Annotated in this window: 49 protein-coding genes and 1 pseudogene (1 of these 50 running past the window's edge); 18 read left to right on the top strand and 32 right to left on the bottom strand. The window is 63.6% G+C overall.

The window, feature by feature from the left end:
- A partial coding sequence (locus PQR42_RS25400) for a hypothetical protein (protein ID WP_408493914.1) occupies window positions 1-202 on the top strand: 202 nt, incomplete at its 5' end.
- Window positions 203-277: 75 nt separating this feature from the next.
- On the opposite strand, the gene PQR42_RS25405 is transcribed toward PQR42_RS25400, so the two are convergent.
- The 4 genes and pseudogenes from PQR42_RS25405 to PQR42_RS25420 all read right to left on the bottom strand — a co-directional run.
- Window positions 278-763, bottom strand: coding sequence for a hypothetical protein (locus tag PQR42_RS25405; RefSeq protein WP_408208842.1), 486 nt, complete (start codon window positions 761-763; stop codon window positions 278-280).
- A gap of 338 nt (window positions 764-1,101) precedes the next feature.
- Window positions 1,102-2,022: a DUF72 domain-containing protein gene (locus PQR42_RS25410; protein ID WP_408387616.1), complete on the bottom strand. Its 921-nt coding sequence runs from the start codon at window positions 2,020-2,022 to the stop codon at window positions 1,102-1,104.
- Window positions 2,023-2,056: 34 nt separating this feature from the next.
- Window positions 2,057-3,721, bottom strand: coding sequence for a response regulator (locus PQR42_RS25415; RefSeq protein WP_408387617.1), 1,665 nt, complete (start codon window positions 3,719-3,721; stop codon window positions 2,057-2,059).
- 151 nt (window positions 3,722-3,872) lie between these two features.
- Window positions 3,873-4,721: pseudogene (locus PQR42_RS25420) on the bottom strand (PAS domain-containing protein); the annotation flags it as partial.
- A 459-nt stretch (window positions 4,722-5,180) separates the two neighbouring features.
- Here PQR42_RS25420 and PQR42_RS25425 point away from each other — a divergent pair.
- Window positions 5,181-6,413: a DUF2252 domain-containing protein gene (locus PQR42_RS25425; protein ID WP_408387618.1), complete on the top strand. Its 1,233-nt coding sequence runs from the start codon at window positions 5,181-5,183 to the stop codon at window positions 6,411-6,413.
- A 60-nt stretch (window positions 6,414-6,473) separates the two neighbouring features.
- Here the strand turns inward: PQR42_RS25425 and PQR42_RS25430 are convergent, their stop codons facing one another.
- The 7 genes from PQR42_RS25430 to bcsD all read right to left on the bottom strand — a co-directional run bounded on the left by PQR42_RS25430 (window position 6,474) and on the right by bcsD (window position 19,544).
- Window positions 6,474-11,228, bottom strand: a complete 4,755-nt coding sequence (locus PQR42_RS25430; protein ID WP_408387619.1) for a cellulose synthase subunit BcsC-related outer membrane protein — start codon at window positions 11,226-11,228, stop codon at window positions 6,474-6,476.
- Window positions 11,219-12,400, bottom strand: a complete 1,182-nt coding sequence (bcsZ, locus tag PQR42_RS25435; protein WP_408208857.1) for a cellulose synthase complex periplasmic endoglucanase BcsZ — start codon at window positions 12,398-12,400, stop codon at window positions 11,219-11,221. The genes PQR42_RS25430 and bcsZ overlap by 10 nt, the downstream gene beginning before the upstream one ends.
- 10 nt (window positions 12,401-12,410) lie before the next feature.
- Window positions 12,411-14,966, bottom strand: a complete 2,556-nt coding sequence (bcsB, locus tag PQR42_RS25440) for a cellulose biosynthesis cyclic di-GMP-binding regulatory protein BcsB (RefSeq protein ID WP_408387620.1) — start codon at window positions 14,964-14,966, stop codon at window positions 12,411-12,413.
- 3 nt (window positions 14,967-14,969) lie between these two features.
- Window positions 14,970-17,174 carry a UDP-forming cellulose synthase catalytic subunit gene (gene bcsA, locus PQR42_RS25445; RefSeq protein WP_408208863.1) on the bottom strand — a complete coding sequence of 735 codons (2,205 nt, stop codon included), beginning with the start codon at window positions 17,172-17,174 and terminating at the stop codon, window positions 14,970-14,972.
- The gene (gene bcsQ, locus PQR42_RS25450; protein ID WP_408387621.1) at window positions 17,171-17,959 is read right to left on the bottom strand and encodes a cellulose biosynthesis protein BcsQ; all 789 of its coding nucleotides are present in this window, start codon (window positions 17,957-17,959) and stop codon (window positions 17,171-17,173) included. The genes bcsA and bcsQ overlap by 4 nt, the downstream gene beginning before the upstream one ends.
- A complete protein-coding gene (gene bcsP / locus PQR42_RS25455) occupies window positions 17,956-18,885 on the bottom strand; it encodes a cellulose biosynthesis protein BcsP (RefSeq protein ID WP_408387622.1) in 930 nt (309 codons plus the stop codon). The genes bcsQ and bcsP overlap by 4 nt, the downstream gene beginning before the upstream one ends.
- Window positions 18,886-19,088: 203 nt before the next feature.
- Window positions 19,089-19,544 carry a cellulose biosynthesis protein BcsD gene (gene bcsD / locus PQR42_RS25460; protein WP_408208871.1) on the bottom strand — a complete coding sequence of 152 codons (456 nt, stop codon included), beginning with the start codon at window positions 19,542-19,544 and terminating at the stop codon, window positions 19,089-19,091.
- Between the two features lie 555 nt (window positions 19,545-20,099).
- Here bcsD and PQR42_RS25465 point away from each other — a divergent pair.
- Entirely contained in the window at window positions 20,100-21,245 is a 1,146-nt protein-coding gene (locus PQR42_RS25465; RefSeq protein WP_408209298.1) for a GGDEF domain-containing protein, read from the top strand.
- A 119-nt stretch (window positions 21,246-21,364) separates the two neighbouring features.
- Window positions 21,365-23,698, top strand: a complete 2,334-nt coding sequence (locus PQR42_RS25470; protein ID WP_408387624.1) for a diguanylate cyclase — start codon at window positions 21,365-21,367, stop codon at window positions 23,696-23,698.
- Window positions 23,699-23,751: 53 nt separating this feature from the next.
- Here PQR42_RS25470 and hpaI read toward each other — a convergent pair whose 3' ends face one another.
- The 7 genes from hpaI to PQR42_RS25505 all read right to left on the bottom strand — a co-directional run bounded on the left by hpaI (window position 23,752) and on the right by PQR42_RS25505 (window position 29,837).
- A complete protein-coding gene (hpaI, locus tag PQR42_RS25475; RefSeq protein ID WP_408443187.1) occupies window positions 23,752-24,555 on the bottom strand; it encodes a 4-hydroxy-2-oxoheptanedioate aldolase in 804 nt (267 codons plus the stop codon).
- A gap of 21 nt (window positions 24,556-24,576) precedes the next feature.
- Window positions 24,577-25,380, bottom strand: a complete 804-nt coding sequence (hpaH, locus tag PQR42_RS25480; protein WP_408387626.1) for a 2-oxo-hept-4-ene-1,7-dioate hydratase — start codon at window positions 25,378-25,380, stop codon at window positions 24,577-24,579.
- Between the two features lie 20 nt (window positions 25,381-25,400).
- Window positions 25,401-25,802 carry a 5-carboxymethyl-2-hydroxymuconate Delta-isomerase gene (locus PQR42_RS25485; RefSeq protein WP_408208883.1) on the bottom strand — a complete coding sequence of 134 codons (402 nt, stop codon included), beginning with the start codon at window positions 25,800-25,802 and terminating at the stop codon, window positions 25,401-25,403.
- Window positions 25,803-25,819: 17 nt separating this feature from the next.
- Complete coding sequence (gene hpaD / locus PQR42_RS25490) at window positions 25,820-26,683, bottom strand: 3,4-dihydroxyphenylacetate 2,3-dioxygenase (RefSeq protein WP_408208886.1); 864 nt, start codon at window positions 26,681-26,683, stop codon at window positions 25,820-25,822.
- A 143-nt stretch (window positions 26,684-26,826) separates the two neighbouring features.
- Window positions 26,827-28,284 carry a 5-carboxymethyl-2-hydroxymuconate semialdehyde dehydrogenase gene (gene hpaE, locus PQR42_RS25495; protein WP_408387627.1) on the bottom strand — a complete coding sequence of 486 codons (1,458 nt, stop codon included), beginning with the start codon at window positions 28,282-28,284 and terminating at the stop codon, window positions 26,827-26,829.
- Between the two features lie 24 nt (window positions 28,285-28,308).
- Window positions 28,309-29,067 carry a fumarylacetoacetate hydrolase family protein gene (locus PQR42_RS25500; RefSeq protein ID WP_408387628.1) on the bottom strand — a complete coding sequence of 253 codons (759 nt, stop codon included), beginning with the start codon at window positions 29,065-29,067 and terminating at the stop codon, window positions 28,309-28,311.
- Window positions 29,064-29,837 carry a fumarylacetoacetate hydrolase family protein gene (locus PQR42_RS25505; protein WP_408387629.1) on the bottom strand — a complete coding sequence of 258 codons (774 nt, stop codon included), beginning with the start codon at window positions 29,835-29,837 and terminating at the stop codon, window positions 29,064-29,066. Before PQR42_RS25505 ends, PQR42_RS25500 begins: the two co-directional genes overlap by 4 nt.
- Before the next feature lie 180 nt (window positions 29,838-30,017).
- On the opposite strand from PQR42_RS25505, the gene hpaR reads away from it, so the two are divergent.
- Window positions 30,018-30,425, top strand: coding sequence for a homoprotocatechuate degradation operon regulator HpaR (gene hpaR, locus PQR42_RS25510; protein ID WP_408209301.1), 408 nt, complete (start codon window positions 30,018-30,020; stop codon window positions 30,423-30,425).
- Between the two features lie 83 nt (window positions 30,426-30,508).
- Here the strand turns inward: hpaR and PQR42_RS25515 are convergent, their stop codons facing one another.
- From PQR42_RS25515 to PQR42_RS25525, 3 genes are all read right to left on the bottom strand, one after another.
- Window positions 30,509-31,648 (bottom strand): DSD1 family PLP-dependent enzyme, encoded by a 1,140-nt coding sequence (locus PQR42_RS25515; protein ID WP_408208897.1) that lies wholly within the window; start codon window positions 31,646-31,648, stop codon window positions 30,509-30,511.
- Window positions 31,649-31,668: 20 nt separating this feature from the next.
- Window positions 31,669-32,340: an HAD family hydrolase gene (locus PQR42_RS25520; protein ID WP_408387630.1), complete on the bottom strand. Its 672-nt coding sequence runs from the start codon at window positions 32,338-32,340 to the stop codon at window positions 31,669-31,671.
- A 136-nt stretch (window positions 32,341-32,476) separates the two neighbouring features.
- Complete coding sequence (locus PQR42_RS25525) at window positions 32,477-33,382, bottom strand: LysR family transcriptional regulator (protein WP_408387632.1); 906 nt, start codon at window positions 33,380-33,382, stop codon at window positions 32,477-32,479.
- A gap of 200 nt (window positions 33,383-33,582) precedes the next feature.
- Between PQR42_RS25525 and PQR42_RS25530 the strand changes: the two genes are divergently transcribed.
- Window positions 33,583-34,671 carry a hypothetical protein gene (locus tag PQR42_RS25530; protein WP_408387634.1) on the top strand — a complete coding sequence of 363 codons (1,089 nt, stop codon included), beginning with the start codon at window positions 33,583-33,585 and terminating at the stop codon, window positions 34,669-34,671.
- 61 nt (window positions 34,672-34,732) lie between these two features.
- Here PQR42_RS25530 and aroQ read toward each other — a convergent pair whose 3' ends face one another.
- Genes aroQ through PQR42_RS25545 form a run of 3 tightly spaced genes read right to left on the bottom strand, consistent with a single transcriptional unit; the run spans window position 34,733 to window position 37,724 of the window.
- On the bottom strand, window positions 34,733-35,173 hold the full coding sequence (gene aroQ, locus PQR42_RS25535) for a type II 3-dehydroquinate dehydratase (protein WP_408208908.1): 441 nt from the start codon (window positions 35,171-35,173) through the stop codon (window positions 34,733-34,735).
- A 43-nt stretch (window positions 35,174-35,216) separates the two neighbouring features.
- On the bottom strand, window positions 35,217-36,284 hold the full coding sequence (locus PQR42_RS25540; RefSeq protein WP_408387636.1) for a Gfo/Idh/MocA family protein: 1,068 nt from the start codon (window positions 36,282-36,284) through the stop codon (window positions 35,217-35,219).
- 33 nt (window positions 36,285-36,317) lie between these two features.
- Window positions 36,318-37,724 (bottom strand): MFS transporter, encoded by a 1,407-nt coding sequence (locus PQR42_RS25545; RefSeq protein ID WP_408208913.1) that lies wholly within the window; start codon window positions 37,722-37,724, stop codon window positions 36,318-36,320.
- 276 nt (window positions 37,725-38,000) lie between these two features.
- On the opposite strand from PQR42_RS25545, the gene PQR42_RS25550 reads away from it, so the two are divergent.
- Both PQR42_RS25550 and PQR42_RS25555 read left to right on the top strand, forming a co-directional pair.
- Window positions 38,001-38,957: a LysR family transcriptional regulator gene (locus tag PQR42_RS25550; RefSeq protein WP_408208916.1), complete on the top strand. Its 957-nt coding sequence runs from the start codon at window positions 38,001-38,003 to the stop codon at window positions 38,955-38,957.
- 259 nt (window positions 38,958-39,216) lie between these two features.
- Window positions 39,217-40,740: a CoA-acylating methylmalonate-semialdehyde dehydrogenase gene (locus tag PQR42_RS25555; protein ID WP_408387638.1), complete on the top strand. Its 1,524-nt coding sequence runs from the start codon at window positions 39,217-39,219 to the stop codon at window positions 40,738-40,740.
- A gap of 81 nt (window positions 40,741-40,821) precedes the next feature.
- Here PQR42_RS25555 and PQR42_RS25560 read toward each other — a convergent pair whose 3' ends face one another.
- The 3 genes from PQR42_RS25560 to PQR42_RS25570 form a co-directional block, all read right to left on the bottom strand.
- Window positions 40,822-42,162, bottom strand: a complete 1,341-nt coding sequence (locus PQR42_RS25560; RefSeq protein ID WP_408389761.1) for an MFS transporter — start codon at window positions 42,160-42,162, stop codon at window positions 40,822-40,824.
- Window positions 42,163-42,226: 64 nt separating this feature from the next.
- A complete protein-coding gene (locus PQR42_RS25565; protein WP_408389758.1) occupies window positions 42,227-42,790 on the bottom strand; it encodes an isochorismatase family protein in 564 nt (187 codons plus the stop codon).
- 16 nt (window positions 42,791-42,806) lie between these two features.
- The gene (locus PQR42_RS25570) at window positions 42,807-43,259 is read right to left on the bottom strand and encodes a MarR family winged helix-turn-helix transcriptional regulator (protein ID WP_408389756.1); all 453 of its coding nucleotides are present in this window, start codon (window positions 43,257-43,259) and stop codon (window positions 42,807-42,809) included.
- A gap of 207 nt (window positions 43,260-43,466) precedes the next feature.
- Here PQR42_RS25570 and PQR42_RS25575 point away from each other — a divergent pair, with 207 nt between their 5' ends.
- The 3 genes from PQR42_RS25575 to PQR42_RS25585 are packed head-to-tail and all read left to right on the top strand — an operon-like array spanning window position 43,467 to window position 44,764.
- On the top strand, window positions 43,467-43,928 hold the full coding sequence (locus PQR42_RS25575) for a VOC family protein (RefSeq protein ID WP_408208932.1): 462 nt from the start codon (window positions 43,467-43,469) through the stop codon (window positions 43,926-43,928).
- Window positions 43,929-43,931: 3 nt separating this feature from the next.
- Window positions 43,932-44,270 carry an ArsR/SmtB family transcription factor gene (locus tag PQR42_RS25580; protein ID WP_408208935.1) on the top strand — a complete coding sequence of 113 codons (339 nt, stop codon included), beginning with the start codon at window positions 43,932-43,934 and terminating at the stop codon, window positions 44,268-44,270.
- Window positions 44,267-44,764, top strand: a complete 498-nt coding sequence (locus PQR42_RS25585) for an SRPBCC family protein (protein ID WP_408389754.1) — start codon at window positions 44,267-44,269, stop codon at window positions 44,762-44,764. The genes PQR42_RS25580 and PQR42_RS25585 overlap by 4 nt, the downstream gene beginning before the upstream one ends.
- Before the next feature lie 22 nt (window positions 44,765-44,786).
- On the opposite strand, the gene PQR42_RS25590 is transcribed toward PQR42_RS25585, so the two are convergent.
- Window positions 44,787-45,398, bottom strand: a complete 612-nt coding sequence (locus PQR42_RS25590) for a LysE family translocator (protein WP_408208941.1) — start codon at window positions 45,396-45,398, stop codon at window positions 44,787-44,789.
- Window positions 45,399-45,415: 17 nt separating this feature from the next.
- Window positions 45,416-46,063 carry a VTT domain-containing protein gene (locus tag PQR42_RS25595; RefSeq protein WP_168791132.1) on the bottom strand — a complete coding sequence of 216 codons (648 nt, stop codon included), beginning with the start codon at window positions 46,061-46,063 and terminating at the stop codon, window positions 45,416-45,418.
- Between the two features lie 138 nt (window positions 46,064-46,201).
- Here PQR42_RS25595 and PQR42_RS25600 point away from each other — a divergent pair, with 138 nt between their 5' ends.
- Complete coding sequence (locus tag PQR42_RS25600) at window positions 46,202-46,729, top strand: GNAT family N-acetyltransferase (RefSeq protein WP_408208945.1); 528 nt, start codon at window positions 46,202-46,204, stop codon at window positions 46,727-46,729.
- Window positions 46,730-46,909: 180 nt separating this feature from the next.
- Here PQR42_RS25600 and PQR42_RS25605 read toward each other — a convergent pair whose 3' ends face one another.
- Both PQR42_RS25605 and PQR42_RS25610 read right to left on the bottom strand, forming a co-directional pair.
- Window positions 46,910-47,971: an alkene reductase gene (locus PQR42_RS25605; protein WP_408493922.1), complete on the bottom strand. Its 1,062-nt coding sequence runs from the start codon at window positions 47,969-47,971 to the stop codon at window positions 46,910-46,912.
- Between the two features lie 86 nt (window positions 47,972-48,057).
- The gene (locus PQR42_RS25610) at window positions 48,058-48,360 is read right to left on the bottom strand and encodes an ArsR/SmtB family transcription factor (protein ID WP_408208950.1); all 303 of its coding nucleotides are present in this window, start codon (window positions 48,358-48,360) and stop codon (window positions 48,058-48,060) included.
- Between the two features lie 426 nt (window positions 48,361-48,786).
- On the opposite strand from PQR42_RS25610, the gene PQR42_RS25615 reads away from it, so the two are divergent.
- The 3 genes from PQR42_RS25615 to PQR42_RS25625 all read left to right on the top strand — a co-directional run bounded on the left by PQR42_RS25615 (window position 48,787) and on the right by PQR42_RS25625 (window position 51,490).
- The gene (locus PQR42_RS25615; protein ID WP_408208953.1) at window positions 48,787-49,158 is read left to right on the top strand and encodes a YciI family protein; all 372 of its coding nucleotides are present in this window, start codon (window positions 48,787-48,789) and stop codon (window positions 49,156-49,158) included.
- Entirely contained in the window at window positions 49,155-50,423 is a 1,269-nt protein-coding gene (locus PQR42_RS25620) for an RNA polymerase sigma factor (RefSeq protein WP_408389750.1), read from the top strand. Before PQR42_RS25615 ends, PQR42_RS25620 begins: the two co-directional genes overlap by 4 nt.
- Before the next feature lie 131 nt (window positions 50,424-50,554).
- Complete coding sequence (locus PQR42_RS25625) at window positions 50,555-51,490, top strand: PTS sugar transporter subunit IIA (RefSeq protein WP_408443232.1); 936 nt, start codon at window positions 50,555-50,557, stop codon at window positions 51,488-51,490.
- 380 nt (window positions 51,491-51,870) lie between these two features.
- On the opposite strand, the gene PQR42_RS25630 is transcribed toward PQR42_RS25625, so the two are convergent.
- Window positions 51,871-52,605, bottom strand: a complete 735-nt coding sequence (locus PQR42_RS25630; protein ID WP_408389748.1) for a 3-oxoacyl-ACP reductase family protein — start codon at window positions 52,603-52,605, stop codon at window positions 51,871-51,873.
- 706 nt (window positions 52,606-53,311) lie between these two features.
- Between PQR42_RS25630 and PQR42_RS25635 the strand changes: the two genes are divergently transcribed.
- The 3 genes from PQR42_RS25635 to PQR42_RS25645 form a co-directional block, all read left to right on the top strand.
- On the top strand, window positions 53,312-54,403 hold the full coding sequence (locus PQR42_RS25635) for a TIGR03118 family protein (protein ID WP_408389746.1): 1,092 nt from the start codon (window positions 53,312-53,314) through the stop codon (window positions 54,401-54,403).
- A 456-nt stretch (window positions 54,404-54,859) separates the two neighbouring features.
- A complete protein-coding gene (locus PQR42_RS25640) occupies window positions 54,860-56,026 on the top strand; it encodes a porin (RefSeq protein ID WP_408493925.1) in 1,167 nt (388 codons plus the stop codon).
- Between the two features lie 392 nt (window positions 56,027-56,418).
- A protein-coding gene (locus tag PQR42_RS25645) for an NAD(P)-dependent alcohol dehydrogenase (protein ID WP_408493927.1) crosses the window boundary here: on the top strand, window positions 56,419-56,777 show its start. The gene runs 685 nt beyond the window's last position; only the first 359 of its 1,044 coding nucleotides appear in the window; it begins with the start codon at window positions 56,419-56,421; the stop codon falls past the right edge of the window.

Consider the following 56,777-nt stretch of genomic DNA (forward strand, 5'->3'; position numbering starts at 1 on the left):
CGATGCTGTTGAAAAAGTCGCTGCTCTGCTTTCTCAAATCGCCGGTGAGAAAAACGACCTCTTAGATCGGCCTACAAACCGCTGGCGAACGCAGGTTAAGGGTAGGAAGACCCCTAAAAACCTTGTGAGAGAGACGGTCAGCGACTTTTTCAACAGCATCGGCCGAACCCGGCCCGACGGCGAACGCACCAAATCGATCTAAAAGCTGTCGCTCAACGTGGGTTGGAGGTCGGCAGTCAGACAGAGAACCTGGCTGACTATCCGTGGGACCGAATCGTTAGGCCGTTTGTTCTGAATTCCCATTGGCCGAATATCCAAACCAAACAAATTTCTCCCCGTTTCGATCTAGATACGCCTTGTTGCAAATTTTGCCTATCGACGCACATGCCTGGACTGATTTTTCGGATTGCTCAGGGACAACGATGCGAATTTCTGTTAGCCCGCATTCATGGCCATGTGAAATAAGCAATTCTCCTACCTGCTTGAGTAGTTCCACGCTGTCCTGATCTTCCGACAGCCTCGCACAAACATGACCTAATTCAGAAACTTGTTGCGAGTCCTTTTCGAGAATCAAGTTTGCGATACCAACGCGGGTATTGTCATCCGTCACCACATCGTAGAAATAAACCGGTGCTCCAGTTGGCTTGTACACTTTGACGCGAGTGGGGCGAAGTTGAAAGCCTTGGCCGTTGAGTAGTTTCGGGGTTGAGAAAGCGTCCTCGGGTAGCAAATCCCGTAGTTCATTGCCTTTTGGAGCGGTCATAACTTATTCCTCTATTCAATAGCTGAGGTGAGTAAAAGATGGCCTAACTTTAGGGAGACGGTGCTGCCGCATAACATCGCCTCCATGATACGGACGAGACCTGCTTGTTGGGCATCTTGGGCATCTGCCCTCAGTTGGTATAGATCTCGCAACGCTGAAAGCAACTCGAAACCTCGGAGAAATGTTCGCTTCCGCTCTGTCAACGCCGATTACGTGCGTCCGTCAACCATTCGGCAGGTTGCGCGGTGAACCAGCCATCGGAACGACGGCTTTCAGTGTTGCACGAACGGCAACTATTGGCCGGCTACCGCCTTCACCAACCGACCAACCAAACCGCGTCACAGCGAGTTCGCAATCGCCCCCAAAATGCTCATTAGCGTCCGCGCATTCCGCTGCCCCTGATCCTCGAAGCAATTATTGAAAATGACATGCGTGCGTCCCGCCCGTCGCGCGATCGCCCGGATCGGGACGGCCAGTTCCGTCAGCTCCGCCTCGTTGTAGTCATAGTCGAAGCGATCCGCGGCGCTCGCCGCGCCTGTCGCGCTCCACGTCTGCGTATTGCGCCCATGCAGACGCACCATCGCCAACTCAGGATTGGTCACCTCCCACACGGTATGCACGCGATTGCTCACGTCCGGCGGCGCATCGACGATCACATGCACGATGCCGCGCTCGCGCAGAAATTCGAGCGACCACGCTGCATGCTCGTCATCGAACCACGACTGATTGCGAAACTCAGCCGCCATCATGTACCCCGCCATCCGCGCCCGGCATTCCTCGACCAGCGCGAGGCCATCCGGCGCGCGCGTGATCCACGGCGCGAACTGGAACAGCACGGCGCCGAGTCGCCCGCTCACGCGCAGCGGTTCGAGCGCTTCCAGATAGCGCCGCCACAACTCATCGCGGATATCGTCAGGCATGTCGCGGTAGTACACGTTCTTCTTGCGCGGGCCAGTGATGCCTTCCGGCAGCGCCATCGCAATGTCTCGCGGCAGCGCGTCGGGCGAAGTCTGATGCCCCGTGAAAAGACGAAACGCCTTGAAGTTGAACGTGAAGCCTTCAGGCGTGCGCTCGAACCACAACTGCGCATTGCTCGCTGAAGGCATCGCGTAGTAAGCCGAATCGACTTCGACCAACGGGAACTGCGACGCATAAAACCGCAGACGTGCTTCAGCGCTGCTGCTGCCACGCGGATAAAAGCGCTTGCAGGCAATTAGCGTCTTGTCGGTCCAGCCTGCGGTGCCGCAGCGAATGTCCATCGGCGAAGTCGGTTGAATGCGTGGCGTGCGCCGGCTAGGACGCTTCTTCGGTGTGATCGATCCAGTCCGCGAGTTCGCGCCGCAGCTCCGCGATATCGAGCGGTTTGCCGAGCAGCCGCGCGCCGGGAATGGCGTCGCCGATCTGCGCGCTCTTGCCGTAGCCCGACACCAGCAGCACGCGAATCCCCGGCTGCTGGCGCAGCATGGCGCGTGCAAGACTGTCGCCGGACATGCCGGGCAACGTGAGATCCGTGAAGAGGATGTCGAAGTGTTGCGCGGGCACGAGCGGCAGCGCTTCTTCGGCGCTCGCGACCGCGGTGCAATCGAGGCCGAGGGCGTTCAGCAGATCGCTGAACGCTTCGCGTGAATCCGCGTCGTCTTCGACCAGCAGCACGCGAGCGGGTGTGCCGGGCGAGCGCGGCGCATCCAGGGGTGAATGACTTCGAGGCGCAGCCTCGGCGGCGACATGCTGGCTTTCCTGCCTGGGCTCCCTGCCTGGGTCGTACACGGCGGGCGGCACGCAGGCGGCGATCTGACCATCGGCCACGGACACGGGCAAGCACCCGCCGGCAGGCGTGGCCGCGCCGGCACGCAACACGCCGCGCACCTTGCGGGCGAGATCGTCGCGCCGGTACGGCTTCGAGAGTAGGGTGATGCCGGCGTCGAGTTTGCCGTGATGGACGATTTCGTCGCGCGTATAGCCGGAAGTGAAGAGTGTCGGCACCGCGGGCGAGCGCGCCGCGGCACGCTGCGCGAGTTCCACGCTTTTCACCTTGCCGGGCATGACCACGTCCGTGAACAGCAGATCGATTGGCACATCGCTGTCGATGAACTCGATCGCCGCGTCGCCGCTCGACGCGGTCAGCACCTTGTAGCCGAGTTGCGCGAGCATTTCGACGGCGGTCAGGCGCACGTCGGCATCGTCCTCGACGACCAGAATCGTTTCGCCACCGCCACTCGGCGCCGCGGTCTCGTCGACGGCTTCCGAGGTTTCGGCCTCACAGCAGCGCGGGAAAAACAGCGAGACGGTGGTGCCGCGTCCGACTTCACTATCGATCAACGTATGACCGCCGCTCTGCCTGACGAAGCCGAACACCATGCTCAGGCCGAGGCCGGTGCCGTGGCCGTCGGGCTTGGTCGTGAAGAACGGTTCGAACACGCGTTGCAGGATCTCGGGCGGCATGCCGGCGCCGGTATCGGTGACGGAAAACACCACGTATTCACCCGGTGAGAGTTCCGGTTTGCCGCGGCAGAACGCGGCATCCAGCACGCGGTTGGCCGCGCGCACGGTGAGCGTGCCGTCCGCCTGCATCGCGTCGCGCGCGTTGATCGCGAGATTGAGCAACGCATTTTCCAGTTGATTGCGATCGACCTGCACGTTCCACAGATCGTCGCTCAGGACCGTATCAACTCGCACGGTTTCGCCGAGCGCGCGATGCAGCATCTCGCTCATGCCGCGGAGCAGGCGGCGCGGGTTCAGCACGGTCGGCGAAAGCGGCTGGCGCCGCGCGAAGGCGAGCAGATGCGCGGCCAGTTTCGCGCCGCGTTTGACGGCGTCCGTCGCGGCGGACAGGCGGCGCAGCGTGGCCGGGTGGCCGCCGGCATCGGCGGCGAGCATTTGCAGGTTGCCGTTGATTACCTGCAGCACGTTGTTGAAGTCGTGCGCGACGCCGCCCGTGAGGCTGCCGATCGCTTCCATCTTCTGCGCCTGGCGCAATTGTTCCTCGGCCCAAAGCGCGTGCCGCGAGCGCGTCGGCGACGCGCTGTTCGAGCGTCTCGGTCAACTGGCGCAGCGACTGTTCGGCGATCTTGCGTTCGTGAATGTCGATCAGCACGCCGGGAAAGCGAGTCGGCTCGCCATGCTCGTCGAATTCGCACTGGCCGTTTGCCTGCACCCAGAGATACTCGCCATCGGGCCGGCGGATTCGAAACTCGGCGCGAAACGGCTGGCCCGTGCGTATCGCCTCGGCGGTCAGTCGCTCGTTGAGCGCCTGATCGTCCGGATGAAGCATCTGCGTGGCGGCATCGCGCTCGACGCCCTTTGCGGCTTCTTCTTGCAGAAAGGAAAAGGTGCGCGCGAAACGTTCGTCGCCGCTGACCTTCCCCGTGCGCATGTCCAGCACCCATGTGCCGAGCACCGTGCCGGTATTGAGCGCGAGTTGCAGCCGCTCGTTGGTTTCGTGCAGTTCGCCCTCGGCGCGCTGCCGCCAGCGTTCGGTGAGCACGCGCGCGGTGGTTTCGACGACCACCGCCAGCACGCCGGCCGGCGCGCCGCTGTCGTCGGCGACCGGGCTGTAGTAGAGATCCATCCACACGTCTTCGGGTTTGCCGTCGCGCAGCAGCATCAGCTCCTTGTCGCGATACGACAGCGTGCCGCCCGCGAGGCACGTGGCCATGACATGCCGGTTGAAGTCGGCGACTTCCGGCCAGCCGTGTTCGACAGGGCAGCCGAGCAGATAGGGATGGCGTCCGCCCGCGAAGATCGCGTAGGCGTCGTTGTAGATCATGTAGCCGGGCTTGCCCCACAGCAGCACCAGCGGCACCGGCGAGGCGAGCAGCAACTGCACGGTGGCAGTCAGACTGCGCGGCCAGTTTTCGATGACGCCAAGGCCGGTGGCGGCCCAGTCGAATGCGCTGATGCGCTGCGCCATCTCCCCGCGCCAGCCAGAGCAGCCGTGATCTTGTGCCGGAAATGGCATGCTGCGCTCCACAGAGGTCACGTCGATGAAAGTGTCCCCACTCTGCCGGCGCGCGTGACGCGCTTGCACTCTCAGCAGGAGGTGGGATGAATCTTCTGCCGTGCACCGCGTGCCGGCGGATAGCGGGCGCGTGGCTGCGACAATTGTAGGCCACAACGCCGGGCCGGTGACCCGTCACGCATACGTTGTCGGGTTTAGCCGAACCCTGTCCGCAAACGGGTTCGCAAGAATTACCTGGGCGATGTGCCTAGTGCCCCGGAGAGCGGAAAGAAGCACACAGGTAGGCATTTCATGCGAAAGATGCCGGCGTGATGCCCGTCGCCGCGTGTCGCTTACAGACTGCATTCATCACGCGGGCGCGAATCCTGCTGTCGTCCATTTGTTCGCCTGCGCCGACCGGCGCACCGTGGGCCTGGACGCCACGCAGAATTTGAACGTCGATAAAAAGCGGACCGCTCTATGACAAAGAAGAACATCACACGAAACAAGCTGCCTAAAGCGGATGCGCGCCAGGCGCTGTTGATCACGCGCCGCAACGCCAGAATGGCGCGCTCGGCGCACGCTTATGTACGCGGCAACACCAGCAAGTTCTACGAATGGCTCGAGGGCATCGAGGGCCATGCTTTGCCGGAGGGTCCCGCGATCTGGATTTGCGGCGATTGCCATACCGGCAATCTCGGACCCGTCGCCGATGCGCAAGGACGCGTCGAAATCCAGATTCGCGATCTCGACCAGACTGTGATCGGCAATCCGGCGCACGACCTGATCCGCCTCGGCCTGTCATTGGCGACCGCCGCGCGCGGTTCGGACCTGCCGGGCGTGACGACGGTACGCATGATGGAAGCGATCGCGGACGGTTACGAGCGCGCCTTCGACGACGCCGCGGGCGACGCCGACATCCACGCGGAAAAGCCCGAAGCGGTGCGAGTGGTAATGAGGGAAGCGGTGCGCCGTTCGTGGCGTCATCTGGCGGAGGAGCGCATTGAGGATCTCGAACCGAGCATTCCGCTCGGCCCGCGCTTCTGGCCGCTCGCGAAAAGCGAGCGTCGCGAGATCGAGGCGCTGTTCGAGAAAGGCACGCTGGCGCGGCTCGCCACGGTGCTGCGCGGCGCGGGCGACGAGGCCGACGTGGAAGTGCTCGACGCCGCCTACTGGGTGAAAGGCTGCAGTTCGCTCGGCAGGTTGCGCTATGCGGTGCTGCTCGACATCGACGGCGCCGCAGTGGAGGGCGACGACCTGTGCCTGATCGATATCAAGGAAGCCGCGCAAGCCGCCGCGCCGCGCTATGCCGGCGTGCGGATGCCGCGCGATAACGCGGAGCGGGTGGTGGAGGGCGCGCGGCATCTGTCGCCGTCGCTCGGCGAGCGGATGCGCTCGGCGCGTCTGGCGGATCGCGCCGTCGTGATTCGTGAACTGCTGCCGCAGGACATGAAGCTGACCATCGAGCAGTTCACCCGCGACGAAGCGATGAAGGTAGCGCGCTTTCTGGCGATGGTGGTCGGCAAGGCGCACGCGCGGCAAATGGATAGCGCCGAGCGCAAGGCGTGGCTTACCGAGCTACGCAGAAACCGCTCGAAGACGCTCGATGCGCCGGGTTGGCTGTGGACAGGTATCGTCGAATTGGTGAGCAGCCATGCTGCTGGCTATCTGGAGCACTGCCGGCGTTACGCGACCGGGCGCGATGACGATTGACGCGAGGTGCTTCCGGCGGCGGCGACCTGATTCGAGCCGCCGCCGGAAATCACACCAGTATCAATTCGACAACGACAGATAAGGCGAAACAAGCGGCGTGGGCGGGAACGGCTGCAAACCGGTCTGCTTGCTGAAGCTATACCGCACATAAACGGCCGCGAGATACTCGCGATATTCATATGCATTGCCGAGCGAAGCGGTCGCCCCGAACGCCAGTTGCGGCGCGAGTTGATATTCGCCCACCGCGCTGAGCGAATACGACACGCCGGTCTTGCTTTGGCTCGGGTACTGCGCGTTGCTCTGCACGCTCGTACCGAACTGCGCCGCGTTCTGCACAGCCGAACCCTGCCGGTTGGATCCGTCATTGAGCGGGAAGTAATTCGACGCGTCCTGGCGGTAGTGCTGCACCCCGATCGATCCCTTCAAGTCGTACGTGAACGCACCGTTGCGTCCGGTCCACTCGATCGGCAAGTTCAGAATGACGTATTCCTGCGGGCTGAAATAGCCGCCTTGGCCATACGTGAAGTACGACAGATTCTTGTTGTAGCCCATCACCGTCGTATTCACGCCGATAGTGAAGGTCTGATCGGCGTCTTTCAGCAGGCGCGTGTAGACGCCGCCCCCGCCCTTGACGGCGACATTGCCCTGCACGTTGTCGCCCTTGTAGTACTGCACCGCCGCGTTCACGTACAGGCCGCTCGTGCCGTCGTCCCATGCGAGACTGGCAAGGCCGCCGGTCGAGGTAATGCCACCCCATTCGAGGCCGGAACCGGCATCGTGCGCGCCGGCATAGGACAGCAAACTGTCGGTCACCGCGCGGCGCGCGACGGCCAGCGAATACGACACCTTGTCGGTGATGCCGCCGTTGTATTGCGCGCCGCCCACGATGTTGGTCTCGCGGAAACCGATCGGCGTCACGCCGATGTCGCCGCTGATGCTGCGGCCTTCGTAGCCGACCGACAGGCCCACGCCGCTCGCCGTCTGGTTGCCGTAGTTGTTGGTGCCCGCCTTGGCAGCCGCGGTGGACGCGTCGTTCGACAGGCCGGCGCCGAAACGCGCGAGCGTCGAGACATTGCCGGCGGCAGTACCGGCGTCGAGCGTGACGGGCGTCGCCGTGACGACGACGTGGCCGTTGCCCGCCCGGATGCGTCCCTGGATCGGCGCTTCGATGTCGGTGAGGTTGGACAGGCCGTCCTCGCCGCTGCGGTTACGGAACACGATCCCGCCCGAGATGCTGCTCGACTGCTCGCGGTTGACCTGCGCCAACTCTTCAGCCACGCCGAGCGTTTGCGTGTTCGCCACGTTCGGCTGCGCGTAGGTGTTGCCGTTGCCGTTCGCGCTGGGTTGCGCCGGGTAGTACGGCTGGGCGTAACCGGTGGGCGGCTGCGGAATGTACGGCTGCTGTTGCGCGTAAGCCTGCTGCTGCGGCGGATACGGCTGGTAAGGCTGTTGTTGTTGCTGTTGCGCCGGGTAGGGTTGATAAGGTTGCTGCGCGTAGCCCTGCTGCTGTTGGGGATACGGCTGCTGACCGTAGTAAGGCTGCTGTTGCTGCGGATAGCCTTGCTGCTGCCCATACGGCGCCTGCGCATAAGCCGGCGCGTTGCGGCTATTCTTCGACGCGCTTTGCTTCTTGCTGGTCGAGCGCTTCGAACTCGTGCTCGTGCCCGGCGTGCCATACGGTTGCGCTTGCATCGAGCCTGCGTTGGCCTGCGCCTGGCGTGCAGCCGGCGACATCGGCCAGGGCGTGGCCGCATAACCATCCTGCGCGCCGTATGGCTGCTGCTGCTGCGAATAAGGCGCCTGCTGCGGATAAGCCGGGTTGTACTGCGGAGCCTGCTGCACCGGCGGCATCTGCGCCTGCTGCATCGGCGGCTGACTTTGGCCTTGCCCCGGATAAGGCTGCAACGGCGCGCCCGACTGGCTCGACCCGTAAGTCTCCTGGCCATAGCCACCCGAGTCGGCGCCCTGACGCGGCGCGTTATACGGCAGGGCGGCGGGCGCCGGGCTCGGCGCATAAGGCTGCGCCGGCGCGGTATAAGGTGCGACGTAAGGCGCGGGTTGCGTAGGCGGCGGATAGTTCGGCACGGTCTGTGTCGGCAAGGAAGACTGCGAATACGGAAGCGCTGCGCGCGCGGCGTTATAGCTGCCGCCGGCGAGCGCGGCGTTGTCGGCGTCGGTCGGCGTGACCGTGGCGGTTTTGCCTTCGAAGGGATTGGTGCCCGGCAGCGGCGTCGCGCCGATCCTGCGCATCGCCACTTCCCAGCCTCGCGGCACGTTGCTCGCCGGGCTGCGCGGGACGTTGGCCATCAGCGGCGTGTTGGCGGCGACCAGCGAGCGTTGCAGATATGTCGACGCGAGCGACAGCTTGCCTTCCGCGCGATACATGCGGCCGACCGTGGCCAGCAAGCCCGGATCGCCGGGCGCCGCGTTCAAGGCCTGTTTCGCAAGCGTTTCGGCGTAGCTGAACTGCTTCGCGCCGGCCGCCGCGGAGATGGTCGCCTGCAACAGGTTCAGATCGTCGGGCTTGCGTTGCAGCGCGACGCGATAGCTGGCGAGCGCGTTGCGATCGTCGCCGGCACTCGAATAGAGGCGGCCGAGCGCGGCTTGCAGATCGGGATTGTCGGGCATGGCCGCGAGCCACGGCGCGATCACGTCGTAGGCGCTGGCGAGGTCGCCGCGCTGACGCACCGCGTCGCACTGCTTGATGACGATGCCGAGATTCAGGTTGCCGAAGTCGGTGCGTTGCTGCGGCGTCAATTGCATCGACGCGAGCCGGCGCATCACCATGCCGAGTTCGGTTTCCTGTTGCGTGGCGGACAGAATGCCCGCGTATTGCAGCAGCAGATCGGTGTTGCCGGGCGCCGCGTTCATGGCGGCGCGCACGAGTCCGAGCGCGCGGTTCGGGTCGCCGGCTTGGCTGTAAGCGGCGGCGATCACGCCGATCAATTCGGGGCTGTTGCCCGCGACCGGTTCGGCGGCATGCAGCGTGGCAAGCGCCTGTTGCGTCTGCCCGTTGCGCGCCATTCGCGTGGCGAGATCGGCTTGCTGATGCACCCACAAGCGGTGCTGCAAGGTCGTCATCGCGTCGGTGCGCTGCGCGACCGGAATGCGGTCGAGCTGCGCGAGACCCGCCGACCAGTCCTGCGTTTCCGCCGACAACAACGCGCTCGCGTACAACGCGTCGGTCATGTCGGGATGCGCGGCGAGCAGGCCGTCCATCATGCTGCGTGCGTTGGCGACCGCGCCCTGGCGCACATAGATGCGCGCGAGATCGAGGCGCAGCCACGGATCGTCGGGCGTGTTCAGCAGCGCGTCTTCGAAGAGGCTGCGCGCGCTGCCGAGATCGCCGCGTGCTTCGGCCGCGCGTGCTTGCGCCGCCTGCGCTTCGCCACGCAGACGGTTGATGCCGCCGGCCTTCGACTGCTGTTCGCTGTTGAGTTGATTGGCGAACTGCAGCGCCTCGTCGCCGCGGCCTTGCGCGGCGAGTGCGCCGACCAGCCCGCGAACCGCGTCGGGGTTGTCGGCCTGACGGCGCAGCGCCATCCGGTACGCCTGTTCGGCGCCGCTCGGGTCGCCGTTCGCGAGCAGCATTTCGCCGAGCAGCACCTGCGCGGTGACGTCGGACGGATTCAGCGCGATCGCGCGTTCGAACAGCGACTTCGCCTTCGCGACTTCGCCGTTGCTGCGCGCACCGATCGCGTCGCTCGTGTAGGTCCAGTAGGTCGCGCTGTCGAGCGCGGTTTTCCAGCGCGCCGGATTGCCGTTGCGCGACGCGCGTTCCAGATAGTTGCGGGCTTCGGCGAAGTGCTCCTGCTTCAATGCGGCGATGCCCATGCCGCCGAGCGCGTCGGTGTCGTTCGGGCTAGTGGCCAGCACCGAGGAAAACTTCGCCCGCGCCGTCGCCACGTCGTTGCGATCGAGCGCGGAAAAGCCGTCGGCGATGATGCGGCCGCGCGCGTCGACGGCAGCGTTTTCCTGCGAGCGCGCGCGGGCCGCGCTGTCCTGCTGCACCATCGAATCGAAGCGCGCCTTGACTGCGGCGTCATCGGCGGCGGTTTGCAGATACGCCTGATAGAGCGGGGCGTCGGAGGGCCGCGCGTCGAGCCACAACAGCGCCTGACGCCAGCTCTTTTTCGCCGACGCACCGACCGTGCTGTCACCCGCCAGTTTCTGCAGTCGCGCGATGCCGTCACGGCGCGTCACATCGCGATAGGTCAGATGCTGTGCGTAGGCGAGGGCGTAACGCGGGTCGTCGGGGTTGTCGCGCGCGAGTTGTTCCAGGCCGCGGCGCGCCTGATCCCAGCCTTGCGGCGTGGCCGAGAGCGCCTGGTAATACTCGAGCTGCAATTCGGGCGTGGCCGGTTTGCCATTCAGCGCGCGCTGGTATTCCTGCACCGCGCTCGCGCTTTGACCGCTTTGCGCGAGCCGCCGCGCGTCGTTCACGGTCTGGTCGCGCAGGCTCGATTCGCCCAGGCGCCGGCCGAGCTCATCCAGATTCGGATAGTTCGGCGCGACCGCTTTCAGGCGCGCCAGATATTGCTGCGCGCCGGCGCCGTCCTTGCGGTCGGCGAGCACCATGCCCATGCCGAAAAGCGCGTCGGGCTGCTTGGCATCGATGCGCAGCACCTTCTGCCACGCCTGCTCGGCGAGGTCGCCGCGTTGATGCGATTGCCAGTACTTGCCCTGATCGATCAGCACGTTCAAAGGATCTTTCGACGCCTGCGCCAGCGCATCCGGCGAAACCGTCGCCACGCAGCAGACGGCCGTGAGGCTCAGCGCGAGGCGCAATGACAACGCGAAGGCGCTCAGTCGCATGCGTTTCTCCAACTCGGCACGAGACGTCCGGCTTCGTCGAAACGATAGCGGCCGTCGATGAAACCCGTGCCGAACAAGCCCAGCACACGATCGTAGTACACCGGTTCGCGGCCCGGCACAGTGACGTCGAGCGCGGCGAGATGCGTGCGCGCGAGGCCGAGGCCGTGCTCGTCGCCGAGCGCCTTGAAGTACGGCGCGAGCGCGCCCCAGTAGCTCAGCGGTCCTTCGCCGCTTGCCGCGCCGGTGGTCGACGAAACTTTCTCCGGTGGAAAGCCGGTTTGCGCGACGCGTGAGCGCATGCCACCGAGCGCCGCAAGCCAAGGTTTGGCGAGCGGGTCCGCTGCCGAGGCGAGACCGGCCCACAGATAGACGCGGATCGCGTCGTAGCTGCCGGTGTCGCCGTTTTTCGGATCGACCACGAACTGGCCGTTTTGCCAGGCCGCCCAGTCGGGCGCGAAGCCTTGCGGCGCGGTGGTCTTGATGAGCTTGTAGGCGCTGTCGGCGAGCTTGCCCCATGGGCCGTTCGGCATTTCGCGCGCGAGCGAGCGCAGCACCGGCAGCGGCAGATAGCTCGGATTCAGACGTGTGACGCCGCCATTCTTGAAGCCTTGCGGTCCGGGTAGCAGCATCGGCCCGACGCCCGGCAAGGTGGTCATTTCCTGACGCGCGATCTGCGTGGCCAGTGCTTCACCCAACTGCGTATAACCCGCTTCATGCCACAGGCGGCCCGCTTGCAGCAGATCGTAGGCGATCCACAAGTCGGAGTCCGAGGCGGAATTCGGATCGAGCACGCCGTACGAGCCGTCCGCTTTCCTGCCCCATTGCCACGACGGCAGCCGCATGTTTTGCGCGTCGAACTGATTGCCCGCGAGATTGGTGCGCGTCCAGCCGAGCAGCCGGTCGAAAGTCGCGCGGTCGTTCGCGACCAGCGCGAAGAAGAGCGCGTACGACTGGCCTTCGGAGGTGGTTTGCTGCGCCGGCGTGGAGTAGTCGATCACGCGGCCGTCGGCCTGCACGAAGCGCTCGACGAACGCGCGATAGCCGCTCCAGTCGCCGCAGGCGCCGGATGCGGCGGTGGTCTGCGCCACCTTGACGAGATTGGCGAAACTCGCGGACGCCGCCAGCCCGAGCGTCAGCGCCACGCCGATTTTCTTGTTGATTCGAACCCGCATATCAGTCCTATTAGTCCTTCAGGCGGCGCGCGGCGATCGAGCGCAGCGTCCGGTAGAACAGGCCCGCGATGATCAGCGCGGCGAGCACGCCGCCCAGCATCAACAGCAGCGGATGCGACGACAGCGCCCAGCGCAGATACTCCTGCGGCGACAGATGGCCGACGTAATACGCCTCACCGTTCGAGGTGATGGTGACGGTGCGGCCGTGGATCACGGCCATCGCGCCTTGAATCTGCGGCAGCACGTCGGAGTCGAGCAGCGCCGCGGACAGATCGGCGTCCGACTGGCCAGCCGCGCTCACCAGCGCGACCGCGCTGCGGTTCTTTTGCAGCGGCGATTCGAAACCGGTCAGCAACGCATCGCCGTTCGAACTCACCAGCGTCAGATCGGCGCGCGCGGGCGTGCGCTCGACACCGCGTTCGCCATGCCACCAGTCCTCGAGCTTGAAGACGATGTCGGTGAGCTGGAAGGTGCGCGAGTCGCCGTCGCTGGAGAACGGCATCGACTTCGCCCAGCGCTGCAACAACGGCTGCTTGCCCGGCGCGCCGAAAACCAGCAGGTCCTTGCTGGCGAACTTGTCGGCGTCGTCGGCGGTGCCGACCGTGACGCCCGTCACCGGATAGCCGGTCGAGGTGCCCATGCGGCCCATCGTCAGCAGATACAGGCTGTAGTCGCTCGAATCGGCGTCGTTCGGCAGGATCACGGCGGTCTCGGAGAGGTCCGCCATGCGCGTGAACGGGAAGCCGCTATTGGCGAACGCGGCCAGATCGGGCAGCGCCATGTAGTGCGGGAACGACGAGAGGTCGATCGTCGAGTTCGGATCGATCGCGCCGACCACGTTGTCGAGCAGACGCCCGTGACATTCGCCGGTATTCGGAATGTCGTAGTAGAAGTGCAGGCGCACCTGCGCGCGCGGCGTCAGCAGCAGCGGCGGAATATGCAGGGTGCGGCGCGCTTCGGCGGTCTTGTCCGGCAGCACGGTGGCGAAGTAATGGCTCAGCTCGAACACGGAAGCGGATTCGGCCGGAATCGGCAGCGCCTGCACGAAACCGTTGTTCACGCTCACGTTGAGCGACGAACGGTCGCGTAGCGGCCGCACCGTGTAGCGGTAGCGCAGATCGATCGGCGCGCCCTTGGTGTGCCACATGAACAGATCGGGCGGCACGCGCAGATTCACGCGCACGGCGTCGGCGTCGTAACCGGACACGGTCAGATCGCGCGGATCGGCGAGTTCGCCGAAGCGCACCGGACGGTTGGTCGGCAGCCAGTTCGGCGCGTCGTACGGCGTGCGCGGCGCGAGTTCGTTCAACTGCGTGATGGTCGCGCTCTGACCCGTCAAGGTGTTCTGGCCGATACCGAGCGACTTCGCGGCGGTTTTCAGTTCGGCTTCGGTGCGCCCGAGCACGAGCAGGAGCTTGCCGCGCGCCGGCGCCTCGCGATCGACCACCGCGATGGTCGGGCCGGAGATCGCCGGGATGTTGATGCCGGCCGGGCGTTGATCGGAAGTCGCGAATACGACGGCATTGCCCGAGAGCGGCGCGTTGTCCAGTTGTGCGGGAAACACCGCGCCGCGATAACCGGCGAGCGCGCCGAACCACGACGCCACGATGCCGCCCGCTTCGAGCGTGGCGTTGCCCGGCTTTTGCGGGAACACGAACGGCAACTCCAGCCGGCGCACGTCGCGTCGATCGAAGAACGGCTGCGGCAGCGCGGCCAGATCCGGCTTGCTGGCAAGCGACGCATACGTCAGATCGAGCGAACTCGCATTGCTGACGGTGGCCCACAGCGACGAGTTCGCCGGGTCTTCGCAACTCGTCGTGTAATGGCCGATCAACTGCACGTTCAGATGGTTGAACTCGGTGATGAAGCGCGGATCGATCGAGACGTCGCGCGCCACCAGCATGCCGGCCTGTTCGTGCGGCACGGGCAGGGTGGCGGCGACTTCGCCGTTCACCAGCACCTTGAGCTGCGAGATATTCGCGAGCAGCGCGGGCGAGTAGCTATACACCAGATGCAGGACCGCGCCCGTCACCACTTCATCGCCGCGCACGGAAAACGCCACGCCGTTCTGCCCGTCGGTGCCGCGCAATTGCAGCGGATCGAGCGCGCCGAGGTCGGCGAAAGTTAGCGTCTGACGACGCCCTCCCGGCACCAGCGTACCCGGCTCGGCGGTGGTCGGCGTCCTGATGCCCAACGCTTTCACCGACGACGCGGCGAGCGCCGGCGTCGGTGTCGCCAGTTGCGGTTGCGCGATCGCGTTCGGGTCGTAGGGCACGGCAGGGCTCGGCGCGCTCACGCTGCCGACGCCGGTCGCAGCCGGAGCGCCTGGCGTTGCACTGGCGCTTTGAACAGCGCCCGCCGCACTCGCGCCACCGGCGGCCGCCGCCACGACTTCAGCCGCCGACGCCAGCGGCGCGGCCAGCGCGGTCTGCAACGCGAGCCAGCACGCGAGGCCGCGCATCAGCCGTTGTGAGCCGGAGCGTCCAACGCCATGCATCCTCAATCCGGTCCCACTGCGCTCGTGATTCGAGCGTTCGATGTTGCCCTTCGCCATCCGGTTGCGCATAGATCAGTCTTTCGTTTTTAGCTTCTTGACGTCCATTGGACGGCTTTTCATCGAACTGCGAAGGTCGGCATAGAGATGCTCGAACAGCCCCGCGATGCCGCGCGCGCCGACCGTCAGCACATGCGACAGACCGCGCAGGGGCGTGTCCTGCTGCCGTCCTTCCGCCCAGCCGGTCCAGGCGTCGGCGCGTGCAAAGGTGGTCTTGACGAACTCGTATTCCTGCTCGCGCGTCATCGCCGAGAAGCGCAGGCCCACGCGGCCCGGCGCGGTGAAGCCGACGGTCGCGGGGAACGCGTATTCCTCGTCGCCGCGAAAGAGCGACACGGTCACACGCTCGTGCATCGGCACCTGGATCGCGGCGGGCAGCGCCACGCCGACGCCGCCTTCCGAGTAGTCGATAGTTTCGCAGGCGAGCGTGCGGCCGGTCGAGAACTTCAGCATCACGGGCATCTGCATCGCCACGCGGTGCACCGCGCGAATTTGCCGGCGTTCGCTCGCGGCCGCCACGCTCGCGCCGAGAATCAGCATGTTGTACGTGGTCCAGCCGAGATTGAGGAGGGTGGTCTGCACCACGCTGCGCACATGCCAGTTGAAGTAGATATGCACGACGCCCACGCAGAAGCCGATCAGGTTCAGCAACAGCAGGAACAGATAGGGCCGCGAGATCGCCCAGTCGAAATAGTTCTTCTCGATCTGGCCGCCCTTGGCCGTCACGTTGAACTTGCCGAGCTTCGGGTTGATCAGCGCGAGCAGGGTCGGCGCGGTGATGTACGAGGCCAGCACCGATTCATACACTTCGGCCCAGAACGAATGGCGGAACGAGCGCTGCATGCGCGAGTTGGTGATGCTCGCGTGCATCATGTGCGGCAGCGCGTAGATCGCGATCGTGCTGGCGGCGGCTTCGATCACGTGCGCGCCGAAGAACAGATACGACAGCGGTGCGGTCAGGAACACCAGACGCGGGATGCCGTAGAAGAAGTGCATCATCGCGTTCAGATAGCAAAGCCGCTGGCCGATTTTCAGGCCTTTGCCAGTGAGGGGATTGTCGATCCGGAAAATCTGCGTCATGCCGCGCGCCCAGCGAATCCGCTGGCCGATGTGGCCGGAGAGACTTTCCGTGGCGAGCCCCGCGGCTTGCGGAATCGCCAGATACGCGGTCGTGTAGCCAAGACGGTGCAGCTTCAAAGCGGTGTGCGCGTCTTCAGTCACGGTCTCGACCGCAATGCCGCCGATCTCCTCGACCATGGTCCGGCGCAGCAACGCGCACGAGCCGCAGAAGAACGTGGCGTTCCACAGATCGTTGCCGTCCTGCACGAGGCCGTAGAACAGCTCGCCTTCGTTCGGCACCTTGCGGAAGGTGCCGAGATTGCGCTCGAACGGGTCGGCGGAGAAGAAGTGGTGCGGCGTTTGCAGCATCGACAGCAGCTTGTCGCGCAGGAACCAGCCGAGGCCGATCTGCAGGAACGAGCGGGTCGGAATGTGATCGCAGTCGAAGATCGCGAGGTATTCGCCGCTGGTGATCTTCAATGCTTCGTTAATGTTGCCGGCCTTCGCGTGGCGGTTGTGCGTGCGGATCGTCCAGTTGACGCCGACCTCTTCGCAGAACGCCTTGAACTCGGGACGGCGGCCGTCGTCGAGCACGTGGATCGAAATCTTCTCGGCCGGATAGTCGAGCGCGAGCGCGGCGTAGATGGTCGGCTTCACCACCGAGAGCGGCTCGTTGTAGGTCGGAATAAACACGTCGACGCTCGGCCATTGGTCGCGCGAGGCGGGCAGCGGCATCGGCGTGCGCTTGAGCGGCCACGCGGTCTGGAAGTAGCCGAGCAGCAGCACGATGGTCGAATAGACTTCGGCGGCGACCAGCAGCAGACCCCAGCCGGCGTCGAGCGGATGCTCCCAGTAGGTGGTCGCGGTCAGCCGCCAGTACATATAGCGGCCCGAGGTCACCACCGACAGCATGATCATCACCATCGTCGCGTAACGGCCTTGCAGGCGGCGGAACATCAGCGCGGTCACGAAGCAGCAGGTCGCGAATGTCAACTGTTCGTAGAAGGCGAGCGGCACGGTGAACACGAAGTACAGCATCACCAGCGCGAACAGTGTGACGAGTCCGGTGACGATGCGGCTGTTCCAGAAACGCGCGTCGACGAAGCGTTCGAGCCGCGACGGCTCGGCGGGCTCGAGACCCGGCGACGGAGTCGTGCTCATGCGACGTTCCTCGGCGAGACGGCGATCGCGTCGAGCGCCGCCGTCAGCCATGCGCCACACGACTTGAAATCGGCGGCCGCCTGGCTGAGTGGATCGTAGTGAATCAGCGTGGTGTCGCACGCGAGCGCCTCGCTCACGCCTTCGTCGAGATGGATCACACCGGGGAACAGCTTCGCGCCAAGCATCTGGCGCAACACCTTGAGGACGTCCTTGGTCAACTGGCGCGACTGGTCGATCTGGTTGATCACATAGCCTTCGCCGCCGAATTCGGCGCGCGGCGCCGCGTAGGTTCCGATCAGCCGCTCCATCTGCGGAATCGCGGCGTACGACGCGGCGTCGGCGAGCACGACGTTCAGCGTGAAGGTGGCCGCGCACAAGGCGGTGCGGACATACACGGAGGAACCTGGCGGCGTGTCGATGATCACGATGTCGGACGGGTCGAGGCGCAGATTCTGCAACGACTGCGCGAGCCAGCGCGGCTCGTGGTCGATATGCGCCTCGAAGCGGCGGCGGTCGTCTTCGAGCAACGCGCCGTAGGGCAGCACCGTCACACCGTCGACGCCGTCGAACATCACAGATTGCCACGGATCACCCGTCAGCGTGGCGCGCGACAAACCGTCGATGCTGTCGAGCGGCACGCCGAAGTGCAGACGCAGCGCGTTCTGCGGGTCGAGATCGAGCGCGATCACACGCCGGCCGCCGGCGGCCAGCACGGAAGCGAGATTGGCGGCGAGGGTGGTCTTGCCGACCCCGCCTTTGGCGGACACCACCGCGATGACTTTCATGAGCGACGAGGGCCGTTGACCAGCCACGAGTTGGAGGTGGCGGGCGTGACGGCGCGCGCGGCGCCGGCCGGTGCTGCGGCTGATTGACCGGGTGTGCCGCGCAGGCGGTCGAAGATCGCTTGCAACGGCGCGGATTCGCCGCGGGTCGCGGCCGCTTGCGGCGGCGTAGGTGCGGATGCGGGTTCCGGCGCGAAGAGCTTGCCGAGGATTGAAGCGGGTTGCGTTGGCGCGGCGGGTGCGATCGGCGCGGTCGAGCTCGCGTAAGCACGCGCGGGCGCCGGGGTCTGCGCCCAGTTCGGAGCGGTGGACGCGACCGTTTGCATAACCGGCGGCCGCAACGGAATCGCCGGCGGCACGGAGGCCGGTTGTGCGGCGTGAGGCATGGGGACGAGCGGCGTTGTCTGTGCCGGAATCGCAGCGGAAGCGAACGGGGTCGCAGCCGGCGCGCTTTGAGCCGCAGCCGGAGCCGCAGCCGGCGCGGCTTGTGCAGCCACCGGCGCGACAGCTTCCACTCGGCCAGCGCCGACTCCCGCTTGCGACGTCGCGTCATTTTTCGATTCGATCTCGCCAAAACGCGACGCGCCCTTCGGCACGCTCGCCGGCGCGGCCACGGCGACCGGCGGAATGTCCCGCCGATGCGAACGGGTGAACAGCGGCGCCTTCGCGCGCGTCACGGCCGCCGCGTCTTTTGGCGTGGTGTCCTGACGATCGACGGCCACCGGCGTTTCGACCGCCGGCGACTGAGGCTTGGCCTCGCGACGCTGCCCGATGGCGGGAATCGTCGGCTGGGTCAGATCGAGTGTCACTAACAGCGGCCAGCGGGTGCGCGCCGAACGCGCTTCGTTTTCGCGGCCGATTTCCTGGTACGCGTTGGCGTCACCGCCAAAATGATCGAAGAGTTTTTCGATGTCGCTCGATGAGCTCATAGTGCCGCCGTCTTGTTCATGCCTACCCCTGCCCCGATCCTGACTTGTGCTCGCGGCCCTGAAACGCTGGTCCTGCCTGTCCTGCTACTTCACTGCTACTTCACGCGCACCGGTCTGGCGCGTTCCTCTACCGCGTGTTGCTGCTTTGTCTATTCACAACGCGGCCGACGTACCCAGGCCACATGTCCTTCAACGCACCTCGTTCAAACAGGATGACGGCCCAGACGAAACTCGATCGCGGTGTCCTCGCTGTACCCGCTCGTTTGCGCGACCGACAAGCCTTGCGCGCCCAACGCGCTCAACCAGGTCTGATACACGCCTTCGAGAAACGCCGGCGTCCATGCCAGCGCCGTACCGCCGAACGCCTGCAATGGCGCGCAGTAGTGAACGATGCGCAGTGACTCGGGTTCGTCCGCCAATTCGACGTAGCCCCAATCCATGTCATGCCAGTACAGGTTCAAGGTTCGCGCGAGTTCGGCGGTCGAGTCGCAGGCGGGCAGCGGATGCGCCGCCGCAAACCGGCTGCCGACGCGGTGCATCAATTGGCGTAGTTCGTCGCGGCCGATCTGCGCTTCGAACTCGGTGGCCAACGCGGTGAGCATGCCGCGCCACTGCGGCGAGATTTGGCGTTCCAGCAGGTAATCGAGAATTGGGACCATGTTTTCCGGGGATGGCCGTTGCGTCAGCCGCTTAAAAAAATCGGAGGCCCACGGCCGGGTGCAAAGAAAAAGTGTTGCGGGAAATCGCGTATTGCACGCGGCCTAGGTTAGTTTTACCGGGTTGTCTAGTCTGTCCACCACACTTCGAAGCAGTCTACTTAAGACATTAATTTTTAGCCACTTTCCATTCGTCTGTTTATACGCGCAATCGATTGCAATGGATGCATTTTCGATTAAGTAATTTTTGCTGCCTGAATCGCCGTTTCGCTTACCCATCATGATTGTCCGGTAAGAATGCTTCGGTCATGGCTCGATTAACGGCTGGCTTCGCCACTTGATTGAGCGCTTTCGTTTCGTGATAAATGCAACGCTTCGCGATTGCGCGCAAGCAGCGGCATCACTGTCGCCGGTAAGTCTTTCTAAATCTTTCGGGGTCCTTGCATGCCCAACTATTGCCCGAGCCGCTAAGCTTGCGAACTTGCATCGGGTTGCGCACGGAAAAAGCACGTGCGTACGTGTCACATCGTCACGATGCCATTTGATTCATTCACTGCAATGCTCAATCCACTCAGTATTCTTCTGGTCACCGTGTTGTCGAGCGCCATGGCAATGGCCGTGCTCGGCTCGTTGTGGCGCGCGGCGATTCCAGGCGTCGGTTACTGGATCTCCGCCAACGCGGTCGCGATCGTCGCGCTGCTCGCTTTCGCCTTGCAGGGCCACGCGTCGCGCTGGCTGACCTTCGTGGCGTCCAACGTGTTGCTGGCGGCTTCGCTGCTGCTGGTGGTCGAAGGCTGCTTGCGCTTTCTGGGGCGCCGCGCGCGACCGTGGCCGGCTTACGCCGGCCTCGCCGTCGTGGTGTTCGGCATCTCGTACTGGACCTTCGCCGCGCCGGACTTCAACGCGCGTGTCGCGCTGGTGTCGGCATTTCACGCGGGCCTCTACGCCGCGCTCGCCGTGGTCATGCTGCGTGGCCGTCCTGCGAACCGGCCGCGCTACAGCTATTACTTCCTCGCGGTGGCAGCCGTCCTGCTATGCGCCGGACATACTTCGCGCGGGCTCATGTACGGCTTCGGTTTGCTGACACAGACCGGCCTCCTGCAAGTGTCGCCGTCCAACATCATTTTTCTCGCGCTCGGCATTCTTGCGCCGCCCTGTCTTTCGATCGGCGTGGTGATGCTGGCACACGACCGCCTCGCCGAACGGCTCGAACGGCTGGCCAATGTCGACGACCTGACTGGCGCGTTGTCGCGCCGCGCGTTTCTCGCGATCGGCGACGCGCTGCTGAACGCGTCGCTGCGAACCCGCTCGCCGGTGGCGCTGGCGATCATCGACATCGACTCGTTCAAGGCCGTCAACGACAACTACGGCCACGCCGCCGGCGACCAGGTGCTGAACCACTTCGCCACGTTTGTCGCCCGCAACCTGCGGGTCGGCGATGTGTTCGGCCGGCTGGGCGGCGAGGAATTCGGCGTGCTATGCCCGGCCACTACGGCCGCCGAGGCGGTGAGCCTGCTCGACCGTCTGCGGGCCCGCCTCGCCGCGGCCGCGCCGGACGAGTTGCCGCGCGGGCTGCGGTACACCTTCAGCGTCGGCGTGGACCAGCTTCGGCGCGATGAATCGCTCGCCCAGCTGATGGCGCGAGCGGACGGCGCGCTGTATGCCGCCAAGGCGTCGGGCCGCAATCGCGTGATGGCGGCGTAGGGCGGCGGGGCCGCGAAGGAGAATTCTTCGTTCTATTTGTGTGGAAGGCATAAATATTTATCAGACATTTGCCGATATCCATTGGCAGAGTGACCGGAACCAGCCTGATAACTATCAATATGCTTTCCACCTCAACGCCATATCCGTCCGATTCCGGATTGCGCGATCGCTTTCACCGGCGCTCGCTCGAGCACCAGCGTCCGCTGTCCACCGTGACCATGGCGTTCACCGTGGTCGCGTTCCTGTGCTTCATCGGGGCGCGCAATCTGGTCGATGGCCCGGCCGCGCCGCTCGCCTACCGGCTCGCGTGCGCGCTGCTGCTCGCCTTGCTGGTGCTGGCGATTCCGCGCGCCAAGTCGACGTGGCTGTTCGGCCTGATCGGCGTCGCTTACTCGCAGGTGCTGGTGGTGGGCATGGCGATAAACATCGTCGGCGTCGCGCAGCCGCTGCTGTGGACGTTGCCCGCGCTGGTCGTGATACCGATCTGCGCCGCGCCGCTGTGGCTCACGCCGACGCACTTCGTCGCCGGCAGCGTGCTGTTCTATGCGACGGCGTTCGCGCTGCTATTCGGCGCGCCGCTGGCGCACGACGTCGACACCGTCGTATGGATGTGGATCGTGGCGATCGGCGTGCCGACTTCCGCGGTGTTTCATTTCGGCTTCTACCGGTTTCGCCGCAACCACTTTCTGCTGGAGAGCCAACTCGCGCAACTCGCCGCGACCGACCCGCTGACCGGCCTGCAAAACCGCCGTGCGTTCGTCAAGCAGGCCGAGCGCCGCCTCGACACCGTCACGCCGGATACGCGGATCAGCGCGATCTTTCTCGACATCGACAACTTCAAATCCTTGAACGACCGCTTCGGCCATGCGATCGGCGACCATGCGCTCTACCAGGTCGCCCAGGTGCTGATGGAGGAGGTTTCCGCGGACGACAGCGTGAGCCGGATCGGCGGCGAGGAATTCGCGCTGCTGCTGCGCGACGGTCTCACCGGCGCGCTTCATGTGGCCGAACGGCTGCGCCAGGCGATTGCCGCAATCGAGCGGCCGGACGGCCGTCTGACCGCGAGCTTCGGCGTGGCAGAGCACCGCAGCGGCGAAAGCATCATGGTGCTGCTCGATCGCGCCGACGAAGCGTTGCTGCGCGCCAAGCATTCCGGCCGAAACCGGGTGTGCGCCGAGCGCGCGCTGCCACGCGAAGCGCTGCAACTGCTGGCCGACGACGGGCCCGGCGAGCGCGGGGCGGCCGTGCGGCGGCATCGCTGGGAGGAGTACTACCTCACCTCGCATTTTCAGCCGCTCTACAGTTTGTCGCATCAGAAGCAGGTGGGCTTCGAGGCTTTGCTGCGCGGCGAGCAGGACGACGGCACGCTGGTGCCGCCCGCGGTGCTGTTCGCGCCCAGACCCTCGAGCGACGAAGGTGCGCTCGACCGCGCGAGTCACGTCGTGCATCTGGCCCATGCACGCAAGTCGCTGCCGGATGACGCGTGGCTCTTCCTCAACATTCTGCCGGCCACGTTCATTGCCGAAGGCTACGCCGATCAACTGGCGAAGATCGTGCGGGCCGTGGGTCTCGAACCTGAGCGCGTGATTCTGGAGATTCTCGAATCGCATGGCGGCAGCGTCGACGACATGTCGCGGGCGGCGGCGCTGTACCGCGAGCACGGCTTCCTGATTGCCGTCGACGATTTCGGCGCCGGCCAGTCGAATCTCGACCGCTTGTTCAGGATTCGCCCGGACCTCGTCAAGCTCGACGGCGAACTGATTCGCGCGACGGGCCACGGCACCGAGCAGCCGATTCTGCCGAAGCTCGTGTCGCTGCTGCACCTGGCGGGGATGCTGGTGGTCGTGGAAGGCGTGGAGACCACGGAGGAACTGATCCTCGCGGTGGAGTCGAATGTGGATTTCGCGCAGGGTTATCTGCTGGGGCGGCCGGCTAAAGAGATCGCGCCGCCGGACTCGGTGCATCGGCGCATCGACGAGGCTTTCGATGTGATCGCCCAGGGGCGGGCGCATCAGTATGCGTTGTTCGAAACCGAAGTGGAGCCTTACCGGGTTGCCTTGCGGCTCGCTGCCGACGCGTTGCTGGCCGGCGTGGCCATGGAAGAAGCGTTTGCTTCGCTGGCGAGGTTCGAGCGCTGCATCAGTTGTTTCATCCTCGACGACGCGGGCAGGCAGATCGGTCATGAGGTGCAGGGGCCGGCCTGGAGCACCGACGGGGCGTCGCTGCAACCCGTGGCGAATCCGCGCGATGCGCGCTGGGATCATCGGCCGTATTTTCGCAATGCGGTGTTGTTGCCGGGCGTGGCGGTGTCGAGTAATCCTTATCTCTCGCTGGCGAGCGGCAGGCCATGTATCGCGGTGACGCTGGCGTTGCAATTCGCCACCGAGCGCTCCGTGATCGGCGTGGAACTGGACTGGTCGGCGTCGGGCTTGCCGTGGCCCGCGGGGGAATAGGGCGTTCCTTTTCGCACGCAGCGGGTCCGCGTGTTTGCGCTGAACGGATTCGGTCAGTACCCGCCCCTGGGCGACGCAGCCAGCGCCGCGGTCTTTTTGTACGACGCCGCCAGGTCCGCCGCTGCCCGGCTCAGCAGGCCTGTATCCGTGCCGACGGCGACGAACGAGGCGCCGGCTGCCAGATAGTCGGTTGCAATCTCCCGGTCAGGCGCCAGTACGCCTGCCGCTTTGCCCGCGTCTCGCACCGTCCTGATGCCGTTGCGGATCGCTTCGCGCACGCTGGCATCGCCGGGTTTGCCCAGCAGTCCCATCGACGCGCTCAGGTCCGACGGACCGAAAAACACACCGTCGACGCCATCCACCGCCGCGATCGCCGGCAGATTCTCCATGCCCTGCACGGTTTCCACCTGCACCAGCACGCACAACTCGTTTGCCGCTGTGTTCAGGTAATCCGGTATCCGGTTCCAGCGCGAGGCGCGCGCCAACGCACTGCCCACGCCGCGAATGCCTTGCGGCGGATAGCGCGTGGCCGCAACCGCGTCGGCGGCCTGTTCGGCGGTGTCGATCATCGGCAGCAACAGCGTCTGTGCGCCGATGTCGAGCAATTGCTTGATCAACGCGCTGTCGCTGCGCACCGGACGCACCACCGGATGCGATGCATACGCAGCCACCGCCTGCAATTGCGCGAGCGTGCTGCGCACGTCGTTCGGCGCATGCTCGTTGTCGATCAGCAGCCAGTCGAAACCGGCGGTCGCCAGCAACTCGGTCACGTAGGCGTCGGCGAGCGCGGCCCACAGGCCGAATTGCGGCTTGCCCTCGGCAAGAGCGCGTTTGAATGTGTTTTGCGGGAGAGACATGTCGTGTCGACTCAAATGAGCTCAGATGAAATTCAAACCGATGCCGCCCAGCGGACCGTAGTCGACGTGGAAGGTGTCGCCCGCGCGCGCGGGGATCGGGCTGGTGAACGAACCGCTCAGGATCACGTCGTTCGCGTTGAGCGTTTCGTCGTACGGTGCGATCTTGTTGGCGAGCCAGGCCACGCCCGTGGCCGGATGATTCAGCACGGCGGCCGCGAGACCGCTTTCTTCGACTGCGCCGTTCCTGTAGAGCAACGCGCCGACCCAGCGCAGGTCCACGTCCAACGGACGCACGGGACGGCCACCCAGCACGATGCCCGCATTCGCCGCGAAGTCGGAGATCGTGTCGTAGACCTTGCGCGGTGCCCTGGTTTCGCGGTCGAACTGTTCGATGCGCGCGTCGATGATTTCGACGGCCGGCGTCACGTAGGCGGTCGCGTCCAGCACGTCGAACAGCGTGACGCCGGGGCCCTTCAACGGCTTGCTCAACACGAATGCCAGTTCCACTTCCACGCGCGGCGCAATGAAGCGGTCAGCGCGAATGTCCTGGCCGTTTTCGATGAACATGCTGTCGAGCAGCGGCGCGTAGTCGGGTTCGTCGATTTGCGACGAACGCTGCATCGCGCGCGAGGTGAGGCCGATTTTTCGGCCCTTGATCACGTGGCCTTCGGCGAGCTTGAGCTTGACCCATTCGCGTTGAATCGCGTAACCGTCCTGAACGGTCATCTGCGGAAACCTGGCGGAGAAGTGGCGCAGTTGCGTGCGCGTTTTCTCCGCGTGGTCGAGTTGCGCCGCGAGGTCGCGGATAGTCTGTTCGTCTAGCATGATGGATTCTCTCAGTGCCGCTATTCAGCCTTCAGGCGCGCGTGCAAGTTGTTATGTTTCCACGTACCGGCTTCGCTGAATTCATTGATTTCCAGCGACAACGCCAGACCGTGCTGTTCGAATTCAGTGGCGAAGTGCTGCTTGATCAGCGTGAACAACGCATCGCCGGTGGCCTTTTTCGCGGCCTCAGAGCGGCCCGCGCCGATCTTCAGGTTCGCATGCAGGAACGCGGCGTGGGTTCGTCCGTCGGCGATGCAGTACTGTTCGCAGCGCAACGCACGCACGCGGATGCCGCCGAGCGGATAGATGCGCTGTTCGTTCTCGCGTTGCGCGTCGAGGCACTGGGCGAGCGTTTTGCAAAGCTGTCCAACGCTCTCTTCAGTGGCGAGGTTGGCGCTGTATTCCAATGTCAGATGTGGCACGTTCGACTCCTCGTGTCTCAGGCGGGCAGCGGCGTAACCGGGAAGATCGCGTTGATCTGGCCGGTGCCCGAACTGCCGAAGTACGGCGTGACGACTTCCACCTTGCCGTCGTAACGATCCCAGCCGAGCGCGCCGAGCAGCATCGCGGTGTCGTGCATGCCGCCTTCGCCCCAGCATTTTTCGTTATAGAGCGGCAGCATCTCGCAGAAGGTCTTCCAGTCGCCGGCTTCCCACAGTTCGACCACCCTGCGGTCCATCTGCTCGAGAAACGGACTCCATACCTTGTGCATGAACTGCTCGGCTGTGCCGTTGTTGGCGAAGTGGTGGCTGAGCGACCCGCTCGCCAGAATCGCGACGGTACCGTCATAACGCTCTTCAATGGCCTTGCGCACCGCGAGGCCGAAGCGGGCACTGGTGTCGAGGTCGTGCCACATGCACCAGCCCGCGACCGACACGGTCTTGAAATGCTGATCGCCATTCATGTAGCGCATCGGCACCAGCGTGCCATATTCGAGTTCGAGCGTGGTCTCGCTGTGCGCGCGGCTTTTCACGCCCATTTCGTTGGCGACTTCGGCAATCAGGTTGCCGAGGCCGACATTGCCCGGATACGCGTACGGCATGTTCTTGATGAAATGCGGCAGTTCGTTGCTCGTATAGACGCCTTCGAACTTTGACGCGCAATTGATGTGATATTCGCTGTTCACCAGCCAATGCACGTCGAACACGACGATCGTGTCCACGCCCAGTTCGCGGCAACGCCGGCCGATTTCATGATGGCCGTCGATCGCCGGCTGACGGCAGCCTTTATGCGGACCGTCGAGTTCGGACAGATATAACGACGGGACGTGAGTCACTTTTGCTGCCAATGCGAGCTTGCCCATCGCGGTCTCCTGTGTCGACCGGAGTGGGCGCTTTAGCGCCTTACTCTGGTCGCATGCAACGTAGTTGCTGTCTTGCTCCTGCGCGGCGCATGAAGCGCCCGCGCCGAAAACACACCGGCGCTTCATGCGCCGGCACCGATGGTTCAAACGCCCCAGCGCGGAATGTGATGCGAGCCTAGCGACACGCAAACATTCTTCGGTTCGAGGAACACTTCATAGCTCCATGTGCCGCCTTCGCGGCCCACGCCCGACGCCTTGGTGCCGCCGAACGGCTGGCGCAGATCGCGCACGTTCTGGCTATTGACGAAGCACATGCCGGCTTCGACGGCTGCCGCGACGCGCAATGCGCGGCCGCTGCTCTCGGTCCAGATGTAGCTCGACAAGCCGTAGGCGATATCGTTGGCGAGTTTGATTGCGTCGGCTTCGTCGTCGAACGGAATCAGGCAGGCGACCGGGCCGAAGATTTCTTCCTGGGCGATGCGCATGCGGTTATCGACATCGACGAACACGGTGGGCTGCACGAAGTTGCCTTTGCGCATGGCGTCGGGCAGCTCCGGCATGTCGAGGCCGCCGCACGCGAGCGTCGCGCCTTCTTTCGGGCCGAGTTCGATGTAGCTGCGCACTTTCGCCAGATGGCCCTGACTGATCATGGGGCCGACAATGGTGCTGTCGGACAGCGGATCGCCCACGCTCAACCGCTTCGCACGCTCGATGAAACGCTCGGCAAAGCGCGCATAAATGGAGCGCTGCACGAGAATGCGCGAACCCGCCGTGCAGCGTTCGCCGTTGTTCGAGAAGATCATGAACACAGCGGCGTCGAGCGCGCGCTCGAAATCGGCGTCGTCGAAAATCACGAAGGGCGACTTGCCGCCGAGTTCCATCGAAAACTTCTTCAGCCCCGCGGTTTGCACGATGCGGTTGCCGGTCGCCGTCGATCCGGTGAACGACACCGCATGCACGTCCGGATGCGCGACCAGCGGTTCGCCGGTTTCCTTGCCGAAGCCGTGCACCACGTTCAGCACGCCGGCCGGGATGCCGGCTTCGAGGGCGAGGTTGCCGAGCATCGAGGCGGTGAGCGGCGACAGTTCGCTCATCTTCAGCACCGCGGTGTTGCCGAACGCGAGACAGGGCGCGACTTTCCAGGTGGCCGTCATGAACGGCACGTTCCACGGCGAGATCAGCGCGCACACGCCGACCGGATGGAACAGCGTGTAGTTCAGGTGCGTATCGGTCGGATACGTATGGCCGTCGACACGCGTGCACATCTCGGCGAAATAGCTGAAGTTGTCGGCGGCGCGCGGCACGAGCTGCTTGCGCGTCTGCGAGATCGTCTGGCCGGTGTCCTTCGTTTCGGTCTCTGAGATCTCCGGCACATTCTTCGCGATCAGTTCGCCGAGCTTGCGCACCAGCTTCGCGCGTTCCGCGGCGGGCTTGCCGGCCCATGCGGGAAACGCGTCCCTGGCGGCGCGTACGGCGGCGTCGACTTCTTCCGCACCGCCGCGCGCGACTTCAGCCAGCACGTCTTGCGTGGCCGGATTGACAGTTTCGAAGTAGTCTTTCGCGGCGCTTGCTTTGCCGTTGATCAGATGTTCGATTCGCATTGCCTTGTCCTTTCGTGCAGTCGATCAGGCGCGGTTAAAGTCCGCGTCGGATGCAATCGTATTGACGAGACGGCCCAGGCCGTCGATTTCGCAGACCACTTCGTCGCCCGCATTGACGTTGACGACGCCTTCCGGCGTGCCGGTCAGGATCACGTCGCCGGGCGCGAGGGTCATGAAGCTGCTCAGGTATTCGATCAGCGCCGGGATGTCGGTGACGAGATCGCGCGTGTTGCCGTGTTGCTGACGCGTGCCGTTCACGAACGTGCGCAATTCGAGTTGCGTGACGTCTTCAATATCGGCGGCGTCGACGAACCAGGGGCCGAGCACCGTGCCGCCGTCGCGATTCTTCACGCGCAGGTTCGGACGGTAGTAGTTTTCGAGGTAGTCGCGGATTGCATAGTCGTTCGCGATCGTGTAGCCCGCCACATGCTGCATGGCGGCTTCGCGCGTGACGTTGCGCGCGGTTTGCCCGATCACCACCGCCAGTTCGCACTCGTAGTGCATGAAGGTGACGTCGGCAGGGCGGCGTGTAAAGCCGCGATGTCCGACCACCGTGCCCGGTCCCTTGAGAAACACGAGCGGCTCTTCCTGCTTGTTGAACTGCAATTCCTTTGCATGCTCGGCGTAGTTCAAGCCGAGCGCGAAGATCGTGCCGACTTCGATCGGCGCGAGCCATACCACTTCATCCTCGCGACGCACGCGGCCATCCGCGAGACGCACGCCATTGGCGTCGGGATACGCTTCGTGAATCGCGCCTGCATACGCAACGCGGCCGCGCATCATGGCTGTTCTCCTTCTTGTTCTTCGGCGCCGACGAACGATACCGTGAGCGGCGGCATGGCGCCGATCGACAGCGTGGCCGTGTCGCCGATATGCGCGACAGGCGAACCGTGCGGCACGCCGAGCGTGATGACGTCGCCCGCGTTGAGCGTCATGAAATCGGTCACGTCCGCGAGCAGTTGCGCCACATTGCGTACCGACGACGCGGTGCTCGCCGTGAACGCGTCTCGCGACCCGAGTTGAACCCGGATCGCCAGATTGTCCGGCGTCGCAACATGACGCGCCGCAACCACGGCCGGTCCGATCACGCAGAACCCGTCGCGCGCCCGGAATCGCACCGATGGCCGGTACACGCTCGCATGCGGCACGCTGAGATCGGCGACCAGCGTATAGCCGGCGATGTAGTCGAACGCCTGCTCGACGCCGACGCATGTTGCAGTGCGGCCGATCACGATGCCGAGCGATGCGCCGACTTCCACGCCCAACGCATCGTCCGGCACGACGACCCGCGCGCGGTGCCCGGCGAGCGTATTGCGCGGCTTCAGATAGAGCACGGGTGCTTTCGGCGGCGCTTTATATGGCGCGGCGTGCACCGCGTCGCCCAGCGCCTCGAGCGCGGCGCGGTCGTTCAGCAAGGTTCCGTAGACAGCGCCGCCAACCGGCGCGCGGCAGGCCGTGCCGCGTGCGAGCAGCGCGGCCGCGGTGCGCGCATCCACATCGCGCGGCAACGCCTCGCCTTCGGGATGCAACAGATGATCGGCAAGTGCAAACATAAATTAGCTGTCTCTCGGCAAAAACACTAACATGTTAGTAGTATTGCGCTTGATATCATCCATGGTCAATAGCCTGTCGGCTGATCGCGGGTTTTCCCTTAAGCTTCGACGGCTGCTTTTTAATCATCTTCCAACATGTCCGCTTCCGCCTCGACCCGAGTTTTGCACCGCAACCTGCCGATGTTGTTGCTGCGCGCCAGAGAAAAAATGATGGAGCGGTTTCGTCCGTTGATTACCGCGCATGGATTGACCGAACAGCAGTGGCGCGTGATTCGAGCCCTCAACGAGCACGGCCCAATGGAGCCGCGCCACATCTCCGATATCTGCACGATTTCGAGCCCGAGCATGGCCGGCGTGCTCGCGCGCATGGAGAGCATGGAACTGGTGACCAAGGAGCGTTTCGCCGAAGACCAGCGGCGCGTGCTGGTGTCGCTGACGGACACGAGCGTGGAATTGGTGCGCGTGATTTCGAAGGATCTCGAAGCGCATTACCGCGAACTGGAGCGCAAGGTGGGACCGGAGATCGTCGAGCGCGTGTATCGGGCGGTGGACGATCTGCTGGCGGGTCTGGAGGAAGCGGAGGAGTGATGTAGCGGGTCAGCGGCCCGAGTCGGGTGCCGCTGCGTTCGGGGTGCTCGCTGCGTTGTCGTCAGGCGCTCGCGCCCCTCGCTTCACCAGCCCTGAAAGCGCCGCCACTCCACACTGTTGCCGTCCGGCGCCACCGCGTGGTACTCGGGAAACTGCGCGCCGGTGGCGCACGCGTGATTCGGCAGGATGCGCAGTTTCATGCCGATCGGGAAGCGCTGCGTGACATCGTCGCCGGCGACCGCGTTTTCAACTATCGGAGACAGAATGCCGTGCTCCTGATTGGCGCCGCTGACCACGTAGCCGGGCAGCGGTGTGCCGTTCAGCAGACACGGCTGGCCGTAGCCGAAATCGTGCGACTGCTTCGACGTGCCGCGATCCCGGCTCATCGCCATCCAGCCCGCGTCGAGAATCGCCCAGCCCTTGTCGGCCTGATGACCGATCACGGTGGCGAGCACGCTGAGCGCGATGTCGTCGAGCGCGCACACGCCGACGTTGTGCATGACGAGGTCGAACAGCACGTACACACCGGCGCGCACTTCCGTGACGCCCTCTAACTGCGTGGCGGCGAGGGCAGTCGGCGTCGAGCCGACGCTGACCGCCGGGCATGCAATGCCGGCTTCGCGCAACCGCTGCGCCGCGCGCACGCAGCCCGCGCGTTCCTGCTCAGCGAGCGCGGCGAGCGCTTCCGGCGTATCGAGCTCGTAGCTCGAACCGGCATGGGTCATCACGCCGCCCACCTTGACGCCGTTCTCATGCAGAATCCGGCCGACTTCGAGCAGCGTGTCCTGTTCCGGTGTGATGCCTGAGCGGTGCCCGTCCGTATCCACTTCGATCCACACCTCGAAGGTTTCGCCGTGTTGATCGCCGAATGCGGCGATGGCCGAGGCGGCGGTCGGATTGTCCACCACGAGCTTCAGATTGCAGCCCTGGCGGCGCAGCGCGAGCGCTCTCGGCAGCTTGGAGGGGGCCATGCTGACGGCGTACAGAATGTCGTCGACACCGGCGGCGAAGAACGCCTCCGCTTCCTTCAACGTGGACACCGTGACACCGCGCGCGCCGGCGGCAATCTGCGCACGGACCACGTCGATGCATTTGGTGGTCTTCACGTGCGGACGAAACGCGACGCCTAGCGTGTTCATATGCCCTTGCATTCGCGCGATGTTCCTTTGCATCCGTGCGATATCGATCAATGCGGCTGGGGTTTCAATCTGGTCGAGTTTCATGCTTTCACCGGGAAATGGGGTCATGCAAGGTCATGCTGCTTTGTGCCGAATTGGGCAAGCCACGGAACGAGTTTGTCGAGCGTTGGTGATTCGATCTCGGGCGGCTGCGCGCCGTCTACGAGTGACAGGCCGACGCGGTTGTGCCAATACGTCCGCAAGCCGACGGCGGCGGTGCCGAACATGTCGTAGCTGGAGCCGGCCACGAACGCTGCTTCATGAGCTTGCACGCCGAGTTTTTCGAGCGCGAGGCGGTACGGCAGCGGGTCCGGTTTATACACGCCGGCTTCTTCGGCGGTGACAATCGCGTCCCAGCGGACCGGCAACAGATGGGCCGCCTGTGTGCCGAGACGCGTGGAGCAGTTGGTGACGACCGCCAATTTGCAATGCGGCGCGAGCGTTTGCAGCGCGTCGAGGGCGCCGCTCCACGGCGTGAGCGTCAGCCAGTCCGCTTCGAGCGCGAGCGCGGCGGATTCGGGCAGACCGACTTGTGCGGCGGCTCCGCGCACCAGTTGTTCATACGCAATGTATGAGCCGCAGCCGTAGGTCAGCCGCAGATAGGCGGCGCGCCATGCACGGCCGGCCTGTTCGGAACCGGCCGCGCGATTCCATGAGGTCCACGAGTCGAGCAGGGCGGTCAGGAGGTCGAACAGGACCGCTTTGGGATAGGCGGCAGGCGCGAGGGCGAGAGTCATGTTTGATTTGACCAGCAGCGGACGATGAGCTGATTATAAAGTTTCATCAGCGACACAACGTTCAGATGGATTAACTCATAGATTCAGTCTGATTGAATGATTCAGTTTGCGTCTTCTTGCAAGCGCGTTGCGACATTTATCGCCGCCAGGGCGGTTGCGGCCTGAACCTGCTTTGCAAATACTGCATGAAATGGCGGGTGCGCGCCGGCAGGCCCGCGCGTTGATGCGTGAGCGCCATGACGTCGGCATCGGGTGCTTTCCATCCCGACAGCAAACGGACGAGCTTGCCCTTCGCAAGGTCGTCGGCCACGTCCCATTCGGAGCGCAGGATCACGCCGCGTCCTTCGCATGCCCACTGACGGATCACATCGCCATCGTTGCAACTCAAATGAGCAGACACGCGCACGCTGCGGCGCGTGCGGCCCTTACTGAACTGCCACAGCGAGACATCTTCGTTGTTCTCGCGCAGCACGATGCAGGGCAGCCTGCTCAACTCATCCGGAGAATCCGGCGTGCCGATTCGCTTGATCAGCGCGGGCGCGGCGCAGACGAAACGCGCATTCGGTGCAATCGTGTAGCCGATCAGATTCGACACCGGCAGCTCGCCGATATGCACGACGATATCGAAGCGGTCCATCGTCTCGGTCAGAGGCTTGTCGGATAGCGTGAGCGCGACGTCGACATCCGGATTCTGCTGCTGGAAATCGGCAATCGCGGGCGCGAGGTGCCGCCGCCCGAACCCCAGCGGCGCATTGATTTTCAGCGTGCCGACGAGTCCGCCGCGACGTATCTGCAGGTCTTCGAACAACGCGTCGAACTGCTGGACGAGGTCGGCGCCCCGTTCGCACAGCAGCGTGCCTTCTTCCGTGAATTGCAGGCGGCGCGCCGTGCGGTTCACCAGTTGCGCGCCCAGTTTCTTTTCCAATTGCTGAAGGCGCTGCGTGACCGCGGAGGGCGACAAGCCCAGCTTTCGCGCCGCGGCGATCAGGCTGCCGCTTTCGCGCAGCGTCAACAGGAAGCGGATATCGGCCGAATCGTTCATGTGAGCGACGTTTGAGTTCGGAAGTCTGGCAGCTTAAAGCGTTTGGATGCGCGGTTCCAGTTCAGTCTGGCACACGCGCCGACAAATGCGGTGCGGCTTGCAAGGTAAAGTGATGCTTCTGTCATGCAGTCGGCGGCGCGAGCCGCTAAAGTATGCGTTTGCGCCGATTACCTGTTGCTTTCATTTGAAGAGAAGTCCACATGCCGTTGTCCAATGAGCCGTCGAATGGCCCGTCAAACGATGCCGCGCGGAACAGCGCCTTGAAACAGGCGGTGTTTCTGCACACCGGCTGGCGTAGCGCGGGAACGTGGGTCTGGTCGCGTCTGCGCGAACTCGACAGCGTGACCGGCTTTTATGAGCCGCTCAGCAACGTGCTCGCGGACCTGAGCCTTGCCGATGTGTCCGCGTCGCGTCCCACGCTGACGTCGGGCCACCCGCCACTTGACGCGCCGTATTTCGACGAATATCGTCCGTTTCTGCGCGAAGGCGCTCGCGGTGTGGACGGATACCGCAGGGGTTTCAGTCTCGATCGCTTCGCTAGCGTACCGGATGCGGAATTTGCCGCATTGCAGCCCTATCTACGCAATCTGTGCGAGCGCACCACCGAACAAGGCAGCGTGCCGGTCTTCAAGTTTTGCCGCTCGTCCGGCCGGCTGCCGTGGCTGAAGCAGGCTTTTCCGCAGGCCATGCACGTGGGCGTGTTGCGAAATCCGGCCTCGCAGTTCGCTTCGGGGTGGCTGCTCAGTCAGCAATGGAGCAATCCGTTTTTCGTGGCTGCGCCGTTTCGCGTGCTCGGGCTGAATCAATCAGAGCCGCTAGTCAGGCAGGCCATTGAGATCTGCGGCGTGAGCCTGCCGCCTGTGGCGCCCACTTCGGACGACGCTTATGCGATGGCTTGTGAGCACTATGCGCGCACGGCGGAAGGCAATAACGCATATCGGGCACTCGTCGCGTTGTGGATTCTGTGCGCGTTGCGCATGGCGGACGGTGTCGATCTGCTGATCGATATGGACCGGCTTGGAACCTCGCGCGATTACGCGGCCAGTTTGCGCGCCGGGTTCGAAACGCAGAGCGGTTTGTCGCCCGACTTCGGCAGCGCACGCGATCTGGTGGAGGAGACGCGTCGCGGCGCGGCGCGCATGAGCGGAATCGACGGACGGGCGATGCGCACCGTGCATTCCGCCGCGCTCAAATTCCTCAAGGCACAGGGTGCTGCCGACGCCGCCTTTGTCGAAGTGATCCGCGAGAAGATGGTGCTGGCCAATGAATTGACTGACGCATGGCGCTGATGGAGCATTCGCCGCGCGACGGTGAACGACCCCGAACGCGGCGACGCAAATTCACCGTTGTTTAAGCGGCCGCCGCCGACACAGCCGCCCGCAATCCCAGCAGATAACTGTCGACGCCAAAGCCGCAAATCTGCCCTTTGACGACTTCCGCAAACACGGAAACATGCCGGAACGCTTCGCGCGCGTGGATGTTTGACATGTGAATTTCCACCACCGGCACCGTCAGGATCGCCAGCGCATCGCGAATGCCGTAGCTGTAATGCGTCCATGCTCCGGCGTTGATCATGACGCCGTCGGCATTGTCGGTGAAAGCCTGGTGGATGCGCTCGCACATGGCGGCTTCGCTGTTGGTCTGAAAGCTCTCGACCTGGACGCCCAGTTCCTTGCCCAATGCCTGCAGGCTGTTGTCAATTTCGGCGAGCGTCACGGTGCCGTATTGCGCGGGGTCGCGCTTGCCGAACATATTGTGGTTGATGCCGTGAAGCATCACGAACGTTTTCATGGGGCGTCCCTGGAGTAATGGGTTCAGTAAAGGCGATGCGATATCAATGCGCCGCGGCGACCGCGGGCGTCGTGTTGACCACGGAGCCGGCGTTGGCTGCTTCGACGATCGCCTCGGTAATGCGCAGATTCTGCAGGCCGTCGCGGGCGCTCACGAGCGGTTCCACTTCTTTTCGAATGACGCGCACGAAATGTTCGAGCTGAAGCTTGAGCGGATCGTCGCGAGTCATCTCGGCAACGCCGACCTGGAACGGCTTCCACCACGAACGGTCCTCGGCCTTGCCATAGGTTTTCAGGCGCATGGTGGGCACGGCGAGCGAGCCGAAGGTGCCCGCGATCACATAGCAGTCTTCGTCCGGATACGATGGATAAGCCTTGTTTTCCTGCGACGTCTGTTCCCAGCTACGCGCGCTCGCGGCCGTGTCCGACAGCATGAAGCTGCCGAGCGCGCCGCTCGCGAAGCGCAGGTTGATCGCCACCGTGTCTTCGACCGGAAAGCCGCGCGTGGCGTGCGACGAAAACGCCTGCACGGCCACGATATCGCCGCACAGCATGCGCAAGTTGTGCACCTCGTGGATCATGTTCAGCAGGATCGGCCCGCCGCCCGGCTCGCGCCGCCAGGGGGCGTCGGCGTAGTACTCATCCGGTTTGAAAAAGACCGCGCTGCCCATCACCGCGACCAGTTTGCCGAGCCGGCCTTCGTCGATCAGTTGTTTGGCTCGGGCCATGATCGGGCTGTGTGCGCGGTGATGTCCGATCAGCAACGGCACGCCGCAGCGCTCGACTTCGGCGACCAGTGTTTCCGCTTCGTCGACCGTGGATGCGATCGGCTTTTCGAGCAATGTGGGCACGCCGGCCGCGAGACAGGTCAGCGCGTGCTCCACATGCAACTGGTTTGGCGTGGCCAGAATCACGCCGTCCGGGCGGTCGCGTTCGAGCATTTCTTCGAGCGTCCGGTAAAGCGGCACGCCGGCCTCGCTGGCGATTGCCTGTACCGCCGGCGACGGGTCGACGATCGCCGACAGCGTGCACGTGCCGCTCTGCTGCGCGACAGCCATGTGAGCGCGGCCGATATAGCCCGCGCCGGCCACGGCGATCCGGGTCCTGTTCATGGATCGATTCCTTCGAAGTTCGGGCGAAATGGATTACGCGAGGGCTTTTTTGGTTTCAGCCATGGTCTCGGCCCGCATCCGGTCGTAGCTGACCTTATCGATCGGCACCGCATTGGGTTCGCCCAGATCGCTCAACTTGACGCGGTAGTTCTCGCGGGCGGTCCATGCGGTCACCGCGGCAACGATGGTGATGGCGAACGTGATCGTGCCGATGATGAGCGGCACATTGGTCGATCCGGGCGGCGCGACATAGGCGAACAGCGCGGGCAGCAGGGCGGTGATCGTCGTGCCGATGTTCTGGCCGATGGCCATCGCGGAGACGCGTGAGCGGGTCGGGAACAACTCCGGATAGAAGCTCGGGAAGATCGCGTTATAGCCTTGATAGATGATGCCCCACATGAGGATCGACATCACCATGGCGAGCGGCACGTTGCGGATGCTGATCGCGTACAGGTAGCCGAACGAGAGCAGACCCGCGCCGAGCGCGCCGACGACGATGGGCAGGCGCCGGCCGATCCGGTCGGACAGATTGCCCACATAGGGAATCACCAGCACGGCGACGATGTTGCCGATCACCGGAATCCACAGATAGACGCTCTTGGAAAAACCGATGCCGTACGACGCCTGCACCGCATAGGCCGCGCCGAAGATGGTGGCGACGACCGGGATCACGTTCATCAACGAGCAGAGAATCACGCGCACCATATCGGGCCAGTTGTAGCGGAAAGCTTCGACAATCGGCGATTTGGGCACGTTGCCGCTCGCGTCTTCCTTGGCGAAGGCGGGTGTTTCATGGACTTCGCGGCGAATGTAGTAGCCCGCGATCAGCACCACGGCACTCATCAGGAACGGGATGCGCCAGCCCCACGAATTGAACGAGCTCTCTTCCATGAAGTAGGCGAGCGGCAGGAACACGGCGGCGGCGAGAATCTGGCCCGCCTGCACGCCTTGCAGGGTAAAACTGGCGTAGTAACCGCGCCGCCCGAATGGTGCGTGTTCGAGAATCATCGAACTCGCGCCCGAGATTTCACCGGCCACGGCGAAGCCCTGGATCAGGCGCAGCACCACCAGCAGGGCGGGCGCGAGCAGCCCGACGCTGTGATAGGTAGGCAGAAAGGCAACTGCCATCGTCGAGAAGCCCATCAGGAACATGCAGACGAGCAGAACGTTCTTGCGGCCGTGGGTGTCGCCCCAATGCCCGAGCACCACCGCGCCGATCGGCCGCGCGACATAACCCACGCCGTAGGTGGCGAGCGAAGCCACGATGGCGATCTTCGGATTGCCCGATGGAAAGAACAACTGTGGAAAGATAAGGGCCGCTGCCTGAGCGTAGATGAAGAAGTCGTAGTACTCGAGTGCCGAGCCGATCCAGCCGCTGGCGGTTGCTTTGCGAGCCTGCGAGCGGTGCTCGTGGCCGTCTGCTGGTGTATTCGTTTCCATGTTGTCTCCTGAACAGAAATGTTTGGATCAGCTTCTACGGCTGATTCATTGGCGTCCTGAAAGCAAAACTATGCAAGCCAGGACTTACCGGGACACGGCCAGCGTGACCTGTTTCCGGATGCTCGAACGTTGCTGTGTGCAGCGCACCAATCGAGCGGCGGTACAGGGTTAACCAGTGCCTGGGTGTCCCGAATATTTCAACCGACCGGCGTGGCTTGCCCGATCGGCTCGTTAAGGCTAGGGTAATGTGGTTCTGCACGGACACAATGCGGCCAAATGGAAAATCAGAATGCGCTCACAGCCAGCAATGAGTCTTTCCTGCGCGACCTGCAGTTGTTCTGCAACATCGCGCGCCGGGGCAGTTTCGTGGCGGCGTCGACGGAAATGGGTTTGTCGCCCTCGCATGTCAGCAAGCGCATTGCCATGCTGGAAGCCGGTCTCGGCGTGAAGCTCTTTCAGCGCACCACGCGCCGGGTCAGCGTGACGAGCGACGGTGAAGCCGCTTTGCAGTGGGCGCAGAAAATACTCGACGACGTGCAGGGCATGGCCGATGCGTTTGCCGATCGCCGCACCGAGTTGCGCGGCTTGCTGCGCATCAGCACGAGCCTGCGGCTCGGCCGCAAGCATGTGTCGCCGATTCTCGCCTTGCTGCGCCAGCGTCATCCGAATCTCGAGATCTGGCTGGAATTGCTGGACCGGCGCGCCGATCTCGTCGGCGAGAACTTCGATATCGACATTCGCGTGGGCGAAGTGCATGAGCCGCACCTGATCGCGCACAAGATGGTGGAGAGCACGCGAATACTCTGCGCGTCGCCGGACTATCTGGAACGGCGTGGCACGCCGCTCGAACTGGCCGAGCTGACCCAGCACGACTGCCTGCTGTTTCGCGGACGTGACGACCGCTTCGGCGTCTGGCGGCTGAGCGGTCCGAACGGCGAAAAGAGTGTGAAGGTGACGGGCACCGTGGCGTCCAATCTCAGCGATATCGTCGTGCAGTGGGCCAAGGACGGCTACGGCGTGGTGATGGTGTCGATCTGGGACGTGGCCGAGAGCCTGCGCGCCGGCGAACTGGTGCGCGTGCTGCCTGACTACCTGCAGTCCGCCGACGTGTGGGCCGTGACGGCGGAGCGTCTATCGTCGTCGGCGAAGATCCAGGTGTGCATCGAATTTCTCCGGGAACAGTTGACGAGCGGGCCGTATGCGCTGGTGACGCGCGGCGTGGGCGGCTTTTGACGGGTTGCGCCGTCACCTGACTGACGCCCGGATGAGTTCCGTATTCCAATACAGTTGCCACGCAAAAAACAATACAGTGAGGCGCGGTTTTATCCGGCTGTATCGGGAATATGACCGGCGCCGTCGATACAGTTGGCAGGTCTCGATGGAGCCTGCCGACGAGCGGATCGCCGCTCTGGCGCTGCGCGACGTAGCCCGATTTTTTGCCTATGGCCCGGTGGTGACGCGCCGTGGTTTATCCCGAACACGAGGTAAGGACATGAATGCAGTGAACGAACAAGCGAAGCTGGCGGTGCAGCAGTTGGGCCACTACATCGGCGGCGCGCCGGCCACGCCGACCAGCGGCCGCTTCAAGGACGTGTTCAATCCCGCCACCGGCAAGGTGACCGGTTCGGTGGCGCTGGCGTCGGTCGAGGAAGTGGATGCAGCGGTGCAGGCCGCCAAGGCCGCCTTTCCCGCCTGGAGCGAAACCGCACCGATCAAGCGCGCGCGCATTCTGTTCAAGTTCAAGGAGTTGCTGAACAAGCATCACGACGAACTGGCGATGCTGATCACACGCGAACACGGCAAGGTGTTCACGGACGCGCAAGGCGAAGTGGTGCGCGGCATCGAAGTGGTCGAGTTCGCGTGCGGCATTCCGAACCTGCTGAAGACCGATTTCACCGACCAGATCGGCGGCGGTATCGACAACTGGAATCTGCGTCAGGCGCTGGGCGTGGTCGCGGGCATCACGCCGTTCAACTTCCCGGTCATGGTGCCGATGTGGATGTTCCCGGTCGCGCTCGCCTGCGGCAACACGTTCGTGCTGAAGCCGTCGGAGCGTGACCCGTCGGCGTCGCTGCGGATTGCCGAATTGCTGAAGGAAGCCGGTCTGCCGGACGGCGTGTTCAACGTCGTCAACGGCGACAAGGTGGCCGTGGATGCGCTGATCGATCACCCGGACGTCGCGGCGCTGTCGTTCGTGGGCTCCACGCCGATCGCCGAATACATTCATACGGAAGCGTCGAAGCGCGGTAAGCGCGTGCAGGCGCTCGGCGGCGCGAAGAATCATCTGGTGGTGATGCCGGACGCCGATCTGGACCAGGCGGTCGACGCACTGATCGGCGCGGCCTACGGTTCGGCGGGCGAGCGCTGCATGGCGATCTCGGTGGCGGTAGCGGTCGGCAACGTGGCCGACAAGCTGATCGAGAAGTTGGTGCCGCGCGTCAAATCGCTCGTGATCAAGAACGGCGAACATCTCGACGCGGAAATGGGCCCGTTGGTTACCGCCGAACATAAGGCCAAGGTGGCGGGTTATATCGCGTCGGGCGAGGCGGAAGGCGCGAAGCTGATCGTTGACGGCCGTGCGCATCCGGTGGCGAGTGAAGACGGCTTCTTTGTCGGCGGCACGCTGTTCGACAACGTCGGCACGGACATGAAGATCTACAAGGAAGAGATTTTCGGCCCGGTGCTGGCGGTGGTGCGAGTGCCCGATTTCGCGAGCGCCGTGGAACTGATCAACGCGCACGAGTTCGGCAACGGCGTGTCGCTCTTCACGTCGGACGGCGGTGTGGCGCGTGCGTTCGGCCGGCAGATTCAAGTGGGCATGGTCGGCATCAACGTGCCGATTCCGGTACCGATGGCGTGGCATTCGTTCGGCGGCTGGAAGCGCTCGCTGTTCGGCGACCATCACGCTTACGGCGAAGAGGGAGTGCGCTTCTATACGCGCTACAAGAGCATCATGCAGCGTTGGCCGGACAGCATCGCAAAGGGTGCTGAGTTTACGATGCCGGTGGCGAAGTAAGTTATCGGTGGGTTGGTTGCAATGAGAAAGCCGCGCCTGATTCAGGCGCGGCTTTTTTGCGTGAGGACCAGCTCAGGCGCGTTAAACGCCCGAAGACGAGTCTTCTTCCGCTTCGCTCAACACAGCGTTTTGCACCGCGACAGCGGCGCTGACGTAAGCGGCCGCCTGACGCGGATCGTCGACGCTGTAGCGCAGACGCCCGCCCTCCAAATACACACGCAACTGGCGATACTTCACGAGATAAAGCAAGCCGACGACCGCCGCCGCAAAACCCGAAGCCGCGCCCACGCCGAGCGCCCAGCGCGGGCCGAAATGGTCCGCGACCCAGCCGACGACCGGCGCGCCGAGCGGCGTGCCGCCCAACGCAATCGCCAGCAGAATCGCGATCACCCGGCCGCGCATGACGGGCTCGGTGGTGAGTTGTACGAGACTGTTGGTGGACGTCGTGAAGGTTTGCGTCGACACGCCGATCGCCATCAGTGCAAGGCCGAACAGCACGGACGTCGGCATCAACGAGGCCACGGTGCAGCCCAGGCCGAACACGCCCGCCGCGCCGAGCAGCAGCGCCATGCGCGGTTTGGCCCGGCGCGCGGCGAGCAGCGCGCCGGTCACGGAGCCGATCGCCATGGTCGAACTCAACACGCCGTATTCGCTCGCGCCCGCATGAAACGCAGTGACCGACATCGTCGAGATGAAGATCGGGAAATTCAGGCCGAATGTGCCGATCAGGAACAGCATCAACAGCGCGGCCTTCAGATCGGGACGTTTCCAGACGTACTTGAAGCCTTCCACGAAACTGCCGCGTGAGCGCACCGCGCGAGGCTTCAGATGCAGTTCGCTCAACCGCAGCATGCGCAGCGAACCGAGTACGGCGACAAAGGAAAGCCCGTTGATGAGAAACACCCAACCGGTGCCCACAGAAGCGATCAGCAGTCCCGCGACCGCGGGCCCGATCATGCGCGCGGCGTTGAATGAGGTGGAATTCAGCCCGACCGCGTTCGACAAATCGTCCTCGCCGACCAGATCCGACACGAAGGTCTGGCGTGCCGGCGAGTCGAACGCGGTGACGCAGCCGAGCAATCCCGCGAACACGTAGACCTGCCACAACTGCACGAGCCCGGTGACGGTGAGAATGCCGAGGCCCAATGCGAGTGAACCCATGGCTGCCTGAGTGGCGAACAGCAGCTTGCGACGGTCGAAGTGATCGGCCGCATAACCGGTGAGCGGCAACAGCAGCATTTGCGGGCCGAACTGCAGCGACATGACGATCCCCACGGAGGTCGCATTGTGACGCGTGAGTTCCGTGAGGACGAGCCAGTCCTGCGCCGTGCGCTGCATCCACGTACCGATGTTGGAAACGATCGCGCCGCTCGCCCAGACCCGGTAATTGAAATTGCGCAGCGAACGGAACGTGCCTTTCACCGGGCTGTTTCCATGTGCGGGGTTAGGCCGGGGCGCAGCCTGCGAGGTGTGGTCGAACTCGGCATCATGCGCGCGAGCGCTCAAGCAACTCGAGGACTTCCTGCGTCGTGCCGGTTTCGCCGAGACGCGGAAAGATGCGCGTGATGCTGTTGGTGTGAGCGTCCGCATTGAGGTCGGTCATGGCGTCGACGACGAGCGTGACGTTAAAGCCGAGTTCGTTTGCGTAGCGCGCGGTGGACTCGACACCGATGCTGGTGGCCACGCCCACGAGCACCACTTGCGTGACGCCTTGTTCGCGCAGATAGGCTTCGAGATCGGTGTTCGTGAACGCGCCCCAGGTGCGCTTGGTGACCCGATGATCCGACGGCTGCGCGTTTATCTCGGGCACGAGGTCGGCAAAGCCGGCGGGGAAGTCGCCGACGTGGCGCGCCTGTTCCGCGCGGCCCGGCGCGCCGCCGGCCACGTTGACGAGCACCACGGGCAGGCCGTGGCGGCGAAACGCGTCGGCGATGACGGCCGAGCGCTTGACGACTTCGCCGGTGGGATGCGCGGTGGGCAGCGCGACAATGCCTTGCTGCAAATCGATGACGACCAGGGCGGTCTTTGCGTCGAGCGTGGTGAGTGCCATGAGGTGCTCCTGAGAGTTACGAGTCGATGAGGCGTTTGAGTAAGTCGACGCCGGTAGCGAGTTGTCGTTGCTCGGCCGCCGAGAAGCGCGTCTGGATGGTGCGAAACAGCCAGTCTTCGCGCGCCGCGCGGCTTGCCTTGATCTTCTTGCGAAAGGCGGGTGTGAGGGAGAGGACCGTTTGCCGGCCGTCGTTCGGATCGGGCGCACCGCTGACGAGGCCGGCGGCTTTCAGAGCCGAAAGCGTTTCGCCCATGGATTGTGGACGCATGCCATGAGCGCGAGCGAGCGCGGTGACCGTTGCCGGACCTTCGCGCTCCAGCAAGCCGAGGACCTGCACCTGTGAAGGGGTGAAATCGCCGAGATGCGACTCTTCGCGCAAGCGGCGGCGCAGTTTGCCGACCAGCACGCGCAGGTCTTCCGCCATGGCGTGCAGGGCTTCGGTATCGGCGGGTAGATCGCTCTTGCTCATGCCATGACAGATGTGAAGGTTACCTACGAAGGTTACCTTCGTATCTGGCTGGAGTCAAGATGAGGGAGGCGGCGTGGGGAGAATGAAAGTCAACAGAACGAGGCGGTGCGGCGAGGATTGAATCATTGCTGATGTCGTCCTTGCTTTCTCGATTTGTTTAACTATAGTGTTAAATATCAACCGTTAGGTTTACAAAAGGAGACAATCATGAGCGAGCCGCTTCATCGTCCTTCGTTGGGATCCGCGGTGTACTACAAAGACCCGTTCGCCGCGCTCGACTGGCTCGAGCAGGCGTTCGGTTTCGAGCGCCAGATGGTCATCACGGACAACGACGGCCAGTTGGGCCACTCGGAAATGCGTTTCGGCGACAGCTATCTGATGGTCTGCCGCGAATGGTCGGAAAACGCGGCCAGCCCGGCGTCGATCGGCGGCAAGAACACGCAGTCGGTGCACGTGCAGTTGCGCGACGGCATCGACGAGCATTGCGCTCGCGCGCGCGCCGCGGGCGCGGTGATTACGCGCGAACCGGAGGATCAGTTTTACGGCGACCGCGTCTACGCCGCTCGCGATCCGGAAGGGCACGTATGGAGCTTCGGCCAGACGGTTCGCACCGTGTCGCGCGAGGAAGCCGAGCGCGTCAGCGGTCTGAAGATCGAAGGATGGGTGTAACGCATGGCCTTGCCTGCCAGTGCCTCGCTTGACCGCACGCTGGCCGCGCTAGCCGATCCGAACCGGCGTCAGGTGGTCGATCTGCTCAGCCGTCAGCCGATGCGCGCCGGCGAACTCGCGCAAGCCACCGGCCTGTCGCCTCAAGCGATGAGCCGGCACTTGCGTGTGCTGCGCTCGAGCCAGTTGATCGAGGAATCGCATGACGGCGTCGACGCGCGTGTGCGCCTTTACGTGCTGCGCTCGACGCCGATGAGCGAGTTGAAGGCATGGCTCGAAGAGACCGAGGCCATGTGGGCCGGGCAATTGCTGTCGTTCAAAGCGCATCTGGAGGAACAGGGATGAGTTCGCGCGTGCAGGTGTCGTTGCGCGTGGCCGCGTCGCCGCAACGCGCGTTCGACGTTTTCACGCGCGAGATCGGCGCATGGTGGCGGCCCAATCAGCTCTTTCAGTTCACGCCGCAAAGCGCAGGCGTGTTGTCGTTCGAACCGGCCGGGCAAGCGGGTGGACAGGGCCGCCTGATCGAGACGCAGGCGGACGGCAGCGTCTTCGAGATTGGCCGCGTCACGGTCTGGGAGCCGGGCGAGCGCCTCGCCTTCGGCTGGCGTCAGGCCAGTTTCACCGACGCACAGCACACGCACGTCGAGGTGCGTTTCGAAGCGGTGGGCGACGGAACGCGAGTGACCGTCGAGCATCGCGGTTGGGATACGGTGCCGCAGGAGCATGTGGCGCGTCACCATTTCCCTGATCGCGTGTTTCTGCTGCGGCACGGCGAATGGTGGCAAGCGTTGCTGGCTTCGCTGCGAACCGCAGTGCAGGCGTCCGGACCGATTGGCTGAACGCGAGGGCGTCCGTGAGTCTTCAGCGCGTGGCGATTGCGGCCGCGACGCCCGCCATCACCGTCGCGCTCGCGCGGTTGGCGATCTTCACGGCGCGCCGGGTGGTGAGCAGCTTGCGCGCACGCGTGGCGAGCAGCGCCCAGCCGAAGTCGACGGCCATCAGCACGATCAGCATGGTGAGCGTGAGTTCGAACCACGCGACGGTGCCGATGCGCGACACGTCGATGATGGTCGGCAATAGCGCGAGGTAGAACATCATGATCTTCGGATTGCCGAGCGTGACGAGCAGACCGGCCACGAACATGCGCCACGGCGACCGACCGCTCGGCAACTCGCTGCCTTGCACGTCGGCCGGCGCGCGCCACATTTTCCAGGCGAGAAACAGCAGATACGCCACGCCGATGAATTTGAGCACCACGAACACCATGCCGAAGCTGCGCGCGATCACCGCAAGCCCGGCCACCGCGCAGGTGAGCCAGAGCGCCTCGCCGATCCACATGGCGGCGAGAAAGGGCAGTACGTCACGAAAGCCATTGGTCAGCACGCGCGCGACCAACGCGGCGATACTCGGTCCCGGCGTGCCGGCCGCGACGATCAGCGCGAGGGCGAAAACGAGCAAGGCAGACAGCGTCATGACGATCTCCACGAATTTCAGTGCGCACGCAAGCGCCGGTTGACGAAGCGCCACACGGCGCTCACGAGCAGCGAGCCGACGCCGAGCGCGACGCCCAGCAGCACGATCGAACTCATATGATCGCGCACCAGCGGCACATTGCCGAACAGATAGCCGGCCGCCACCAGCGACACGATCCACAGTGCCGCGCCCGCCGTGACGAACGACACGAAACGCGCGAACGTCATGCGCGAAACGCCCGCGACGAACGGCGCGAACGTGCGCACCACGGCGATGAACGGTGACAGCAGAAAGGTCAGGCCACCGCGCGCTTCGTAAAACGCGTGCGCCTTGCGCAGCGCATTCTTGTCGAGCCAGCGATAGTCGGCGGTATAGACTTTCTCGCCGATCGCCCGCCCGATTGCGTAGTCGACGATGCTGCCGGCCACCGTCGCGGCGAACAGCACGGGAATCACGAGCCAGACGTTCAGCGCGCCGGTGGCCGCGAGACCGCCGCAAATGAAAATCAGCGGATCGCCGGGCAGGAAGAACAGCGGCAGGAAACCGATCTCGACGAACACGACGAGAAACAGCATCGCGTAGACGGCGGTGCCGTATTGCACGATCAGGCCGCTCAGGTGCTGGTCGAAGTGCAGGGCGACCTGCAGCACATGCATCAGATCCATCTTGGGTCGAAGAGAAATTCGGATCTTCAGGAGTTTAGTCCCGCGGCGGCGCGCTGACTTGTCTATTTCTCGGAGGTGATGTCAATATCGGGGCGTTTCATCGAGAATAACCATCAGCACAAATCTGCCAAAACTTCCATGCAACACGCTACCGCTGTCACCTTCCGCTTTGCCGAGCCGCACGATGCTAACGCGATCCGCACGATCGAATTCGAAGCGGGGCAGCGCTTCCTCAGCGTCGATATGGCGGGTATTGCGGATGCGCCGCCGATGGATCTGGAACTCGTCGAGCGCAAGATCGCGGCGCGGGAAATCATCGTTGCCGTGGCTGCGGATGCAACGTGTGCCGGTTTCGTGATGTTCGAACCGCAGCCCACGCGCATCTACGTGCAGGAACTCGATGTGCTCACCTCGCACGCGGGGCAGCGTATCGGCGCGGCGCTGATCGAGCAGGTCGCGCACAGTGCGCGCGCGCAACGACTCACGCAGCTTATTCTGTCGACGTTTCGCGAGGTGCCGTGGAATGCGCCGTATTATCGGCGGCTCGGGTTTCGCGATATCGAAGAAGCCGAACTCGACGCGGCCTTGATCGCGCGGCGCGACGCGCATATCGCGCGCGGGCTCGACGAATCGAAGCGGGTGTTCATGCGGCGTGATCTTGCGTGATATGCGTGCTCCTTTGCAGGCGTAAAAAACGCGGCGGGTGTGACCGGAACATATCGTTCATGTCACACCCGCCGCGCGGTTTTTTAGCGTATTGCCATGCATGTGCCGCTTTGACTCAGCGGCTTCACCTCCGTCGACTCACCGCATAGCTTCGCCTTCTTTTACAGCTCGCTTCAAGACTTATTCCACGGTTTCCAGCGTCGGATAATCGACGTAGCCAGTTTCGCCGCGTGCATAGTACGTCGCCGGATTCGGCTTGTTCAACGGCGCATTCGTCGCGAAGCGGCGCACCAGATCCGGATTCGCGATGAACAGTTGACCCCACGCCACCGCGTCCGCTTCACCTGCGTCGAGCACCTGTTGCGCGGTTTCCTTGGTGAACTTTTCGTTTGCGATGTACGGGCCGCCGAAGGCTTTCTTCAGCTGCGGGCCGAGACGGTCGTCGCCGAGCGCTTCACGTGCGGCGATGAACGCGATCTTGCGCTTGCCGAGTTCGCGGGCCACATAACCGAAGGTGCCAGCCGGATCGGAGTCGCCCATGGCGTGCGCATCGCGGCGCGGTGCGAGGTGCACGCCGACACGGTTCGCGCCCCATACGTCGATACAGGCGTCGGTCACTTCGAGCAGCAGACGCGCGCGGTTTTCAATCGGGCCGCCGTAGGCGTCGGTACGCTTGTTGGTGCTGTCCTGCAGGAACTGGTCGAGCAGATAGCCGTTCGCGCCGTGCACTTCGACGCCGTCGAAACCGGCTGCTTTCGCGTTCGCCGCACCTTTGCGGAAGGCTTCGACCACGCCGGCGATTTCATCGAGCTCCAGGGCGCGCGGCGTCACGTAGGGACGCTCCGGGCGCACCAGGCTCACATGGCCTTGTGCCGCGATCGCGCTCGGCGCCACCGGCAGTTCGCCGTTCAGGAACAGCGGGTCCGAAATACGGCCCACGTGCCACAGTTGCAGAAAGATCTTGCCGCCGGCGGCGTGCACGGCGCTCGTGACGAGTTTCCAGCCTTCGACCTGCTCGTGCGACCAGATGCCCGGCGTTTCGGCATAGCCGACGCCTTGTGGCGTGACAGAAGTCGCTTCGCTGATGATCAGACCGGCGCTCGCGCGTTCAGCGTAGTACTTCGCCATCAGCGCATTCGGCACGCGGATTTCTTCGGCGCGTTGGCGCGTGAGCGGCGCCATGATGATGCGGTTCGACAGCGTGATGTCGCCAATTTGCAGCGGATCGAAAAGAGTCGGCATATGAGTTCACCTTTGGCCGAGGGCGCACGGCCCGGGCCTGAAAAAACTGCTTGATGAAAGAAGCGCGGCGACGCGAATGACAGCGCCTAGAGCTCGGTGTTCATGTGCTCGAGGAACGCCTGGATGACGGCCTCGTTGCGTTTGAAAAACACCCATTGACCCACTCGCTTCGACGTGACGAGACCCGCGCGCTGTAAAGCCGCGAGGTGGGCCGACACGGTGGACTGCGACAAGCCGCAGTGTCCGTCGATCTTGCCCGCGCACACGCCGTAATCGAGCGGCAGTTCCTGGTCGCCGAAATGCGCATACGGCTCGCGCAGCCAGCCGAGAATCTCCCGGCGAACAGGATTGGCAAGCGCTTTGTGAATCGCGTCGATGTCGAGCGTCATTGGGTGGGTTTCAGGGTCGTCAACAAACAACAGGCAGGCGAGGGCGTCGGTTAGCGCCCTCACGGCTGCATCGCTACAACACGAATCATATATCGGATTTTTGCGATATGCGCGAAGGCACTACTGATAATGAGGTTGATAGGTGTGGACGCACAATTAAGGCTGCACTTCCCGAAAACTTGCCGAAATATCCAAACAAGATTGGATTTTCTGCAAGGGTGCGGTGAAATTGATAGCCGCGCGGAGGGGATGGCGTGCTCGCCCGAAGTGACGGTGCGCAGGGTCCTCGACGGAGGCGAACGATTAAGGCGGGTGCGCCGTTCGCGATTTTTTCGACGCCGCCTGTCCGTCAGCATGCGGCCCGAGCGTCATTGTAGTGGCGGCCCGGTGTAATTCACCCGCCTTAACCCCAGGACGGAGGCTCATATGCAATACCTATTGATAATCTATTCGGAAGAAAACGGCTGGAACCAGATGACCGACAGCGAGCGGCAGCAAGGGGTTGCCGCGTATCAGGCGTACACCGAATCGTTGAAAAAAGCGGAGGTGCTGGTGGGCGCCAACCGGCTGCAGCACACGAACACGGCCACCACGGTGCGGCTCGTCGACGGCAAGCCGCAGGTGCTTGACGGACCGTATTCCGATTCGAAGGAGCAACTCGCCGGCTACTACCTGATCGACGTGCCCAACCTGGACGCGGCGATCGCATGGGCGTCGCGTTGTCCCGGCGCGGCGCACGGCCTCATGGAAGTGCGCCCGGTCTGGACCGCCCCCTACGACGCGCCATCTGCTGCATGAGTCCGTCCGGCGGCGGCCGTGACGCTGACGGCGCCGCGCATTCGATTGCCGAGGTGGTCGCCCGCCGCAGTTACGGCAAGCTCGTCGCGCTGCTGGCGATGCGCACGCGCGACGTCGCCGCGGCCGAGGACGCGCTGGCCGACGCGTTTGCAGCCGCGCTCGCGGACTGGCCGGAGCGCGGCTGCCCCGCGAATCCCGAAGCGTGGCTGATGACGGTTGCGCGCCGCCGGGCGGTCGATGGCGCGCGTCATCGCCGTGTCGGCGACGACGTGGCGAACCAGCTTGCGATCCTCGCCGACGAGATCGACGAGCGTGAAGCGGGCATGCTGCCCGACCGGCGGCTTGCGCTGCTGTTCGCGTGCACGCACCCTGCGCTCGAGGCCGCGATTCGCACGCCGCTGATGCTGCAGGTGGTACTGGGGCTCGAAGCGAAGACGATTGCGTCCGCGTTCCTGATGTCGCCCGCCGCGATGAGCAAGCGTCTCGTGCGGGCGAAGAACAAGATCCGCGAAGCGGGTATTCCGTTCAGCGTACCAGAGCGCGAGGAGTTGCCCGGCCGGCTCGCTGCGGTGCTGGAAGCGGTCTATGCGGCGTATGCGGAAGGGTGGACCGATCCGGTCGGCGGCGATACCGAGCGGCGCGATCTTGCCGGCGAGGCACTATTTCTTGCACAACTGCTCGTCGAACTGCTGCCCGAGGAGCCAGAGACGCTTGGTCTGCTCGCGCTGATGCTGTATGCGCAGGCGCGGCACGATGCGCGACGCGATGCGGCTGGCGACTACGTGCCGCTGTCAGCTCAGGACCCGGCGACATGGAACGCGCCGATGATCGACGCAGCCGACGCGTTGCTGCGGCGCGCAAGCGCATTCAACGCAATCGGACGCTTTCAGCTCGAGGCCGCGCTGCAGTCGGCGCACGTCTACCGCTGCCGGACGCATCGCCCGAACTGGGACGAGATCGTGCAACTCTACGATGCGCTGCTCGCGATTGCAGCGTCGCCGGTGGTCGCGGTGAACCGCGCGCTCGCGCTGGCGGAACGGGACGGCCCGCAGGCGGCGCTCGACGCGCTCGAGCCGTATGCGGACGATCCGCGGCTGGCCGACTATCAGCCGTACTGGGCCGCGCGCGCCAATCTTCTCGCGCGTGCAGGCGCGACGGCCGAAGCGCTCGGCGCGTACGATCTCGCGATCGGACTCGAGCGCGATCCGGCAGTGCGCCGCTTCCTGCAGCGCAAGCGCGCCGAACTGTCATCGGCGAGAAGTTAGATCGGCGCCTTGCAAAGCGACAGGAGACGCTTGTCGACAATGTTTTGATCGGTCTGAGGCCCGCAACGATTTTTACGCCAAGTTAATGGCGATTTGGCTAACCTGATAGCAGATAACGCACAGGAGCCGCCATGACTCGCGCGCTGGATGGTCTACGGACTCTTCTTGGACTCGGTAAAACGCTGCCGCATGGCCGATCGCAGGCCGCGCGAAGCCGCAACGTGATGATGCGCATCACCCTGGACGCCCAGCACGCCACGCCGTTGCGCCAGGCGCTGATCCGGGACTGCGGTGATCAGCAATGGACCATTCGCGTCGCGCCTCTGCACGGAACGGGGCGCGTGAGGTTATCGCTCTATCTGCCCAAGGACGCAGTCAACGGGGCGATTCAACGGCTCGCGCATCTGGCACCGGCCGCTGAGGTAGGGCGGCTGCTTGAAATCCCCGACGCGCCGACAGACGCCTGGCGAGATTTGATGGATGGCGAGCCGCTGTCGCGTGCCGGTGGCGTTGAAGCGGCTGAAAACGGGGCCGCCCTGGCGCAACTGCTTTCACCGCATCATGTTCTGCTTGGTCTGGACGTGGCTGACCGGGAGACACTTTTCGCGCAGTTTGGCCGCTTCTTCGAACAGCACTATGGGCTACCGGCAACGACCGTGACGGCGGGACTCACAGCACGCGAAGCGCTAGGCTCGACTGGCCTCGGCCAGAGCGTAGCCGTTCCGCACGGTCAAATACGAACGCTGCGCCGGGCCATGGCTTTTTACGTTCGTCCCGCAAAGCCGATTCCGTTTGATGCACCTGATGGCAAACCGGTGAGCGACGTGGTCATTCTGCTCGTCCCGGAATGGGCAAACAACACGCATCTGCGACTGCTGGCTGATGTCGCGCAGCGCTTCTGCGACCACCGGTTCCGCGCGTTGCTGCATGGCTGTCTGGACCCGCGAGCTGTCTGCCAGTTGTTCGCATGCTATGAGGAGGCGGACGGTGCAGGGCGCGGCGCTTCGCACGGCGATCCCGCGCGTCATGCCGATGCAGTGGGCAAACGGGTCCGCGCGCACAACTAGGAACGTCCTCTGGTTTCCTTCGGGGTGCCGAACACGCCGTTACTTCCGGCGCGCTGCCGATGTCCTTAATCACGCGAGCGGAGTCGATCTCTTCATATTCGTTCAGCAGCGCAATAATGATGCGGAAGATCCGATCGCCTTCCTTCACATGAGTGACGCCTTCGTCGACCGCGGCGACACAGCCGCTTTCATGAGTTGGACGATGACCGTTCTCCAGATGAAGTTTGCATGGCACTCAGTATCTTCTTCATGGATGCGCCGCAATTGATTTGGCTCATCCAATATCTACGCGCTTTTTGGCAAATGAAGCGGCCGGGGACCGCCATCCGTGGGTGGATGGCGTCCGTCTTCAAATCAGCTAGCCGATTATGTCCCCAAGCTCAGGCATTCATCCCGCCATCGACCGTAAGATTCGCGCCGGTAATGTACGAGGCCTCTGGGCCGGCGACGAAAGCTACCATTGCGGCAATCTCCTCAACGCGTCCATAGCGACCGAGTACTGTGGCGGCTTTCTGCGGCACCGCCCAATCGCCTGAGGCGGGATTCAGATCTGTATCGATCGGACCCGGCTGCACGTTGTTGACCGTGATGCCCCGGCCTCCCAACTCTCTGGACAGCGCCTGGGTGAACATCCGGACGGCTGCTTTCGTGGCTGCGTAGGGCACCAGCCCGGGCGCAATGGCACGCTCGCCCACCGCCGAACCGATCATGATGATGCGGCCACCATCACTCAGGTGCTTCAGCGCGGCCTTGGTCGTAGCGAATACACCGCGGATGTTGATGTCGATCACTCTATCCATTTCCTCCAACGTCGTGTCTTCGAACGGCTTTGGAATGGCCGTGCCGGCATTGTTCACCAGCACATCCAGCCGGCCGAAGGTCGCAAAAGTTTTTTCGACCGCGGCCTCGACAGCTTTGACGTCAGCAGCGTCCGCCTGGATTGCAATAGCCTTTCCGCCATCGAGTTCGATCTCTTTGACCACGGTCGAAGCCGCGCTGGCGTCCTTCGCGTATGTAAAGGCCACGCTCGCTCCATCCGCGGCCAGACGTTTTGCGATTGCCGCACCGATACCGCGTGAACCACCGGTAACCAGTGCCACTTTTTGGGCTGACATGTGATTTCCTAAAGTTTCCGTGAGCGATTCACCGCGTCACTGATCCAGCTAATGATTCATTGACTGTTATCCTGGGCGGTACAGCCCTGGCCTGCGAGGATTTCAGCAATCAGAAAAGAGCTTCGTACGCCACTCTTTGACCATGGTGGTGCAACGACTATAGGTTTCCGTCGAAGGTGCGGCAAAGACCTTGTAAGCAGGGGGGCATGCCTCTCGGGCATAGCAGGAGGGGGCCATGCCATCCCTCCTGGGGCATTCGGCTGTTCGCGCAGCTGAACCCATTTGCGCAACCGGTTAGCACTCTATAACGTGGGTTCGCACGCGGCGGTGGCCATCTTACTAACCCGTCAGCCTTCTGAGGTTGCGCGTGCTTTCACGGTGAGCCAGTCAAGGCGATCTGTCGCTGCCGTTGAAAGGCAATTGCCATCTGGGCACCGCGAGTGAATATCAACGTCCGTGCGCACCACCACCCCACAATCTGAACCTCTGGTGACTCAAATACGGATCGCACGGAATAAACACGTGTGCTTGATCGTTCAATGCGCAATGACGTCGCACCACCGACGCAAAGGTCGCGGGGCAAGAATGCCATCGACGCCGCCGCGGGTTGGTGCGCTCGTTCAGAACAGAAAAGGGTCGACGCGCGTCGCCAGTGGTCGTGCCGCGCGGGGACCATAAGCAAATCACTCAAGGATCAGGAGGTGACATGCATAAGCTTGCAACTGTTCTCTCGCTTGCTGGAGCGGCCACGCTCGCACTTGCTGCGTGCGGCGGTAATTCGAACAACAACATGCCCACAGCGACCGCCGGTACATTCAAGTCGACTATTCTCGTGTCCGACGGCAGCGTCGCCGCGCCGCACGTCGACCCCAATCTGCAAAACGGCTGGGGCATCGCGTTCGGTCCGACCACCCCCGTTTGGGTATCGGACAACAATACACAGAAGTCGTCGCTGTATGACGGCAATGGCGTGGTGCAGTCGCTCGTCGTCACACTACCGCCGGCGGCAAGCGGCCAACCCGCGAGTCCGACCGGCATCGTTTTCAACAGTACTACGGACTTTGCCGTCACCGCGAATGGCGCAACCGGTAACGCGGCATTCATTTTTGCCACCCTCGCCGGCACGATCGCGGCCTGGTCGCCTAAGGTGCTGCCGACGCAGGCGGTCACCGTTCACGACGACGGCGCGGGCGCAGCCGAATACACAGGCCTTGCGATCGCCAGCAACGCCGGCACAAGCACGCTGTACGCCGCCGATTTCCATAACGGCAAAGTTGATATGTTCGACAAGACTTTCACGAAAGTCTCGGCTGCCGGCGCCTTCAGCGATCCGAATGTACCTGCGGGTTTTAATCCGTTCGGCATCCAGGCCGTCGGCAATACGATTTATGTGGCGTATGCGAAGCTTGGGCCCGATGGTCACAGAGATCAAAGCGGTGCGGGCAACGGCGTGGTGGATGCATTCGATACTGCCGGCCACCTGATCAGGCGCATCGCGTCGAACGGGCCGCTCAATTCGCCGTGGGGGATCGCCATGGCGCCGGCCAATTTCGGCGCGTTCAGCAACGACCTACTGATCGGCAACTTCGGCGACGGCACCATCAATGCGTTCGATCCTGCGACTGGCGAGTCCAAAGGGCCGCTCACGCAGGCAGATGGTTCGAAGGTGACGCAGCCAGGACTCTGGGGTCTGGCGTTCGGCAACAACGCCGACAACCAGCCTTCCAACACGCTGTTTTTCGCGGCAGGTCCGACGGCGACGACGGGTGCGTATGGACGCATAGATTCGTCGATGTAGCCGGCTGAAAATCCAGGCGCTCGATGTGGGATCGTCAAGCATGGCGCCAGAGACGGCGAGCGGTCCCATTCAAGCAGCTGTAGTAGAGCGCAAAGCCGGTGCGAACCGACTTTGTCGACAAGTCAAGATTGAAACGGAGCGACCGCGTGCGGGATTGTGATCCGCATCGAAGGGCCGTGTCTTTGCTATATCCAGCGCATACCACTCGGCGTGTGTGCGAATCCTCCCGATAACACATCTCGGCTAGCGCTTGGTCAGCCGCAGTCGCCCACGTTATGCGGAGCTGCAAGAACTTTCGCGGACTCGTTTTCTGAAAGTCAGAGGAATAAATCGGGCCGGCGTTCGTTTCGTCCATTGGCTTTGATTTGTTGTCTTCTTTCTTCCGCTCCGGCATCGTCGGACCTGCTTGCGCTTTCCACGCGCCGCGGGCGACGCCGGCATCCTGCGAGTTTGCTAATGAAAAAAGTCATAGTGACATGTGCTTTTGTTGTGTCTGTCCCTGCCGCGCACGCGCAAAGCAGCATTACCTTATACGGCATCATTGATGAGGGCTTCGAAGCAATCAGCAATGCGCCTGTTGCCGGCAGCAAAAGCGGCGGCAGACTGTTCCGACTCGATGCCAACAACGGGCTGAATGGGTCCCGTTGGGGACTCAAAGGATCCGAAGATCTCGGCGGCGGCCTCAAGGCGATCTTCACGCTCGAGAACGGCTTTGAACTCAACACTGGAAATCTCGCGCAAGGCGGCGATGAATTTGGCCGTCAGGCCTTTGTCGGATTGTCGAGTGAGCGGTATGGCACCCTGACGCTCGGGCGGCAATATGATCCCATCGTCGACTACGTAGGAATATACGAGTTCGGTGATTCAAATCTTGGCTCGGATCACGCTGCACATCCCGGCGACCTCGACAATTTCAACTTCACACGTCGCCAGAACAATTCAGTCAAGTACCAGAGTCCCAACTTCGGCGGTTTGAGTTTCGAAAGTCTCTATAGCTTCGGCGGTGTGCCGGGCTCGCTTGCAACCAACCAGGCGTACTCATTCGGAGCCCATTTCGTGAGGGGCCCGTTTGGCATGTCCGTGGCATATTCACACGTCAACAATCCGGCGGCGTCCTTGTTCGGAAGCAACCCAACCGATACCGCGACGTCGAACGGGCTGACCGCGAGCCCGATCTACAGCGGCTATGCGTCGGCAAGAACCTACCAGGTAGTAGCGGCCGGCGGTTCATATAGGTTCGGACGCGTCCTCATGGGCGCGACCTATTCGAACATTCGCTATTCGAACATTGCCGCGCTTGGCGGAAGCAGTGCGGATTTCAACGACGCGGAAGTCAGCCTGCAGTACCTGATTGCCCCGGATTGGTCGGTCGGAGCGGCCTATAACTTTCTGAAAGGGAACGCCGTGACTCAAAGCATTGGGGGCGCCAAATACAATCAGATCTCTGCCGGTGTGAATCACTCGCTGTCCAAGCGCACCGATGTCTATCTTTCAGGCGCATGGCAGACGGTTAGCGGAAACGACTCGACCGGACACGCGGCGGTTGCGAACATCGCCGATTTGCCGCCTTCTTCGAATCGTCATCAAGCGGTCGCTCGTGTCGGAATCCGACATAAGTTCTAGTCTTACTGTTTCAAAACCTACGGCGTCTGCTGTTGCAGCAACGGGAAGTCGGCATGCTGTGGATCAACCAGCCGGCCACGCCGTCGCAGGAATGCCGTTCGGCGACGTGCTATCGGGCGCAACTGCTTCACGCCCAATGCGTCCCATTTTCGGACACGCCGCCGATCCTCACCAAACTAAGCGTCCGATTTTGCGACAGTACTCCAGCACGCGAGCCATTTGGTCGCTGCGGATAACACCGCTTCTCCATGCTCGCGCGCCTTCTCAGGGTAGCGTGATTGCTTTCTCCTCCTTTGGCATGGACATTGCCTAGTCTGTATTGGCCGCGCGCCAAAGCGCCGCTCTTACGGTTCGTGCATTGGCCGGCCATACATAAACGGAGGAGACAAAAAGTGAAAGCTGCCGTGCTGCATCAGTACGACGAGTCATTGACTCGCGAAGAATTCGTGCACTACGAAGATGTCGACGATCCGAAGATCGAGCGACCCACTGATGTCATCGTCCGGATTGGCGGCGCCGGTGTGTGCCGCACCGATCTGCACGTCGTGGAAGGCATCTGGCGCAGCAAGGTCGATGTCACGTTGCCCTACATCATGGGCCACGAAAACGCCGGCTGGGTCGAAGAGGTGGGCCGCGGTGTGGAGAGTGTCAAGGTGGGCGACCCGGTCATCTGCCATCCCCTCGTGACGAGCGGACATTGCCTCGCCTGCCGGCGTGGCGACGATATGCATGCCACGGACAGCCGGTTTCC

Origin of the sequence: Paraburkholderia sediminicola, from assembly GCF_046027355.1 — a bacterium.
In the GTDB taxonomy this organism is placed as follows: Bacteria; Pseudomonadota; Gammaproteobacteria; order Burkholderiales; family Burkholderiaceae; genus Paraburkholderia; species Paraburkholderia sediminicola_B.

Excerpts from the sequence above, each read along its gene's own strand:
- PQR42_RS25405 (WP_408208842.1), bottom strand. The coding sequence starts at position 763 with ATGACCGCTCCAAAAGGCAATGAACTACGGGATTTGCTACCCGAGGAC.
- PQR42_RS25410 (WP_408387616.1), bottom strand. The coding sequence starts at position 2,022 with ATGGACATTCGCTGCGGCACCGCAGGCTGGACCGACAAGACGCTAATT.
- PQR42_RS25415 (WP_408387617.1), bottom strand. The coding sequence starts at position 3,721 with ATGGAAGCGATCGGCAGCCTCACGGGCGGCGTCGCGCACGACTTCAAC.
- PQR42_RS25425 (WP_408387618.1), top strand. The coding sequence starts at position 5,181 with ATGACAAAGAAGAACATCACACGAAACAAGCTGCCTAAAGCGGATGCG.
- PQR42_RS25430 (WP_408387619.1), bottom strand. The coding sequence starts at position 11,228 with ATGCGACTGAGCGCCTTCGCGTTGTCATTGCGCCTCGCGCTGAGCCTC.
- bcsZ (WP_408208857.1), bottom strand. The coding sequence starts at position 12,400 with ATGCGGGTTCGAATCAACAAGAAAATCGGCGTGGCGCTGACGCTCGGG.
- bcsB (WP_408387620.1), bottom strand. The coding sequence starts at position 14,966 with ATGCGCAACCGGATGGCGAAGGGCAACATCGAACGCTCGAATCACGAG.
- bcsA (WP_408208863.1), bottom strand. The coding sequence starts at position 17,174 with ATGAGCACGACTCCGTCGCCGGGTCTCGAGCCCGCCGAGCCGTCGCGG.
- bcsQ (WP_408387621.1), bottom strand. The coding sequence starts at position 17,959 with ATGAAAGTCATCGCGGTGGTGTCCGCCAAAGGCGGGGTCGGCAAGACC.
- bcsP (WP_408387622.1), bottom strand. The coding sequence starts at position 18,885 with ATGAGCTCATCGAGCGACATCGAAAAACTCTTCGATCATTTTGGCGGT.
- bcsD (WP_408208871.1), bottom strand. The coding sequence starts at position 19,544 with ATGGTCCCAATTCTCGATTACCTGCTGGAACGCCAAATCTCGCCGCAG.
- PQR42_RS25465 (WP_408209298.1), top strand. The coding sequence starts at position 20,100 with ATGCTCAATCCACTCAGTATTCTTCTGGTCACCGTGTTGTCGAGCGCC.
- PQR42_RS25470 (WP_408387624.1), top strand. The coding sequence starts at position 21,365 with ATGCTTTCCACCTCAACGCCATATCCGTCCGATTCCGGATTGCGCGAT.
- hpaI (WP_408443187.1), bottom strand. The coding sequence starts at position 24,555 with ATGTCTCTCCCGCAAAACACATTCAAACGCGCTCTTGCCGAGGGCAAG.
- hpaH (WP_408387626.1), bottom strand. The coding sequence starts at position 25,380 with ATGCTAGACGAACAGACTATCCGCGACCTCGCGGCGCAACTCGACCAC.
- hpaD (WP_408208886.1), bottom strand. The coding sequence starts at position 26,683 with ATGGGCAAGCTCGCATTGGCAGCAAAAGTGACTCACGTCCCGTCGTTA.
- hpaE (WP_408387627.1), bottom strand. The coding sequence starts at position 28,284 with ATGCGAATCGAACATCTGATCAACGGCAAAGCAAGCGCCGCGAAAGAC.
- PQR42_RS25500 (WP_408387628.1), bottom strand. The coding sequence starts at position 29,067 with ATGATGCGCGGCCGCGTTGCGTATGCAGGCGCGATTCACGAAGCGTAT.
- PQR42_RS25505 (WP_408387629.1), bottom strand. The coding sequence starts at position 29,837 with ATGTTTGCACTTGCCGATCATCTGTTGCATCCCGAAGGCGAGGCGTTG.
- hpaR (WP_408209301.1), top strand. The coding sequence starts at position 30,018 with ATGTTGTTGCTGCGCGCCAGAGAAAAAATGATGGAGCGGTTTCGTCCG.
- PQR42_RS25515 (WP_408208897.1), bottom strand. The coding sequence starts at position 31,648 with ATGAAACTCGACCAGATTGAAACCCCAGCCGCATTGATCGATATCGCA.
- PQR42_RS25520 (WP_408387630.1), bottom strand. The coding sequence starts at position 32,340 with ATGACTCTCGCCCTCGCGCCTGCCGCCTATCCCAAAGCGGTCCTGTTC.
- PQR42_RS25525 (WP_408387632.1), bottom strand. The coding sequence starts at position 33,382 with ATGAACGATTCGGCCGATATCCGCTTCCTGTTGACGCTGCGCGAAAGC.
- PQR42_RS25530 (WP_408387634.1), top strand. The coding sequence starts at position 33,583 with ATGCCGTTGTCCAATGAGCCGTCGAATGGCCCGTCAAACGATGCCGCG.
- aroQ (WP_408208908.1), bottom strand. The coding sequence starts at position 35,173 with ATGAAAACGTTCGTGATGCTTCACGGCATCAACCACAATATGTTCGGC.
- PQR42_RS25540 (WP_408387636.1), bottom strand. The coding sequence starts at position 36,284 with ATGAACAGGACCCGGATCGCCGTGGCCGGCGCGGGCTATATCGGCCGC.
- PQR42_RS25545 (WP_408208913.1), bottom strand. The coding sequence starts at position 37,724 with ATGGAAACGAATACACCAGCAGACGGCCACGAGCACCGCTCGCAGGCT.
- PQR42_RS25550 (WP_408208916.1), top strand. The coding sequence starts at position 38,001 with ATGGAAAATCAGAATGCGCTCACAGCCAGCAATGAGTCTTTCCTGCGC.
- PQR42_RS25555 (WP_408387638.1), top strand. The coding sequence starts at position 39,217 with ATGAATGCAGTGAACGAACAAGCGAAGCTGGCGGTGCAGCAGTTGGGC.
- PQR42_RS25565 (WP_408389758.1), bottom strand. The coding sequence starts at position 42,790 with ATGGCACTCACCACGCTCGACGCAAAGACCGCCCTGGTCGTCATCGAT.
- PQR42_RS25570 (WP_408389756.1), bottom strand. The coding sequence starts at position 43,259 with ATGAGCAAGAGCGATCTACCCGCCGATACCGAAGCCCTGCACGCCATG.
- PQR42_RS25575 (WP_408208932.1), top strand. The coding sequence starts at position 43,467 with ATGAGCGAGCCGCTTCATCGTCCTTCGTTGGGATCCGCGGTGTACTAC.
- PQR42_RS25580 (WP_408208935.1), top strand. The coding sequence starts at position 43,932 with ATGGCCTTGCCTGCCAGTGCCTCGCTTGACCGCACGCTGGCCGCGCTA.
- PQR42_RS25585 (WP_408389754.1), top strand. The coding sequence starts at position 44,267 with ATGAGTTCGCGCGTGCAGGTGTCGTTGCGCGTGGCCGCGTCGCCGCAA.
- PQR42_RS25590 (WP_408208941.1), bottom strand. The coding sequence starts at position 45,398 with ATGACGCTGTCTGCCTTGCTCGTTTTCGCCCTCGCGCTGATCGTCGCG.
- PQR42_RS25595 (WP_168791132.1), bottom strand. The coding sequence starts at position 46,063 with ATGGATCTGATGCATGTGCTGCAGGTCGCCCTGCACTTCGACCAGCAC.
- PQR42_RS25600 (WP_408208945.1), top strand. The coding sequence starts at position 46,202 with ATGCAACACGCTACCGCTGTCACCTTCCGCTTTGCCGAGCCGCACGAT.
- PQR42_RS25605 (WP_408493922.1), bottom strand. The coding sequence starts at position 47,971 with ATGCCGACTCTTTTCGATCCGCTGCAAATTGGCGACATCACGCTGTCG.
- PQR42_RS25610 (WP_408208950.1), bottom strand. The coding sequence starts at position 48,360 with ATGACGCTCGACATCGACGCGATTCACAAAGCGCTTGCCAATCCTGTT.
- PQR42_RS25615 (WP_408208953.1), top strand. The coding sequence starts at position 48,787 with ATGCAATACCTATTGATAATCTATTCGGAAGAAAACGGCTGGAACCAG.
- PQR42_RS25620 (WP_408389750.1), top strand. The coding sequence starts at position 49,155 with ATGAGTCCGTCCGGCGGCGGCCGTGACGCTGACGGCGCCGCGCATTCG.
- PQR42_RS25625 (WP_408443232.1), top strand. The coding sequence starts at position 50,555 with ATGACTCGCGCGCTGGATGGTCTACGGACTCTTCTTGGACTCGGTAAA.
- PQR42_RS25630 (WP_408389748.1), bottom strand. The coding sequence starts at position 52,605 with ATGTCAGCCCAAAAAGTGGCACTGGTTACCGGTGGTTCACGCGGTATC.
- PQR42_RS25635 (WP_408389746.1), top strand. The coding sequence starts at position 53,312 with ATGCATAAGCTTGCAACTGTTCTCTCGCTTGCTGGAGCGGCCACGCTC.
- PQR42_RS25640 (WP_408493925.1), top strand. The coding sequence starts at position 54,860 with ATGAAAAAAGTCATAGTGACATGTGCTTTTGTTGTGTCTGTCCCTGCC.